We start from the raw sequence: 57671 nt of genomic DNA on the forward strand, positions 1-57671 counted from the left end.
CCCATAAACATAGCCACCGAAGCAACCAAAAGCGAGGTCAAAAATATCCCTATAACAATGCGTTGTGCCATTCAATCATGCCCGTTGGTACTGCCCACATAACAGCTAATTCAACGACAAATGACATCTATCCCAACGCGTCTATTTCCCTACACGGCATCTGTCATCCATAAATTTTTTCTTTGTTATCAAAAAACTACCTACCCTAAAAAGTAGTCCCTCTGGAAATAAGCGTCAATTGTCGGATTTCCCCAAAAATATCTGTTCGCTTATCTGCAATTGTGTCTAGGTGACTATTCCATATTTTTCATGGGGTTGTAAGCACCGCAGGTCTAAAATTATGGAGTTTTGCGACAATTGTCGTATATCTCCGCTGTTCGCCGGGCAAGCAGCCGATTATCCCGACATTTAATAGGTGTGAGCCGGTGTGAGGTTAGCGGGGTTCTTGGATAACGGAGTGGTACATGGAGGGTTGCAAGAACACAAAGGCCTGGAAAAGTTCTGGATACAGAGGAATTGCCCGGCCCAGAAAGCAAAAAAGGCAAACCAGTAAATTACTGATTTGCCTTTCTTTCATATGGTAGCGGGGGCTGGATTCGAACCAACGACCTTCGGGTTATGAGCCCGACGAGCTACCAGACTGCTCCACCCCGCATCAAACTGGTTGGTAACCTCTCGATCACCGTGGCGCGCATATTACGGAGCCAGAACCAATCTGTCAAAGACTATTCCGGCTTTGTGTAAAATTATGATTACAGAAGGGCTGTTACACCATTTTCCGGCGGTTTGAAGCGATTGATTCCTGTTGCACTTCCGGTCCTGTGCCATGATGATTCTTTTTCTATAGAGAAACATGCGCCCCTCATTGCAACGCAAGGATGAAGTCGTGTCTGACATCTACTTTAAACTGGTTAACACCCCGTTCGGAAAGACCGCCGCACAGTCACTCGGACTGCCCGCTCCTGTGCCACTGAAGAGGCTCAGGCGTGCAGACCAGCCATTTACTGAAGGCAATGTGCTGGTTGGTGCAGGTAATGGCGGCAAAGCCATAACAACCATTGGCAGTGTACTTAGCGCCAGCGCCGCAACTCTTTATCGTGCCAGCGGCAAGGCGACACTTGAGGATTCGTCAAAAGCCGGAGACAAGGCGCAGGCACTGGACCTGGCTTCATACACCAAAGCAGAATTTTCAGCCCTGGTCTTCGACGCAACCGGCCTGAAAGACCCTGAAGACCTGCGGGCTTTGTACGATTTCTTCCATCCAGTCATCAAAAAACTGGGCATGAATGCCCGTGTTCTGATCGTAGGCAAGGACCCGGCAACTTGCCGAAAAGCCTCCCAGGCTGCAGCTCAACAGGCTCTGGAAGGGTTTATCCGCAGTGTCGGCAAAGAAACAGGTAAAAAAGGCGCAACCGCTAACCTGCTCTGGATGGCGCCCAATGCAGAAAAGCAGCTGGAATCCAGCCTCCGCTTCTTCCTGTCTGCCCGGTCCGCTTATGTTTCCGGCCAGGCAGTACGCATTGGTAAAGCGGCTGATGCGCCAACAGTCAACCCGGTTGCGCCGCTTACAGGCAAAGTGGCTCTGGTAACTGGCGCCTCAAGGGGTATCGGCGCGTCCATTGCACAAACCCTCGCCCGGGACGGGGCAACGGTCATTGGACTGGACATCGAACCGGCCATGGATGAGCTCGAAAAGGTGATTCACGCCATCAATGGCAAAGCCCTTTCCTGCGACATTACGGCCAAAGAAGCGCCTGCAAAAATCGCGGATTTCGTAGAACAGCATTTTGGGGGTGTAGACCTGCTCATCCACAACGCTGGCATTACCCGTGACAAAACTCTTGGCAACATGCCTGAGCATTTCTGGGATATGACCATAGCCGTCAACCTGAGTGCAGAAGAGCACATCAACGATGAGTTGATGGCCAGGGAACTGCTCCGCAAAGGTGGACGCATTGTCTGCATATCTTCCATCAGCGGCATAGCCGGTAACTTTGGACAAACCAACTACTCAGCAGCAAAATCCGGTGTGATCGGCTATGTGGAAGCTATGGCCAGGCAGGTCAGGAACGGCATTACCATTAACGCAGTAGCCCCGGGTTTTATTGAAACCCGGATGACCGCAGCCATGCCCATAACCTTACGTGAAGCCGGTAGACGCATGAACAGCCTTTCTCAGGGCGGACAGCCGGTAGACGTTGCAGAAACCATAGCCTGGTTTTGCAACCCGGCATCCGGTGGCGTTAACGGCAACGTTGTGCGCGTTTGCGGGCAGTCACTGATCGGAAAATAAAAAAAGGGCAAGCCCAATGGACTTGCCCTTTTCTTGAATCTGGTGGGTGGTACTGGGATCGAACCAGTGACCCTCGCCTTGTAAGGGCGATGCTCTCCCAGCTGAGCTAACCACCCGGAATAGTGGCGGAGCGGACGGGACTCGAACCCGCGACCCCCGGCGTGACAGGCCGGTATTCTAACCAACTGAACTACCGCTCCACATCGATCCGGCATTAAACCTGAATCGCACATCGAACTCAATCGCTCGATGTCTGCCCTGAAAGAAAGTGGTGGGTGGTACTGGGATCGAACCAGTGACCCTCGCCTTGTAAGGGCGATGCTCTCCCAGCTGAGCTAACCACCCACTTCAAAACCTTTCAAAGGCTTTCACCTGATAAAGCCGATAAAGCCTGCGAACAAACTTCATTGCTCAACCAAGTGAGAGGCGCATTTTAAGCATTTGTCCGGCGGTGTCAAATCTTTTTCCGACTACTGGCCAGATACCTGTTTACGCAACTGATTAACCTCTTCGGACAAGCGCACAAGGCGGGAGGTTAGCTGAGCGCGGGAGGAGTCAATTGCCTGAAGATTACTTTTTACCTCAGCCAGCTCATTTCTGAGTGCACGCTCACCATCATTGCCCGATAAGTCTGCAAGCTTCTGCTCCAGAGCAGACAAACGCCCTTCGATACCGCTGATACCGAGCGTTTGCTCCTGTTCAAAACGGCGTACCCGCCGCTCAACAACCTGATCGACATCCGCCACCTGCTTACTCACCAATGTCAGCTGCTCCGCTGTTTGACGGCCTGAATCTTCAAGAGCAGAAATTGAAATCTCCGTCTGTTTGGTTAACGCTGCCAGATCAGCACCCAAAGACGTCCGGACCTGTTCAAGCGTAGAGGTCACATCCACAAGCGCCTTCCCGTTTTCAGCGAGAGCGACTTCTGTGGCAACAATCCGCTCCTGCTGATCATCCAACCGCTTCTTGTTCCGCTCGTTTGCGACAACCCATAACTTCCGGATCTCACTAGCGGCTTCATCAATCTGCTTTTTCTGGGATGCCAGCTGTTCCGCAAGAGACGCTCCATGCTCCTGCAGGTTTTCCCCCGTTTCAGTGAGGTCTCCTTCAAACCGCGCCAACGCAAGCTTGCTTTGCCGAGCCCAGTAATCCGCCTCTTCAAGCTGCCCCTGAAGCACCTGAATCTGCTGGTTTTGTGAATACCAGCTGGCTACAGATACCACGGCCACTATGACAACAACCAACCACAAAACCACAAGGCTCGACCGGCCCCCGCTACCATCGTTGTCACCTGGGGCAGGCTTCGGTGGTATGGATTTACCACCAGCTCCCCCGGCTGCCGGCCTGGCTTTTTTCTGGACAGGGGCCTTCTTCTGTTCTGACACACCAAAAGGCCGCTCGGCTCTCAGTTCATCGTCATCTGGACGGATGGGTTCCATTACAGCTCCTGGATATGGGCGGTTTAATTAACTGACACCGATAATACATGCAGTTGTTGATAGGTTGAAATGACTATGCCTCAAGGTATTACCTCTAATGAGGGCAGATGAAAACCCGACCGTGCAATGCGCTGAAACACCTTCCTTGCATGGTAGATAGCCAAAACATACAATGTCCGGCTTTCCAATTATCACAGGACTGTTGCGTATGCAGCCGCTTGTAGGACTTATCATGGGCTCGAAATCCGACTGGCCCACCATGGAAAACGCCGCCAATATGCTCGAAAAACTCGGCGTCGCCTATGAAACCAAAGTGGTCTCGGCCCACCGCACTCCGGATCTGCTTTTCGACTACGCGAAAACTGCATCCGACCGTGGCCTGAAAGTCATCATCGCAGGCGCTGGCGGTGCGGCCCATCTGCCAGGAATGGTCGCATCTCAAACATCCTTACCGGTACTGGGCGTTCCTGTGCAGTCAAAAGCACTCAGCGGCCTCGACTCGCTGCTATCTATCGTGCAGATGCCCGGAGGGATTGCTGTAGGCACTCTGGCGATCGGCAATGCTGGTGCCACCAACGCAGGCCTGCTCGCAGCACAGATAATCGGCACTTCGGATGAAAGTGTCCGCAAAGCCGTTGATGAATTCAGGGCAACGCAGACCCAAACGATTCTGGATAATCCCGATCCAAAAGAGCAGTAAGCCCAACTCCGAGCAAGAGTGTGCGGGCAGGGCTTTCCAAAACACGCTGTAAATACATCCATGTACGCTTGGCTCCGCCATCCATGGCTCCGCACAGTTTTGGAAAGCCCTGCCCGCACACTCACCCAAACTTTGATCAATGCCCGTTAACGGCAGGAGAACACAAATGAGAATTGGCGTACTAGGCGCTGGCCAACTGGGAAGAATGCTTGCCCTCGCCGGATATCCGCTGGCCAAAACCTTTGTTTTCTACGACATGTCTGGCAGCCCCAGTGCCGGACTGGGCGAAGTTATCATTGATCGCGAAGGCAAGTACCTGGACGATTTCCTGTCCCGGGTTGATCGGGTTACCTACGAATTCGAACATCTTCCTGTGGACGTTGCAGAAACACTGGCAAAAGAAAAGCCGGTTCACCCCTGCCCCCGCGCCCTGCAGGTCTGCCAGAATCGAGAAGCGGAGAAGACACTGTTCGGTGAATTGGGCATTCCTACACCACAATGGAAGATAGCCGACAGCGCCGAATCCCTGAAAGCCGCTGCAGAGAGCCTGGGCTGCCCGGTGGTTGCCAAATCCAACACCGAAGGCTACGACGGCAAAGGCCAGGCCGTACTGAAAAGTCCGGAAGATGCGGAAGCTGCCTGGAACTCCATCGGCCACCCAAGGCTGATGGTAGAGAAATTTGTCGAGTTCAGCCGCGAAGTTTCGATCATTGCGGTACGCGCCGAAGACGGTGAACTGGCCTTTTACCCCATTTCCGAAAATGTGCACCATGAAGGCATCTTGCGTTACGCGATCGCACCGGCACCCAAGCTGGAAAAACACGTTCAGGAAGATGCAGAGCGTTATATCAAAGCTTTGCTGAACGAGCTCGATTACGTCGGTGTGCTGACACTGGAACTGTTCGATACGCCCGCAGGCCTGGTAGCAAACGAAATGGCGCCGCGAGTTCACAACTCCGGCCACTGGACCATCGAAGGCGCGATGACCAGCCAGTTCGAAAACCACATCAGAGCTGTGAGCGGCCACGCTCTGGGCAATGTCGCACCACGTGGTCTGAGCTGCATGATTAACATCATTGGCGAGCACGGGGATATTGAGCGTCTGCTGGAACTGCCTTACGCCCACATTCATCTTTATAGTAAAGGTGAGCGTCCGGGCCGAAAACTCGGCCATGTCAACGTTTTGGCAGACAGCTACGAAGAGCTGGTATGGCGGGTCAGAAACTGCGTGCAATTTTTGCCCGGCAGCCCTGAGTTCAGCAGCTCACTGACGCCAAACAACTGAATTACCCTGCGGGGTTGATATCGCTCAAATCGGCCCTATATTAGGCCTGTGACATTCACCATAATTGAGAGAACCAGGGAGAACGACCTCATGGCATTTGAACTTCCGGCACTACCTTACGAAAAGAACGCACTCGAACCGCACATCTCTGCTGAAACCCTCGAATACCATTACGGCAAGCACCACAACACCTACGTAACCAAGCTTAACGGCCTGGTTGAAGGCACTGACAACGCCAGCAAGTCGCTCGAAGACATCATCAAGAGCGCCAGTGGCCCGGTGTTCAACAACGCAGCCCAGGTGTGGAACCACACCTTTTACTGGCACTGCCTGAGCCCGAATGGCGGCGGCGAACCTACAGGTGCCGCCAAGGACGCCATTGAAAAGGCCTTTGGCTCATTCGATGCGTTCAAGAAAGAGTTTAGCGACAAAGCCGCCAATAACTTTGGTTCTGGCTGGACGTGGCTCGTCAAGAAAGCAGATGGCAGCGTAGCCATTGTCAACACCAGTAACGCAGAAACTCCACTGACGGGCGCTGACAAGCCAGTACTGACCGTTGATGTGTGGGAACACGCGTACTACATTGATTACCGCAACTCCCGCCCGAACTATCTGGAAGCATTCTGGAATCTGGTCAACTGGGATTTCGTAAACGAAAACCTGGCCTGATTCTCACGCCATACCCTGCCGGTAACGGCAGAAAGCAAAACGCCCGCTATATGCGGGCGTTTTGCATGTTGCAATCGCCGACATTTACAAATTGAAACGCCAGAGTTTTCAACTATCTGAAATAATCACCGATACTGTATATGTAGTGTTTTTTAACCCGAGCCATAATCCGTACTGTCAGCAATATGTTATGTTAATGTGCCAACACTTAACGGCTACAAAAATATCGGTGCCTGAGACACAGGCTAAAGACGGATCTGAATGCAAACATCCTTTGAGGTTGAAAATCGCCTTGGCTACCGCATCCTTCGGTGGATACTTGCAGTTGCGCTGATCAGCGGCGTAATTGTCAGTACCATCCAGGTGGTGCTCGATGCCCGTCGCGTATCAGCCGACCTGAACAGCCAGGCGATCCAGACAATTGCCATGGTCAAAGATACTGCAACCCAGGCCGTATTCAGCATTGACGCGAACCTGGCAACGCAGGTGGTCGATGGCCTGTTTGCAAAGGAAGCCGTACGCCTGGCTCAGGTCCTTCACACAAACGGCGACCCCCTGAGCACGCGCGAACGCCCCCTGGCTGATAGCGCATTCAGGCCTCTGATCAACTGGATTTTCGGTGCTGAACGCCAATTCCGTACAGAGCTGGTACGCCCGCGCGATCCCGACACCGTATACGGCTATTTCGTTGTTTACTACGACACCGTGCCTTCAGCTCATATGTGGCTGGGCCGTGCCATTATTACCTTCACGTCGGTCATTGCCACAGCAATCATTCTTGGAATGGTGTTGTTCTTCGTCGTATACATGCTGTTGACCCGCCCGCTGTTGCGCATTGTTCAATCTGTAAAACAGGTTGATCCGGAACACCCTGATGACCGCCTGGTTGAGACGCCTGCCGGCCATCAGAAAGATGAGCTGGGGCTCTGGGTGAGCGCAACCAACACCTTGCTTATAGCCATCGGCGAGAGCCAGAAACGCCATCGCGAAGCCGAAGACCGCGTAAATCGGCTCGCCCGCTACGACCAGCTGACCGGATTGCTTAGCCGGGACAGTTTCATGGAGTTATTAAAGACTGACATTGAAGAATCGAGACGCAATCAAACCCTGCTATCCGTGATCGTTTGTGGCATTGATGACTTCAAATCCATCAACGATCAATGCGGTTTCCGTGCCGGGGATCTAGCACTGCAAACCATTGCAGAGCGGCTCATTCAGTGCCTGGTCGGCTGTCGCTTCACCCTGGCCCGCCTTGGGGGAGATCAGTTTGTTGTAGTTGAAAAAGGGCTTAAAGACGGTTTTCAGGCAGCAGACACAGCGGAAGCCATTCTGGCCTGCATCAACGATAACATGGGTATTGAAGGCCAGACTATCTGCATGACTGCAACGCTGGGCATAGCTCTATATCCATCCGACGCCATCCAACCCGACCGGCTGCTTCAAAGCGCAGAGCAAACCATGATGCTGGCAAAACAGAAAAGCCGGGATCACTTCCAGTTTTACGTTGCCAGCATCGACCAGGAAATCCGGGACCGCAGACAACTTGAGAAAGATCTCTCCCAGGCACTGTCCCTTAATCAGCTCTATCTCGTGTATCAGCCTCAGGTCGATCTGGAGACGAAACGTGTCATTGGCGCAGAAGCACTGCTTCGCTGGGATCATCCAGTACGCGGCTTGGTGCCCCCGGATTACTTTATTCCGTTTGCAGAGAATAATGGCTCCATTGTAGAAATCGGCCAGTGGGTGCTTGAAGAAGCGTGCCAGCAGGCCAGGTTGTGGTCAAACAAGGGCCTCCCCCTGCGCATTGCAGTAAACCTGTCAGCAGTGCAGCTACGCCAGGACCGCATTGTTGATGACATACTGGACACACTGCATCGCCACGACATTCCTGCAGGCCGTCTGGAGCTGGAAGTTACAGAAACCAGTTTCATGACCAACCTGTCAGATGCTGTCGCTAAACTGCACACCCTGAACCGCGCAGGCATCAGCATCGCTGTAGACGACTTTGGCACTGGCTATTCATCGCTCACCTACCTCAAGAAGATGCCCGTTAAACACCTCAAAATTGACAAGCAGTTCATCCGTGACCTGCTAGTTAATGAAGAAGACACGCGTATTGCCAACACCATCATCGATCTGGGCAGAAGTCTCAATCTTACAGTCGTCGCGGAAGGTGTAGAAACGGCAGAGCAGGAGAATTATCTGAGCCAGCGCGGTTGTAAACTGGCGCAGGGATACTTTTTCAGCAGGCCTTTGCGCCCCGCAGACTTTGAGACTTTTGTTCAGGACTTTCACCAGAACCTTATCAAAAATAACACCTGACCCATTACCTTTGAGGATTTGCCATGGGAACCACCATTATTGGCCTGATCGTAATTGCTGTCGCTGTAATCTATCTGGTTTTCATCTATAACCGTCTGGTTTCTCTGCGCAATCAGTTCAAAAACGGTTTTGCCCAGATTGACGTTCAGCTTCAGCGCAGGCACGACCTTATACCCAACCTTGTGGAGTCCGCCAAAGCCTATCTGGATCACGAGAAATCAACACTGACCCAGGTTATGGAAGCAAGAAATAACGCTGTCAGTGCGCAGAAAGATGCTGCCAAAGACCCTGGAGACGGCACCAAAATCCAACGCCTCGGCGGTGCCGAAAACCTGCTCACAAAAGCACTGGCCAACTTCTATGCTGTAGCAGAGAATTACCCGGAACTGAAAGCCAATGAGACGATCCAGCAACTGATGGAAGAGCTTTCAAGCACTGAAAACCGGGTATCCTTTGCGCGCCAGGCTTATAACGACGGTGTGATGAGCTATAACACCTTTCGCGAGCAGTTCCCCAATAACATTATTGCCGGCATGTTTTCATTCAAGGAAACCTCTCAGCTGGAACTTGAGTCTCCAGAGGCCCGCCAGGCACCCAAAGTGGCCTTCTGAGGCCCCTGAACCATGGCACATCCCGGTTTTTTTCAGCGCCAGGCCAGTGCCCGGCGCAACACCAGCCTGCTGGTATTTCTGTTTCTCACGGCAGTAGTACTTATAACACTGGCTGTGTGCCTGGTGGGATATTTCGTAACCCGGAGCGAAACCTCTGGTCAGCCCTTCCATTACTGGCTGCTATCCAGCCACGGGCTGATTACTGCTGCGGCTGTAGTGACTCTCATTTGCATGGGGTCTCTTATACGCTGGGCAGACCTTGCAGGAGGCGGGAGCCGTGTGGCCAAAATGGTTGGCGCCCGACCTATTGATCCAGACACCCGCGACAGCGATGAACGCAAGCTGCGAAATATCGTAGAGGAAATGGCCATTGCCAGTGGTGTACCTGTGCCAGAACTCTACCTCATGGATGATGAGACAGGCATCAACGCATTTGTAGCGGGATACTCCCCCGGGTCTGCGGTGATGGTAGTTACCCATGGCGCCATTACCCAGTTAACCCGGGACGAGCTTCAGGGCGTTGTGGGCCACGAGTTCAGCCACATTTTCAACGGTGACATGCGCTTGAACGTGCGCCTCATTGCCCTGCTTTCCGGCATCCTGATGATCGGCCAGATCGGCAGTTTCCTGCTTCGTGCCTCGTTTTACAGTGGAGGGCGATCGACGGCACGCAACCGGGATGGTCGCGCACAGGCAACCATGGGAATTCTAGGAATAGCGCTGTTTTTAATCGGTTACGTAGGTGTGTTTTTCGGACGCTTGATTCAGGCTGCCGTGTCACGCCAGCGGGAAAACCTGGCCGATGCATCCTCAGTGCAGTTCACGCGTAATCCGGAGGGGATTGGTGGCGCACTGTTCAAAATCGGACTGCGGAGCAGCTACCTGGACACCACCGGCCATGCCAGCGACATGAATCACATGTGCTTTGGGGAAGCCACGCGAATGAAGTTCACCTCGTTACTCGCATCCCATCCGCCGATCGAACAGCGCATAAACGCCATTCAGCCCGGGCTGATGGCTCGCCTGAAAAGCCGTCTGAGAGATACCGAGCCCGCAGATGACTTGCGCGCAGCAACAGCCGGGCAACGACCTTCAGGCGCTTCTGGCTTTGCCGGTGCGACTGCAGAAGTGTACAGCTCTGTCTCTGGCCGGCGCGCAGCATCAACAAATCCGATCGTTGCCACACCGGACCCCGGATCAGCAGGGGTACAAAAGCTTTCAGAAAGAGTGGGCACGGTCAGCCCGGAAGGCGAAGACTTTGCGATTCACCTTCTGCGACGTTTGCCCTCCACTTTCCGGGGCTTGTTATACACCCGGGCGGGAGCAATCCAGCTTTGTTATGCCCTGCTCATCAACCACCTGGACCAGCAGCAGCAAACGGAATGCCTGAGACTGCTTCCCGGCCACTCGCTGCTTGGCGCCCAGCCAGACCTTCTTGCGAAACTCGTTCCTGCACTCCAGAGCCTTGGCGAGGCCGTGAGATTTCCGGCTCTGGAGCTCGCAATGCCGGCCCTGCGGAAACTGGACCCTGAAGAACGCGCTGAACTGATTCGCAATGTGAGAAAACTGGTTGATGCAGATAATCGCATCACGCTGTTTGAACTGGCCCTTACCAGCTTCCTCTCCCGCCACCTGGGAGTGGACGCAGACAGAGCAATACCTGTACGCCACAATAGCTACAAACCCGCAATGCCGGCGCTACAGAGGCTTCTGAGCCTGCTGGCAAGAGCTGGTTCAAGTGACAGCCAACAAGCGGAAAGCCTCTACCATGAAGCCATGGCTGGCTTTCCAGGTAACGGAAGCGCCGACACCCCTATGTTGAGCAAAGTGACCATGCGCCAACTACAGGAAGCACTGAAGGTACTGAATGGGCTCTCACCCCTGCTAAAGCCCGCAGTGATAGACGCGTGCGGACATTGCATCACCTATGACGGCGTTATTGACGTGCGGGAATATGAGCTGATGCGGTTGGTGGCAGACCAGATGGACTGCCCCATGCCTCCAATGACGGTTTAAAAACTCGGCGGGCACTAATCCATCTGGCTGGTCTCTCCCGGATTGAACAACACATCAACATTGGTGTTGGAATCCACTTCAGGCAAGCCCAGTTTATTACGGATATCCAGATTCACATCCCACAACTTGTTGAACTTCTCGGAGGTGGCCGCAACCGCATCTTCCTTACCAAGCAGGATTCTCGGGCGTAGGAACACCAGCAGGTTGCGCTTGACCCGGGTTTCAGACTCGGATGAGAACAACCGACCGAGATAGGGAATATCGCCCAACAGCGGCACCTTGCTCTTGTTCACCGTGTAGTCATCACGGGTGAGACCGCCGAGTACGATGGTTTCGCCATCATCAGCCAGTACAGTTGTCTTGATTTCACGTTTATTGGTCACTATGTCTGACGCATCTTCAATGCTGTCTGCGACACTTTCAGTTGTCTGCTCAACCACCAGCCTTACCAGACCATCTGCACTGATCGTCGGTGTCACCTTCAGAGTAAGACCAATATCCCTGCGCTCAATCGTAGTGAACGGATTTGTAGTGCCATCACCCGTAACCGTAGACTGGCCGGTACGGAACGGGACGTTCTGGCCCACTATAATTTCTGATTCCTGATTGTCCAGAGTGATGATGCTGGGCGTGGAAAGAAGGTTGGCCGCCGCGGAAGTCGAAAGAGCCTGCAAAAGAACACCCCAGGTCACGCCGTTTTCATTTCTTTGCCCGGCACCAATGGTAATACCTCCAACGGTGGGAGCAATAACTGACTCACTCAGGATTGCGGTGATTACGTCTCCCAGACTCGTTCCAACATTCCCGAAACTTGTTCCCAACACAGGCGTAGCCGATCCGGACTCATCGCCTACTGCAACCTGAACCCCCAGATCCTGACCTAACTCATCGCTGATTTCGACAATCGCGGCCTCAATCAGCACCTGGGCACGACGAATATCCAGGGCAGCAACAATCTCTTCTGCCTCCTGCATCAGTGAAGGCTCTCCCCGAATCACCAGGGCATTCAGACCCTCGTCTGCAAACACGGCGAAACTGCCCTGAGGCTTGGTACTTGCGCCGCCGGCTGAGCCACCTGACTCTTTGGTAAGTTCACCCATAACACCTGTAAGAATATCTGTCAGGTTCACGGCATCTGCGTGTTTGAGCCGAATTACCTTGGTTGCTCCCCCGCTCGCAGAGGGCTGATCAAGTTGCACGATCAGGCCCCGAATCTTGTTACGGAAAGACTCATCACCCCTGAGGATAAGCCGATTGCTGCGCTCATCTGCGGTGACACTGTATTTCCTCGCCGCACTGTCATTACCGGCACGGCCCAGCTCATCAGGTGCCAGTTCCTGCAACAGGACAACCATATCTCCCACCCAGGCTTCCCTGAGTTTGATCACCTCAACTTCATATTTTGAGGGGCTATCCAGCTCATTTACAATCTGCTCAATCCGGTGAATATTAGAAGCATGATCACTGATAATCAGTGCATTGGCGGCAGCTACTCCGGCCAGATGGCCGTACTTTGCTACCAGAGGCCGGAGAATGGGTACTAATTCCAGTGCGTTGGCGTTATCAATCTGGATAACCCGGGTAATGAGTTGCTCGGAGGGTATGCTGGGGAAACGCCCAAGAGCCTCTGCGGACTGCTTCGCATCCACCTGCTGCACCACCTTTATAACCTCTTCTCCGGGAATGGCGGTGAAACCGTGAACGTTAAGCACTGCGAGAAACAGGTCATAAATTTCATTTTTGTTCATCGGCGCGCTGGAAAGAACAGTTACCTTGCCTTTCACCCGGGGATCCACCACAAAACTGTACCCGGTGATATCCGCTACCTGAGTAACAAAAGCGCGAATATCAGCGTCTTTCAGATTCAGCCTCCAGGTTTCCTCCTGGCCATATGCCATCGACATTAAAGGTAGAAGAATAAGCAGGGCCAGGGCCCGCAAAAAGTTGGTCTTGTGGTTATACATCTGGCGATTTCGTCCTGTATCGATGAACCCGGTCAGCGCCACTGCTCAGGTATGGCATAACTTATGGTAAGGAAAGATCCGTCACGTTCGATTTCTATATCCAGGCTGGCCTGGCCACGCCAGCTTTCCAGCAACGACTGATCCTGTTGCACGTCGCCCAGGCGCTGCCCGTTGATAGCTGTAATTACGTCTCCTGCCTTGAGATTCACTGCATTCAGCATGGCGTTGGAGCCATCATATACGTAACCTGAAGCGCCAGAATCATCAACGGGCCTAAGACCATAAGGCGTCAGTGCAGCAGCGCCTGCGCTGTCCAGCTGTTGCCTGGCACTCTCAAGAAACGCTTCCGGTGATGATTCTGCCGGCTCCGGGGCCACTTCTGCAACCATTGCCGAAGTGTCGTCTTCTTCAAACGTCAGTGATTCGTATCGACCGCCACGGCGAATCAATATGCGCCCTGACTCAACCTCTGCCAGCTCTGCATTGCCCGGCAGCACATCTCCAACCCGGTACCATGCAGTTTCTCCATTGCTTCCGGCCACTATAGCACCTGAATCCTCCGGGCGCTGTCCTACCAGAACCCCTTCGAGCCTCAACCTCAACCCGGTTTCCGGAGCCGAGCGTTTGACAGCCTCAGCCACCTCTCCAGGTGTTTCCGGACGGCCAAAGAATTCATAGCTGGCCATCGAATAGGAGCCAGGTCTCCCGACAACCGAGCTCCCGGATGAGCCAGCGGCGGGCGCAACAGCAACCGGTTTGTCCTGCCAGGCGTAAAGCCAGGTAGCATTCGCCATAACAACGCCCAGGTAGATCACCAACCCCGCTAACAGCAGGTTAGCAATCACTTTCGCGACCCGGTGCTGGGTGCCGGCAGCCAGCATAGCAATCATCAAAGCACTCCCGGCAGTAATGGTTGCCGCAGGCGGAGTACAATATCATCCGGGCTGGCGGAGTCCGGCCAGGGCTGTCCCGCAAGATCAATCATGCGCTTATAGACCCGCAACTCCATCATTCCGTTCCGGAGAATAGTTGCATCTGCTGCCGGCCCGTTGCCGGTCTGCTCAGAAACGATCAAAGTCACGCCACCATTGGTGGTATCCATATTGGCCTGCATAGGAGGAAACCGCGCCTGACCGGTCTGATTCCCCATAGGCCAACTCACCTGACCGCCCGCCCATCTGCCGAGCCCATCGGCGCGGACAATACGATCATCAGCCCATTCCAGCACCAGACGTTCAATGCTCACATCACCCTCAATAAGGGCTCCACCGCTGCGACGAATCAGCTCTTCGAACTCGGCAACGGCGATCTCACCCCTGGCATTCAGGCGTACATTTTCAGGCCAGCCAAGGATGACATCACCCGAAACAGCCGACTGCACGGACTCCAGGGATATTTTCACAGGCTGCTCAAGGGCCACGAGAGAGGGCCATTCCAGCTGCCAGCGAACACGCACAGGAAAGCCCGCAACGGTTACACCTGCGGCACCATCCCACACCTTGCCTGCTACCTGTCGGACCTGCACCTGCGCTGGAAGAGAAACATACGGTGAAGCCTGCTGCCAGACCCAGCCAGCGGGGATAAAAACAATCAGTGCGCCAAGATAGACCAGCACCCCGAGCAGCAAAAGCAGTAGCACCTTGCCGGGGCGGAGAAAAGGTTTGGGTTCAGCGTCACTCATTCGGTTACACACAGACGATTAACAGGTTGACGAGTCTAGCAAACGCTTTGGTCAAGTTCATGACAAAAAAACAAAAACCCCGCGCCGGTGTGAACCGACGCGGGGTTTTCAAAGGCAGATCAGGCTACGCCTCTTTCCTCAAGGCGTAGTCAGAATCAGCAGGTTATAAACGGCATTACATCATGCCGCCCATACCGCCCATTCCGCCCATTCCACCCATATCAGGCATAGCTCCACCGGCTTTCTCGTCTTCCGGCTCATCTGCAACCATCGCCTCAGTGGTGATGATCAGAGATGCTACAGAAGCCGCAGCCTGCAGCGCGGAACGGGTTACCTTGGCAGGATCCAGGATACCCATTTCCAGCATATCGCCGTAAGCTTCGGTAGCGGCGTTATAACCGAACGCGCCTTCACCTTCGCGAACCTTGGCAACCACAACAGAAGACTCACCACCTGCGTTGTAAACGATCTGACGCAGAGGAGCTTCCATAGCGCGACGCAGAATGTTCACACCGGCTTTCTGTTCGTCGTTGATGGCATCAACCTTTTCCAGTGCAGCAATAACACGGATCAGGGTCACACCACCACCCGGTACAATGCCTTCTTCGACAGCAGCACGGGTAGAGTGAAGTGCGTCTTCAACGCGAGCCTTCTTCTCTTTCATTTCCACTTCGGAACCGGCGCCTACCTTGATGACGGCAACACCGCCAGCCAGCTTGGCCACACGTTCCTGAAGCTTCTCTTTGTCGTAGTCTGAAGAGCTTTCTTCAATCTGCTTGCGAACCTGCTCAACGCGGGCTTCGATATCAGCCTGTGCACCGGCACCATCAATGATGGTGGTGTTTTCTTTGGTGATGTTCACACGCTTAGCAGTGCCCAGATCATCCAGAGTGGTGTTCTCAAGGCTCAGACCTACTTCTTCGGAAATAACAGTACCACCGGTCAGGATAGCGATGTCCTGCAGCATTTCCTTGCGGCGATCACCAAAGCCAGGTGCTTTGACAGCAGCGACTTTCACAATGCCACGCATGTTGTTCACAACCAGAGTCGCCAGAGCTTCGCCTTCGATATCTTCAGCGATGATCATCAGCGGCTTGCCAGCCTTGGCAACAGATTCCAGCACCGGAAGCAGTTCACGGATGTTGGAGATCTTCTTGTCGACCAGCAGCATGTACGGATCATCAAGCTCTGCGGACATGTTGTCCTGGTTATTGATGAAGTACGGAGACAGGAAGCCGCGATCGAACTGCATACCTTCGACAACGTCCAGCTCGTCTTCCAGGCCACGGCCTTCTTCAACCGTGATAACGCCTTCTTTACCAACCTTTTCCATCGCATCTGCGATGATCTTGCCGATAGTCTCGTCGCCGTTGGCAGAGATAGTGCCTACCTGAGCAATGTTACGGCTATCGTCGCATGGCTTGGCCATTTCGCGGATGGCTTTTACAGCTTCGGCTGTCGCCTTGTCGATACCGCGTTTCAGATCCATCGGGTTCATGCCGGCAGTTACTGCCTTCACACCCTCATTAACGATGGCCTGAGCCAGAACCGTAGCAGTGGTAGTACCGTCACCGGCAGTATCGTTGGCCTGGGAAGCTACTTCCTTGACCATCTGGGCGCCCATGTTCTCGAACTTGTCTTTCAGTTCGATTTCCTTGGCTACCGACACACCGTCTTTGGTGATGTTCGGGGAGCCAAAGGATTTTTCGAGAACCACGTTACGGCCTTTAGGGCCAAGAGTTACCTTAACTGCGTCCGCCAGAACATTGACGCCTGCGACCATGCGCTTGCGGGCGCTATCACCGAATTTAACTTCTTTTGCTGACATGTGTTCTATTCCTGTTCGTTAAACCGAATTCGTTGAATCAATCGGGTTAGTGACTGTTCGTGCGAATTGCTTCAGCGATCACTCAAGCACGCCGTAAATATCGCTTTCGCTCATGATGAGCAGCTCTTCACCGTCGATTTTTACGGTATTGCCGGCATACTGGCCAAATACCACGGTATCACCCGCTTTGACTGCCAGCGCACGAGTCTCACCATTATCCAGAACGCGACCATTACCTACGGCAACAACCTCACCCTGGGAAGGTTTTTCTTTTGCGTTACCGGGTAGCACGATGCCACCTGCAGTTTTCTCTTCTTCTTCTTTACGGCGTACAACGACACGATCGTGTAGCGGACGAATCTTCATTGCTCGGTTTCTCCAATAGTCAGATTAATGTGGCAATGACATTTGCTGTTGATAGCCGGGTTGTTAGTTCAACCCGACGAAATTGCCCGGCTTCTGACCTGCTGTTTTCCAGCTGGTATCAGCCTGCGGCTAACTTGTGACTTCTATCTGGGGCTGGCGTCCAGGTTTTCAACACCCTCCACGATAATTTTTTCACTTTTTATCGAGGCGATCGTGCCTGGTTTCGGTCTCATCACGATATTCGCCTTCAATGATGTCACCGTTGCCATCCCGGTCGAACGGGCGCTGTTCTCCAAAGGGAGCCTCACCGAACGGATCCCGGCCGCCACCAGCACGAAAATAGAAGCCTTCACTCCGGCCAGAAACCACCATGCGTTTCAACGCCTGCGCAGCAAGCCAGTGCCGGGTAAACGGAACCAGACACAAAAAACCTATGGCATCTGTGATAAACCCCGGGGTAAGCAGAAGTACACCGCCGACCGCCAGAATAAGCCCTTCCGCTACCTCCTTTGCAGGCAACTCCCCGCTGTTGAGGCGCTGGTTAGCCTTGAGCAGTGTCGCCAGGCCTTGCTGGCGAAGCAGCCAGGCGCCGGCAACAGCCGTCAGGAGCACAAAACCAATGGTATTGAACACGCCAATCTTGCTGCCTACCTGAATGAGCACCGCCATTTCAGCGATCGGCATGATAATGAAAATAAAAAAGAGTATGGGCATCAGGCTCTCGCAGTCTGAATTGGGGTATTTTAAGGTCTGGTATACTCCCAGCCTTTCCTGAAACACCTTTCCTCTAACTTAGGGCAAAACATGAAACTTCAAGATTCTGTGGTAGCAATTACCGGTGGGGGCCAGGGTCTGGGCCGCGCCATGGCCGAGTACCTGGCTGCAAAAGGCGCCAGACTGGCTCTGATTGACCTGATTCCTGAAAAACTCGAAGAAGCCGCGACTGCCTGTAAACAAGCGGGCGGAGATGCGAAAACTTATGTGTGCAACGTAGCAAAAGAAGATGAAGTAGAAAAAACATTTGCAGCAATAGCCAGTGACTTCGGCCAGCTAAACGGGCTGGTCAATAACGCGGGAATACTGCGTGACGGCCTGCTGTTAAAAGAGAAGGACGGCGAGATCACCAAACGCATGGAATTATCACAGTGGCAGGCCGTTATTGACGTCAACCTCACAGGTGTATTTCTGTGCGGGCGCGAAGCAGCCACCCAGATGATCAAGAACGACTGCAAAGGCGTCATCATCAACATCGCTTCCATTTCCCGTGCCGGCAACATGGGACAAAGCAATTACTCCGCCGCCAAAGCAGGCGTATCTGCACTGGTGCCTGTGTGGGCAAAAGAACTCGCTCGCTATGGCATCCGCTGCATGGGCATTGCTCCTGGATTCATTGGAACGGAGATGACCGGGTCAATGCGACCCGAAGTACTCGAAAAACTGGTGTCGGCCATCCCTCTCAAGCGAATGGGAACCCCCGAAGAAATCGCGTCTGCCGCTGCATTTATCTTCGAAAACGATTACCTGTCCGGCCGGATGATCGAGGTAGACGGGGCTATGCGGATCTAGGGCAATGGCCTTTTCGCAACTCAATAGAGTTCCAGGGGCCAGGCGCGGCCTGGCCCTAGTTCCAGCGAAACCGCCTCATAGACACCCTGCCCTTGACTACTTCGACGCCTTCGGCTTCCAGTAAGCTCACCTGCCTGCAGTAAACCTCGGAGCCTTCCGGAAAGGCGATCTGACCGTTGCTGCGGATAACCCGGTACCAGGGCACAGAGTGACCATGCGGGAGTTTACCAAGTGCGCGGCCGATATATCGGGCCTGGCGTCCGAGGCCCGCCATTTCAGCAACCTGGCCGTAGCTCGCAACCTTGCCCGCAGGAATCGCCAGCACCACCTGCCAGATTTTCTGATCCTTTCCCGGTTCTGTTTGCTGTTCCATGTGCCCTATCCGCCTGCCGCCTGTCTGGCGTCTACACCACTGATACCAGAGTGGTCCGGGGCCAGTGCATCCAGTCTGTCGCCCTGGCGAATAATAAACAGTGCCAGAAGAATGGCAGGGATGCCCATCAGGCCGGCCACGAGAAAAAACTCCCCATAGCCAAAACCCGCCACGACCATGCCGGAAAAACCACCCAGAAACTTTCCTGGCAACGTCATCAGAGAGCTGAACAGAGCATATTGGGTCGCTGTAAAAGAGGCGCTAGTCATGCTCGATAACCAGGCAATCAGTGCCACATTGGCAATGCCTCCGCTCAGGTTATCAGCACTCACTACCGCTGCCAGAGTCATCAGATTTGGCGGATACTGAGCAAGCAAAACAAACAGGAGGTTGGTTGCTGCTGTCATAACCGCACCCAACAGCAGCACTTTCCTCGTGCCGTAACGTACAACCAGAACTCCACCTGCCAGAGAGCCGGCAATGGTCATAAAAAATCCGAAGATCTTAGTAACATCCGCAACCTGGGTTTTGCTGAATCCCATAAAATCCAGGTAGAAGGGGTTAGCCATAACCCCCATGGCAATATCGGAAATACGATATACGGCGACCATCACCAGAATCGCAATTGAAAGCTCTTTATAGCGCTGGAAAAAATCCAGAAAAGGCCCGGCAACCGCGGCATAAAACCAGCCAGTGAGGCGCGCCAGCCCAGGGCCAAGGTGGGCGCGCCTGGCCGCCTCCTGTTCAACTTTAAGCGCAATATCCTGAGCTGCGGAAAAATGATTTACCGCCGGCTCCCTGACAATCAGCACGGTTAGGACACCAATGCCGACCAATGCCGCCATCACCTCATAAGAAACCTGCCAGGACCAGAACTCCGCCAGGTATAAGGCTCCTGCGCCGGCTACCAGCAATGCCAACCGATAGCCGAAGATATAAGTTGCTGCCAGGGCTGCCTGCAGCCGCTCTTCAGCAATTTCAATACGGTAGGCATCAATAGCCACATCCTGCGTAGCCGATGAAAACGCTACCAGCAGACCACACAACGCCAGGGTTTCAGGTGCAAGAGTCGCGTCTACGTGGGCCATCAGATACAGGCCTGTAGCGATCCCCGCCTGTGCCAGCAATATCCAGCCCCGGCGCTTCCCCAGCAACCTGTCCAGTATCGGAAGTTTCAAACGGTCAACTACCGGTGCCCAGAACACTTTGATGGAATAGGTAATCCCCAGCCAACTGAAGAACCCGATGGTAGCCGTTTCCACGCCAACATCAGCAAGGCGGGCATTCAGGGTCGAAAACACCAGCAGAAACGGCAACCCGGCTGAAAAGCCGAGAAACAGCAGCGCAATCACCTGCCAGCGGGTGTAGGTGTATAACGTATCCCGGATCAGGGCCAGACGGGTGCCGGTTGAAATGGTGAAGCCTCCGGATCAGTCGCGGAAATTATTGAATTGCAGAGGTATGTCCAGTTCAGTCTCACGCAACATGGCCATTGCGGCTTGCAGGTCATCCCGTTTTTTACCGGTCACCCTGACTTTGTCGCCCTGGATACTGGCCTGTACTTTCAGCTTGGCATCCTTGATAAGCTTCACTATCTTCTTTGCCATATCCGTCTCAATGCCCTGCTTCAGCAGCAAATGCTGTTTCACAAGCTTGCCCGCTTTGCTATCTCCGTCTTCCGACAGGGCTCGACCATCTATATTGCGCTTGGCAAAAGCCATCCGCAGCATATCCATGAGCTGCTCAAGCTGAAACTCTTCCGGGGCACTGATAGTAATGCCCTTTTCATCCTGTTCGATATCCGCATCCACGTTTTTGAAGTCCCAGCGATTACCGAGATCACGCCTGGCCTGATCTACCGCATTGGTGACTTCGTGCATATCGATTTCAGATACAATATCAAAAGAAGGCATAGCCGTTATTCTCCTGGACCTATAGCGAGTATACTGTCTGCATTAGAAAGAAAGGCAAGCATACCAAGCCCCGGTAATCACCGCATCTGACAATGGACTGCAAAAGTAGACAACCATGCCAAATCTGGACCTTCCAATACTAGTAGTAGACGACGCGAAATTCAGCAGCATGGTTGTTGGCCGAACCCTGCGAAATGCCGGTTATCGCGATGTGCGTATTGCCAACAACGCCCCAACAGCTCTCAAACTTATCGAGGAGCGACCGGTGAGCGTGCTCATCGCAGACTGGCTGATGCCGGAAATGGACGGACTGGAATTGTCCGATAAGGTACGCCAGCAGGATGAACAAAATAATCACTATACCTATGTGGTACTGCTGACTGCCCGGGAAAGCGTAGAAGCCCTGTCGGAGGCATTTGACCGGGGTGTGGATGACTTCATCTACAAATCCGATATGGCCAAGCAACTGATCCCCAGGATATTTGCGGCCGATCGAATGGCAGACCGCCAGAATACTCTGCTCCGTGCTAATGCCCTGCTTATCGAGAATAACCGTGAGCTCGAGTCCAGCAATATCATTGATCTGGAAACCGGGCTGTGTAACAGCCGCTATGGCCGGGACCGGTTAACCAAAATGCTGCGCCACGCCGAATCCCGCGGCGGTGCTACGGCGTATGTGCTCTGCGGAATACGTAACTGGCAGGAACTTAAACGCAAACATCCGCCCACAATCATGAATGAACTGTCAGTGGGTATTGCACGCAGGCTCAGTGCGCTGATTCGCCCTATCGATGTCCTGTGTCGGGTTGGTGACAACCAGTTTGCGATCATTTCCTATTTTCCGAACAGCGATCACTGCACAACAACGGCCTTTCGCCGGATATTTGATGGCATTAACCACAAGGCTCTGAAAACCACGGCCGGATATGTCTCACTGGAGGCTGGCATGGTGCTCTGCAAAGCTGACGCCCAGGACGGAACGCCATCCGTTCAGGATATGGAACGAGCTGCGGTGCAGGGCCTGGTAGATGCCTATGAAACTCGCCGGTTTACCGAAACCGCACCGGAAATCAGCGCAAGCGTCTGAGCCAGAGAACAATCTGTAACATGGATACACACATAATGCACAGACTCAGAGGAACGATCGACCTATTCTGAGATGGTGGATTTAAGCAGTATCCCCCATGGCGGAGGAGCCGTGTTGTACCTCCGCCACCAAATGGGACATCCACCAGATTTCAGGCACTTTCGTTGTTCTTGTTCAAGCCAGCTTCCCAGCTGGCTTTTTTGTTTTTTGGCATCCAGAACAAACTACGCCCGGATATTCCCGGGCGTATCGAACACAACCAATCAGCCTGAGTCCCGGGCTTACAGCTTGCGCCCCTTACCGGCGGCAATCCGCAACCGCAGAGCATTCAGCTTGATAAAGCCTTCTGCATCTTTCTGGTCGTAGGCTCCGTGGTCTTCCTCAAACGTTGCGATCGTCTCGTCAAACAGTGAGTCGTCAGACTTACGGCCAACCACATCTACATTGCCTTTATACAGCTTCAGACGAACGGTACCGTTCACATATTCCTGGGTCTTGTCGATCAGTGCCTGCAGAGCTTCACGCTCCGGCGACCACCAATAACCGTTATAAATAACCTCAGCATAACGAGGCATCAGGCTGTCTTTCAGGTGCGCCACTTCCCGGTCCAGAGTGATGGACTCAATAGCACGATGTGCGCGCAGCATAATAGTGCCGCCCGGGGTTTCATAACAGCCACGGGACTTCATACCCACATAACGGTTCTCAACGATATCCAGACGACCAATGCCATTAGCACCGGCAACCTTGTTCAGGCTTTCAAGCACTTCGTGTGCTTTCATCTCCTGCCCGTCAACGGCAACAATATCGCCCTTGCGGTAGGTGAGCTCAACGTAGGTCGGCGCATCTGGTGCAGCCTCCGGAGAAACACTCCAGCGCCACATATCTTCCTCGGCTTCCGACCAGGGATCTTCCAGGTTCATGCCTTCATAGGAAATGTGCAGCAGGTTGGCATCCATGGAGTAAGGGGACTTGCCCTTCTTCATGTCTACCTGAATATTGCGTTCTTCGCAGTATTTCAGAAGTTTTTCACGGGAGTTCAGATCCCACTCGCGCCAAGGTGCAATAACCTTAACACCAGGCTTAAGCGCATAGGCGCCCAGCTCAAAACGAACCTGATCGTTACCCTTGCCCGTCGCGCCATGGGAAATAGCGTCCGCACCGGTCTGATTGGCAATATCAATCAAGCGCTTGGCAATCAGAGGGCGGGCAATAGAGGTGCCGAGCAGATACTCACCTTCATAGATGGTATTCGCGCGGAACATCGGGAACACGTAATCGCGCACAAACTCCTCGCGCAGATCCTCGATATAGATTTCCTTGACCCCCAGCGCCTCAGCTTTCGCCCGCGCCGGCTCAACTTCCTCGCCCTGACCTATATCAGCAGTGAAGGTTACCACTTCACAGTTGTAGGTATCCTGCAACCACCGAACAATAACGGAGGTATCCAGGCCACCAGAATAGGCCAGCACCACCTTTTTAATATCAGACATGCCTGTGCTCCAGACTGAACAGAATGGATGTATTGAAAAGAAGAGGCGTATTGTACGGGAGTGTTGCGGAGTTGGCTATCAGGAGGGTTACTGACCGCCCCTCCCCCAAGCGGGAGAGGGTCAGAAAGTACGGCGAAGACTAATGATCAACCCGCCTGAACCGACAACTCCGTGGCCTCTTCCCGGATCCCGTCCCAGCCACTTTTGATTGAGCGGAGAAGGTCTGCTACTTCATCCAGCTTGGCCAGGTCATTTTTTGCATTGGCTTCGAACAAGGTCCGCTCCATGTAGTCATATAAACCTTCAAGACGGGCCGCCAGATCACCACCCTTCTCGAAATCCAGGAAACTACGCAAACCACCAATAATCTCAATGGCCTTGGAAATCAGCTGGCCTTTACCCGCATAGTCCTTTGCCTGCATACGGGCCTTGGCCATATTGATACGTTCTAACGCACCGTTATACAGGAGCTGGATAAGCTTATGAGGATCAGCATCTGTGATACTGGTCTGTGTATTTACCCTTTGATAGGCCTGTAAACCGTTCATAGTTCGCCTCGTTTGCTACTGGCCAAGCCAGTTCGTTGTCAGGTTTAACCTGGTTATCAATCGCTGTTGCTTGATAGCAGTGCTTCAAACTGCTGAGTAACATAATCTGCGGTGCTGTTGAGCTGAGAAATCAGTGAGTCCGCCGCACTAAACTGGCTTACCAGACGTTCCCGGTAGGCCTCAATCCGTGTTTCCAGCGCTGCCTGGCTTTCTGCAATATCTTCCAGTTGCTGATTCAGGCTGTTGGTGCGGGACTCGAGAGCACCATCCTCTCCCACAAAACTGGTAATCAGGTCTACTGTGCGCTCGGCAATCCCTTCGACAAAGGTAATGGAACCCCGGCTGCCGGTCTCATCCCCCAGAATCCGGACCTGAAGCCCGGAAGCCCCACCCGCACCGCTGTCCAGATAAAGCACCTGGCCATCACCCTCAGCTGTCCTGCCATTGATGGTACCGGCTACGTCCAGTCCGGTGGTTGCTGTTGCAGTATCCAGCCCGAAGGTTGCTGCATTGTCTGCAGAGCTCAGGGTGACTGAGGATTCACTGCCATAGGTTTCGGATGTAAACGTCAGATTTCCGTTTTCATCCAGAGAGGCCTGTACAGAAGTATCCGCCGCATTCAGAGCACTGTTGCTGCTGAGCTGGGACTGGATTTCATCCAGCAGATCCTGGGCCGACGCGTAGGTCTGCTGGGACAGCTGAATATTTACCGACAATTCCCCGTTCACCTGGAGCGTCAGTTCGTCGTTACTGTCATCAATGGCAATGCCACCCGCAAGCGCTGTTCCCGCCTGCAAATTACCCTGGGTGGCAGCCTGGGTAACATTGATATCATAGGTGCCCGGTTCGGTATCCAGGCCGCTGCGCACAAACTCCACCTGGCTGTCAGTAGTTCGCCCCTGTTCAGCGAACAGTGCAGTTACATCGTCCGGGTAAGCCTTGAGCTGGGAGATAAAAGTATCCCGGTCAAAATCCAGCTCGCCGGTTTCATAGTTGGTGGTAATCCCAACATCCGCCAGACTGCGGACACTGGAATCCTCTAACCCCTCCACAACCCGCGTCAGAACCTGACGGAGCTGGTTCTGAATACTGCGGACCGTACTGTCCCCGCTGAGCAGACCTCCTACGCCAGAATCTGCATTGTATCCAGCCAGACCATCGATAGCAGACTGCAAGACATTGAACTGTTCAACAAAGCTCTCAACCCGATCCGCCACCGCATCAAAATCCTGATCCACTTTGATGACAGATGAACCAGTTTCGGTAATATCAAAGCTCAGACCATCTATAACATTTTCAAAACTGTTGCTGGAGCGGGTGACTTCCACACCATTAATGGACATCACTGCATCTGTGGCCGCAATGGTTTCCTGCAAACCGGAATCCACGTCCATATCGGTATTAAAAGCAAAGCGGGACAGGCCCTGGTGGTCCGTATCCGTGCCTTCAGAATCACCGGACACTGAAATACTTACTGAGTTAGCCGTGCCACTTTCATCTGCAGAAAACACCAGTTGATAGCCGTTACCGGTATCAATAACGCCTGCAGATACCCCGGCATCCGCATCATTGATAGCATTAGCCAATCCCTGCAAAGTATCGTTGCTGTCATCGATAACGATATCGACGGTACTACTTCCCACAGACAGTGTAAGCGTACCCTGACCAACGCTGGTGCTGTCCCTGTCGGCGAATATATCCCGGGAAGCCAGCGCCTGGGCGCTGGCAAGGCTGGTCACTTCAACACTATATGTGCCACGACTGGCCGTAGTACTGTCGACCGTCACGCCAATATTTTCATTTGATGAACTGGCAGAGAAAGCCATCAGGTTATCCGGCGAACTCAACTGCCGCATTGGCAGACGCAATTCAGTCACTGCGCTGCGCAAAGTGCCATAGGCCGAAATCAGCGCTTCAGCTTCTTCAGTTTTCTGAGCAAGGCGGGTGTCGGTTGGTGCCCGTTCCGCCTCCACCAGCTGATCGACCAGATCAGAAGTCAGAACACCAGAACCTATACCCAGTGATGAAATGCTTGACATAACCATTGCCTCCCAAGGGGGCGAACCTGTTCATTGTTCAGTTTATCGGCAGAAGGCGGCAAAACTTTGCCTTTTTCTTCGTACGATTTGTAACAACCTGTTAAAACAAAGCTTAACCTGAAACCCAAAGCACCGCCGGCCCCTCTCAGGTGCGGCGGTGCTGAAATACCGTTGCCAACCTCAAATCAAAACGGCAAGCGCTCAGACTTTAATGTTAAACAACGTCAGCGGTTCGTCCTGCTGCAATTTCTCTGCCAACCTTAATGCCACTTCATCAGGCATCTGCCGGACAACTTCCTGAGTTTGCTGATCCACCACACGAACAATGGTCTGCCCCAAATCGTTATCCACTTCAAACTGCAGATCCCTCTGCACGTGTTGAACGTAATCGTTCAACTGGGACACTGCCGAATCCAGCTCCTTCCGCTGGGTTTCATTCTGCTCCTTGAGCATTCCAGCTTTAGAAGCATCCTGGACGCGGGAAGCCACCGTAACCGGTGCCACTGATCCTGAAGATGAAGAAACAGGCTCGGAAGCATTACTGCCTGCGGCCTGAGATGACGACAGTGCCTTGACCGGAGTCTGGGCGCCGGAGCGCACCAACTTCAGGTCCGGGTTACTCAGGTTAACGTCATTCATAGCTCACCTCACTATCCTTAAACGGCCTGAAACCGGAACCCGAAGGTTCCGGTCGTCGCCCTGATCCCTTACTGCAGGAGAGACAGAACTTGCTGCGGACGGGCGTTAGCCTGTGCCAGGACAGAGATGCCAGCCTGCTGCAGCACCTGGGATTTAGCCAGGTTGGCAGTTTCTGAGGCGAAGTCAGCGTCCAGGATACGGCTGTTGGCTGCGCTCAGGTTTTCGGAAGTAGTCGCCAGGTTAGAGATTGTTGACTCAAACCGGTTCTGAACCGCACCCAGATCTGCACGGATACTACTGATTTGCTCGAGTGCCGCATCAGCAATCTCGAGAGCCCTGTTTGCTCCATCAACGGTGCTGATATCAATGGAGGCTACGGATTCCAGATTAGAGCCGACAACAGTATCAGCCGCCACATTAAGAATGCTTCCTGCGGTCTCAGCCACACTGGAGCTTACAGAAAAGCTGCCAGAAGCACTGAATTCGATGCTGCCGGATGCAATTGCGCTATCGTTTGCACCGGTACCACCAGTCGGACCTTCAAGCGTAACAGCCGAAGGGTCACCGCTGCCCTGGAAGCTAATAGTTTCACCCGCATCCCCACTGACGGCAAAGTCCTCAATGCGAATATCTTTTCCGTCAGCCTGAGTCAGAGTAATCTCACCACCACTGACTTCCGCGGTCACACCAGTTGTGCCGGCATTATCATTTATGGCCTTTGCAAGAGCACTCAGATCCCCGGTGGTTACGGCTGCAGAAATTGTGGCGGTATCACTGCCGCTGCCCAGGGTGAATGATACTGTGCCATCATCAGACAGACCTGACAGGGTAGCCTCGGTAGTCGCAGTCGCCGTTATGCCGGTATTACCAGTCTCGGCATTGATGGCTGTAGCAATGGACTCAGCAGTCTGCCCTGCGGTCAGGTTGATAACCTTGGACCCTTCCGGGCCGGACAGGGTGACATCCTGAGCTGCAATGGTATTGGTTGCGGTAGTCAGATCCCCTGCGGCCACTGACACAGACCCGGTTCCCTGACTGACGGTGGTATCACTCTCTCCCGACACAGTATTGTTACCAAGATCCGCGCCCCGGGCACCGGAAACAGTTACATCAATGGTCTGGTTGGCATTGGCGCCCACCTGGAAAGATTGCGCAGTGAAGCTGCCATCCAGAAGATTCAGGCCGTTAAACTGGGTTGTTCCGGCAATCCGGTCCAGTTCCTGCTTGAGCTGGTTGACCTCACCCTGCAGCGCAGAGCGGTCTGAAGAAGAGTTAGTAGAGTTGGCAGACTGAACCGACAGCTCGCGAATCCGCTGCAGAATGTTGGTAGTTTCTTCCAAAGCACCTTCAGCAGTCTGGGCCAGGGAAATGCCATCGTTGGCGTTGCGCTGGGCTACATTCAGGCCAGAGATCTGGGATTGGAAACGGGTAGAGATTGCCAGACCAGCTGCATCGTCTTTGGCCGAGTTGATACGCAAGCCAGAAGACAAGCGCTCCAGCGACTGATCAGACAGTGATTGAGATTTGCTCAGGTTATTCTGGGCAGACAGTGACGCGACGTTGGTATTGATACCGAGAGCCATATTACTTCCCCTTAAACTTATGTCGTTCTTTCATGGAAAAGGTCTGACGCTCTTTTTACGAATGGTAGCGCCGCCCTGTTACTTCACTTAACGGCACCCCAACCGGTTGCTTTAGAAAAAAAACGGCTGATTTTGTAAAGGAATGTAAAATCGGCCAAAAAAGCGGCAAAGCTCTGCCAGAAACCCATCACACTTCCGTACTCCCCCTCGCGCAATCGCATCTTGAAAAAAACAAAAAACCATTGTTATTCATTTGGTTACTATGAATTTTGAGAAACTGGCACAGCCTTCGCTTAGTCCCTGCAAAACGGCAATTTAATGAATACATGCCGATGCCCCGCTGCCAGATTCACCGGCAACAACGCACCGGCCCCTCTTTGCAGGAGAATGGATATGCCCCAGATCATCAACACCAACCTTGCGTCACTGAACGCCCAAAGGAACCTGAATTCGTCGCAGAGTGATGCCAATGTGGCCCTGCAAAGACTGTCTTCAGGTCTGCGTATCAACTCGGCCAAAGACGATGCGGCCGGGCTGGCAATATCCGAAAGGTTCACATCCCAGATCGAAGGTCTGAATCAGGCAGTACGTAATGCCAATGACGGCATTTCCCTGGCCCAGACCGCTGAAGGCGCCCTTGGAGAATCCGGAAATATCCTCCAGCGTATCCGGGAACTGGCCGTTCAGTCTGCCAACGCCACCAACTCGGCATCGGACCGGCAGGCACTGCAGTCCGAAGTAAACCAGTTAAAGGAAGAGCTTGAGCGCATTGCCACAACAACCGAATTCAACGGGCTCAATCTTCTGGACGGCAGCTTCCAGGCCCAGCAGTTCCAGGCTGGTGCCAATGAGAATCAAACTATTGCGGTTTCCATTGGCGGTGCCCGTACAGCGGATCTGGCCAATAACACCCTGACCGCAAGCAACGCCACCCTTAACCAGGGCACCGGATCCACTACAGCTGCCAATGCAACTCTCCCGACAGCCAACACCATTGGAGCCCAGAACCTGACCATTTCCAGCTCTCTGGACAGCCAGGTTGTTCCTATCGGCGCAGGTGACACAGCTGAAGATATAGCAGCTTCCATTAATAACATTGCAGCCACCACCGGGGTGAACGCCAGCGCAAGAACTGAAGTGACGCTCAGCAACACTGCGACCACTCCACTGACAGTGCCGCAAACCATTTCCCTGACTGTTTCCAACGGCAGCAGCTCAGCAACAGTATCGGCCCAGATTACCGACAGCAGCGACCTTTCTGCTCTCGCCCGGGAGATTAATTCTGCCACCGGCAAAACCGGCATAACCGCTGAAGTTGAAAACGATGGCAGCATTACACTGGTCCAGGCTCAGGGTAAAGACATCGCTCTTAGCGATTTTACCGCCAGCGGCTCGGAGCAGCTAGCCGTTCAGGGCAGTGGCGACCCAAGCGCGATCGAGCTGACCAATGGCGCAGCTAATGCTACGCGTATAGGCGGGGAGATCACCCTGGATTCTGCTGTCAGCTTTGCTGCATCTTCGGATGCAACTGCAGCTACGGGAAGCGTACTCAATAACGCGGCGGCCAATACTGCATCTGGCTCGACCACAGAAGCCGTAGCCGATGTTGATATCAGCACTGTAGAAGGAGCCACCAACGCTCTGGCCGTTATTGACGCAGCGCTGGAAACCATAAGTGGTATCCGGGCCGACCTGGGTGCCGCCCAGAACCGACTGGAATCCACCATTGCCAACCTGAGCACCACCTCAGAAAACCTGTCGGCAGCCCGCTCCCGGATTCAGGATGCAGACTTTGCCACAGAATCCGCCGAACTGGCTCGCACCCAGGTGCTCCAGCAAGCCGGCCTCTCAGTTCTGGCGCAGGCAAATGCCCGGCCGCAACAGGTTCTCCAACTGCTGCAGAGCTAATGGTTTTCAATTAAACGGTTGAGGTATCCCATGCAAGCCAAACATCACGTCCAGCAATCCCACAGCCAGCAGGCACAAGCGGCCCAGCTGCTTCTGCAGGCAAACCAGGCGTACGGCGAGTCCAACAGCAACGGGCTCAGCCACATCCAGCGCCTGCAGGCCCGACAGGAGTGTCGTGGGTATCTGGAAGAGGTAACAGCGCTGGAGCCAGGTAATGCCGCTGCTCTGGGTTTGCTGGGACGCGTTGAAATGGACGACGGCAAGCTTGAAAAAGCCCAAGCTCTCTTTACAGCCAGCCTGGAAGCCCAACCGGGGCAATCCCAGCAGTATGCAAACCTGGGTTACTGGGCACTGAAAACCGAACGACCAGCATTGGCGGAGCAACACTTTCTTCAGGCTCTGGAATGCGACCGGCAATCCGCAGCCGCTTTCTGCGGCGTGGCCCATTCCAAACGGTTACAGGGGCAGTTTGATGTTGCGTACCTGCACTATAGGAAACTGCTTGAGGCTGGCGCCGAATGGGATTCTGTATACAGCGGTATGCTGGCCTGTGCTCAACACCTTGCAGTAAACAAAGCCGACAAGGATCTGGCGCTGGATGCGATTGCACTGTTACGGCGTGATGGTTTGCCTCATCAGGAAATCGGGCGTTTTGTGGGTGCTATCATCCGCCAGCAATACGATCTGGACAATCCAAAGGCGGAGATCTTTCTGGACGCAGCCAGCGGTGATGAGTTGCTGATTCTGGCGCTGCAGAAAACCCTGATGCCAGACCCGGCTGTGGAAGAGCTTGTAGGAATGCTGCGCCGCGCCATTCTTGCGGAAGTCGCCCAAACTGTGGATCTCCGGGAAAACCTACAACAACTCACGCTCGCCATAGCACAGTATGCGGACCGTACCGGTTATGCGCTGGCTGCAGAAGATGATGAAGAGCGACTTGCAGCGGCCGTGAATGACAGCCTGAAAGCGCAGCTTGTAATGGCTGAGCCTCAGGAATCCCTGATTGGTTCATTGATGATAAGTGCCATGTACGGCGCACTGTTTCATCAGGAATTTGCTGTACACCTGGGGCAGTGGAATCTGGTGGACTGGCCACTGGCGCTCCAGCCAGTTCTTGCTGCCAGCTACTACAACCGTGCCGAAGAAGAAGGCATCAAGCAGTGCTTTGATGAAAAAGCAGAAGAGCTGTGCCTGGATAAAACCGATGTGCCACAAGCATGGCCTGCCTGGTCAGAACTGGCGTATCGCGCGGAAAGTAGTCTGAAATCACTGATGGCAACAGAGCTGGGCTTAACTACAGACAAGCTACCAGATACCTTGCGGATAATGGTGTGCGGCGCCCAGTCAGGCCAAAGAGCAATGGAACTGGCACGCTACCTGGCAGATGTGGAAGTCATTGCAGTGGATGAATCACTGGCCAACATTGCCAAAGCCACTCGCATGGCCTCCGAATCCGAAATCAACAATATTGTGTTCTGGCCCTGGTCTATCGCCAGGCAATTTGTGGCGGATGGCCACCAGGTGCACTGGGTTGAAGTAGGTCGCCTGCCTTCCCCGGCGATGACAGAGCTTTCACTGGCAGCCCTGATAAACAACGCAGCCGGATCTGGTGCCATTGTGCACTTGCACACCGCCATTACAGAACAGACAGCCGGCGACCGGCAAATGCGAAAACTGATAGCAGAACATGGCTTACAGCCAACCCGCTCTGCCCTGCGCCAACTTCGCAGGATGGTTCTTACCAATCGTCAGGATACAACCTGGCAAGAGCTTGCTCGGGAAGATGACTTTTACAGCCTGGGCGGTTGCCGCGACAGGTGGTTCCGGCCACAGGATGCAGCACAACTGAAAGACCTGATGGCGATGGTGAGCAACGAAGTGGAGTGGAAGCTGATAAAGGCCCGTGACGAAGACGGCCACAGCCTTGCTACCCGACCGGTGCAAACGCAAATCCAGGCTGAAGCACTGGGAAGCGAAGTTCAAAGCCTGATGGGGCAGAATCTGAGTGTTTATTTTCAGCGGCGGAGGTAATTGCAGTCATCCGACGTGCGTGTCCTCCCCCCTTGCGGGAGAGGACACGGTATCCAGACCGCTCAGATATACGGAATCAAGGATTCCCCATACAAATGTAAATCCTCCAATATCTGCTGTTTCCGGGGCGTAAGCTCTGGATCAGCGGCAAGTCTTTGCAATTCAAGACCAAACGCTTCAAGCGAAAGCCAGCCTTTTTTGGGTGCCATCAACCGCTGAGAACGAAACGTCTCCCAGCGCTCTGCTTCCTCGCTGGTTAGCGTATCCGGGTAATTACGGGCGCGATAACGGAACAGTAATTCCTGTAATCGCTCATCCTTGAAGTTAAAGGTCTCATCCACCAACGCTTCCGGCGCCGTTTGCAGCACCCGGTTCAGCTCACTGCGATCTGCAGGGGAAATAAAGCCGCCAGCGTAGAGCTGCTCATCGGGGTCCGTCAGGTCTCCTTCATGGGGCTGATCAAATGCCTCTGCAATTCTCTCAGGCAAACCCGGAGCATTTCTCAAAAGGGCGAGATTTGCCCGAAGTGTTTCACCATTCAGCTCCAGTTCTTTCAACCGTTCAGCAGAAAGTGTGGAGAGCATGTTGGCGGGGGCCAGCACCGGACACTTGTTCAGTTGCACGCCTTTCAGTGGAAACCGCTTTGTCTCCCCTAACTGGGCCTGAGATGTAAATACCCGCTGACGAATCTGCTCAGGCGTAGCATTTATCAGTTCGCTTGGGTCCTCCCGCAGATCATAAACAATCACCAGATTTTTGTTTGTGGGGTGATCTGCAAGCGGCGCCACCATAGCGCAGCAACCGCGGGTCGCCGGATATTTGGCAGAAATGTGGAATACGGGCTTCATGGCTGCAGTATCGAGCATGGCGCGTGCAGAGTGCTTATCTTTGTTGTTCAGAACAAAATCAAACAGCTTTGGCTGCTTCTCACGGATCAGCCTCGCTACCGCCAGGGTGGCTTCCACATCAGACATGGCATCGTGTGCGGCTTCATGAGTGATGCCGTTGGCAGTAGTCAGCGCTTCAAGTTTAAAGCTTGGACTGCCGTCTTCCTTGCGCGGCCAGTTGATACCCTCAGGCCGCAGCGCATAGGCCAGCCGAACCATATCGATGATATCCCAGCGGGAGTTCCCGTTCTGCCATTCCCGGGCGTAGGGGTCACGCAGGTTACGGTAGAGGGTATGACGGGTGACTTCATCGTCAAAACGCAGGCTGTTATAGCCCACTACACAAGTACCCGGCTGACTGAAGGCCTCATTAATCTGAGCAATAAATTCTGTTTCCGGATACCCATCTTCCAGAGCTTTCTGGGGTGTGATGCCGGTGATCAGGCAGGCTTCCGGTGATGGCAGGTAGTCATCCGCTGGTTTGCAATAAATAACCAGTGGCTCTTCAATAATGTTGAGGTCGGCATCGGTTCGCACACCTGCAAACTGGGATGGCCGGTCGTGGACCGGGTCGACACCAAAAGTTTCGTAGTCATGCCAATAAAACGAGCGGATCAAAGCCGGACTCCAACAAGGGGGAAAAATGAAACCAATTTACCCGATTCTAGCCCAGCGCTTTCGCTCAAGTACATGGATGCATCGGAGAAAAGGAAGGCAACAGGGGCGATAGAGTGAGTTTAGTCACAAACATGAGCAACAAAACGTTACAATATAATGGCATTAGAGTATCTTATTAAGGTGTCGCAAAAATGTACACATCAGCGCGTCCGGTTATAATTAGCGGAACGTTATTTCATCCTTCCCGGCCAATGTTATGACCACCCGCATACTCATCTGCGACGATTCCGCGCTTGCCAGAAAGCAGATGGCCCGAGCCCTCCCCTCCGGCCTGGCGGATAAGATCCTGTTTGCCAATAACGGCGTAGAAGCTCTTGAAAAACTGAGGGCCCGCGAGGCAGACCTGATGTTTCTGGATCTCAACATGCCAGAAATGGATGGCTATGCGGTTCTGGAGCGCGTTCTGGCCGAAGACCTGCCCATCATGACTATCGTGGTGTCGGGGGACATACAACCCGAAGCCAGAGAACGGGTTCGCAAGCTCGGTGCCATAGACTTTATCAAGAAACCCACAGATCTTGGTGTTGTCCTCAGTCTGCTGGTCGAGTACGGTTTTTACCGCGCTGGAGATATTGAAACGGCAGCACTGAATGATGGCGAACTCAACTCCGGGATCGATTCCCAGGCACAAAACATCTCGGTTTCGCTGAGCGATTATCTACAGGAAATCTCAAACGTTGCCATGGGACGCTCGTCAGACCTGCTTGCCCGACTGTTGCGGGTATTTGTGAAGCAACCTGTACCGAAAATCGCCTTTATTGCCAACTCCGAGCTCCACATGGCCATCTCCGCCGCCCGTGACAGTGATACTTATTCTGCCGTTTGCCAGGGCTTCACAGGTGCAGGCATTGCCGGTGAAGCCCTGCTGCTGTTTGCAGATGCCAGCTTTCAGGAAATGGCAGAACTGCTTCATTATGAGACTCCGGATGGCGAATCCGTAAATGTAGAAGTTCTGATGGACATGTCCAGCATCCTGTTCGGAGCGTTTCTGAAAGGTATCGGGGATCAGCTGGACCTCAAACTCGGCCTGGGCCACCCCAGCGTACTAGGACAGCACCGCCAGATCACCGAACTGCTGGAGCATCAGAATTCCCGGGAAGAGCAGCTTCTTTGCATTGAAATCAGCTATGCGCTGGAGGACAAAGACATACATTGCGACATGTTAGTGCTGCTCACGGAAGACTCCGGCCCCTTCCTTGAACAACGCCTCCAATATCTTATGGACTGAACAATGCCTATTAACGAAACCGAAGCCCAACCCTACCACTGGTTGGTGGACATGCTGGAATCCGTTGAGGTCGGCCTTGTAGTTCTGGATCTGGAATTCCGGGTACAGGTATGGAATGGCTTTATGGAAAACCACAGCGGCATTACCGCCAGCAAAATCCACAACCGGGTTCTGTTTGAGTTATTTCCTGACATCCCCAAAGCGTGGCTTACCCGCAAAGTGGACGCAGTTGCCCTGCTAAACACCCGGGCTTTCACTTCCTGGGAGCAAAGGCCTTACCTGTTCAGGTTTCGTAATACCCGCCCCATCACAGGAACAGAAGATTATATGTACCAGAACCTTACCATCAGCCCGCTCTCAGGCAGTAGCGGCCAGGTGGAGAAGGTATGTCTCATGGTGTATGACGTAACCGATATCGCTTCAGGTAAACGTGCATTAGAACGGGCGAATGAGCAACTTGCCCGTCTCAGCATGACCGACCGGCTAACCGGGCTGCTAAACAGAGGAACCTGGGAGAACCTGGTAGGTGCGGAATTCGAGCGATATCGTCGCTACGGTCAGACAACAAGCCTTGTGATGTTCGATATCGACTTTTTCAAAAAGGTGAATGATAACTACGGCCACCTGACAGGTGACGAAGTCATCAAACATACCGCCGCAACTGCAAAAAGCAATTTGCGACAATCAGACAGTATCGGCCGGTATGGCGGCGAAGAGTTTGGAGTTATATTACCGGAAACCGATGCAGAAGGGTCTCGCATAATATGTGAGCGCATACGAGAAAGCATTGAAAATAGTGTGGTCCAGACCCCCATTGCACCCATTCGCTATACAGTGAGCATAGGCATTGCACAATTGGACGGCACAGCTAAGAGTTATACGAAGTGGATGCAGCAGGCAGACGAAGCCTTGTATTCTGCAAAGAATGCCGGAAGAAACTGCGTAGTCGTTTACAAGTAATCATTTTGGTTCAGGCAAAAAAAGGGCCAGATGAGACTTTCACCTGGCCCTTTATAATACTCTGCTGATCAGTCTTGCTGCCAGCTTTGAACTGTTTCCTTACCGTGCTTTTCACGCCACTCATTAAGAACCTTATGGTTACCGCCGCGGGTTTTAACCACTTCACCGGTATGAGGGTTCTTATAGGTTTTCATCGGACGCTTGGCGCGGGTGCCAGTGCTGCCTTCCGCTTTGGCTCCGGCGATAGAGGGGTCGATAGCTGCCAGAATCTGAAGCACATGCTTCGGAGACTTGTCATACTCTTTCATTAACTCGCGAATGCTGTTCTCGAATGCCAGTTCGCGCTTCAAGGCCTGATCTTGTTCCAGTTGATTAATCTCGGCCGCAAGCTTTTCCATAAGCTGCTTTTTCTGATAATAATCATTAATCTTTGCCATGGACGTTAAACCTTCTGTTTTCTGTGGACTCTAAAATTCAAGCTCTGAAATGTGAACCAAGCCAAAATATAGCGCTATTTGGTTCTAAGAACCTTTCATATCAGGGAAATAATAAGTCATCAGATTATATATGGCAAAGACTATTCATTTAACAGACATTAATTATGTCAAACGGACGAACCCATTATACTTTTTACTAACCGGGTATCAGCACGTTCTCATAATTAATCTCACAAAGTTGCTGTTTAAACATCAGCTTTGCAGAAGCATCACCGTGCACAATACGAATCTCGGCCGGCCGCTTTGGAATACCCTCAATAAAACGGATTAAATCCGACTGCCCGGCGTGGGCGGAGTACCCCCCCACCTGATGTACCCTGGCATGTATATCACACCGTTCGCCGTCCAATTCTACCCAACCACCCCTCGGGCCATAGGAAAGAATATCCCGCCCAGGTGTACCTGCAGCCTGATAACCTACAAACAAAACATCATTTCTGACATCACCAAGCATTGCCTTGAGGTAGTTAACCACTCGCCCCCCGGCACACATACCAGAACCCGCCAGCACCACACACGGCCGGTTTGAACGGGCCAGATACTCCACCGCATTCAGGTGATCCGCATGGGAATCAATCACTGTTAACTGCTCAAATGAAAGCGGATGCCGGCCCTGCCGAACGAGGTCTGCGGCTTCGGTATTCCAGAATGGTTTCAGCTTGCGATAGATACTTGTAAATTCCGCCGCCAAGGGAGAATCCACAACAATTTCCAGATCATCCCAAACCAGGTCACCCAATGCCTGGCCGCCAGCTACACGGTCGTTCCGGAACTCGTGTATCAGGCCTTCAATTTCATAGAGCAATTCCTGAGTGCGCCCGATACTGAAAGCCGGAATCAACACTGTTCCACCATCCGCAAGCGCACGTTCCAGAATAGCTTTCAAGCGGTAACGACGTGTTTGCCGGTCTTCATGATCCTTGTCGCCATATGTGCTTTCAATTACAAGGCGATCGGCCCGTTCCGGAGACACGGGCTCCTGCAACAAAGGAGCATGGGGCGCGCCCAGGTCGCCACTGAATACCACACGTTCGCTGTCGTCCCCGGAAACCGCATCACACTCAACGTAAGCAGAACCCAGAATATGCCCAGCACGCTGAAGGCGAACGGAGAGCGAGCGGCCAGGCTCAGAAAAAACCTCATGCCACTGCCCATAGGGCACAGGTACAAGCCGGGAACGAATCAACCCAAGTACCCGTTCAATGAGTACCCTGTCCCGGGTAAAACCGATTTTTAAAGCATCTTCCAGAATTTCCGGCAACATAATCGCGGAAGGTTCCGAACAGATAATCGGGCCTTCAAATCCCGCCGCCAAAAGATAAGGTATACGACCAACATGGTCGATATGCACATGGGTTACGACGAGGGCGCGGATATGTTCAATGGGGAAATCAACAGACAGATCCACAGCACTGGCGCCGTCACCCTTTTCCTGGCCCTGAAACAGGCCACAATCGATCAGGATACCGGCAGGTGAAGGATCTGAGCTGAGAGTTGAGGCCCCGGTAACCGTCAGTTCATGACAGGAGCCAGTAACGCCGGAGGTGGCGCCGTGGTGAGTTATATCTATCATCCACAACAGTCCTTGTTGTCCATGGCAGTCAAACAGGCAAGCGATGAATTTTCCCGGTGGCTTCGTGATCACCACCTGCATCATGGCCGCCATTGCACCATACCAAGTCTGACACATTACCATTAGGCGCAAATCCGGTTGGCGCGCTTTTCAGAATTTCAACAATCTGGCTGCAATCAAATTCCTGACTGGCCCGCAAAAGCTTGTTCAACACCACTTCCAAATCATCCCAGGGCATCGAAACCTCTCTGGCCATCATAATGCGGGGATGAGAAGTGCCTTGAGGATCATCGCCAATCAATAGCTCCTCAAACAGTTTTTCGCCTGGACGCAACCCCGTGAAGATCACTTCAATATCACCGTCGGGCTGCTCCGGGGTCTTTTCAACCAACCCCATCAGATGAATCATCTTGCGAGCCAGATCCGCAATCTTGACCGGCTCACCCATATCCAACACAAACACTTCACCGCCACGCCCCATGCTTCCAGCCTGTAACACAAGCTGGCTGGCCTCAGGGATGGTCATGAAATAGCGAATAATGTCCTGGTGAGTAACCGTAACCGGACCGCCATCGCGAATCTGATCACGGAACAAAGGCACAACCGAACCGGAAGAACCCAATACATTTCCAAAACGAACCATGGAAAAAGTGGTTTTGCTTTGACGCTGGGCAAGACCCTGCAGCACCAGTTCAGCCATACGCTTGCTGGCGCCCATCACATTAGTGGGACGTACAGCTTTATCGGTGGAGATCAGAACAAACCGCTCAACCCCGGCCGTAATAGCTGCCTCAGCTGCGTGCAGCGTACCAAACGTATTGTTCTGCACGCCTTCAATCACATTATGTTCAACCAGAGGCACATGCTTGTAGGCTGCGGCATGGTAAACGGTTTGAATGCCAAAACTACGCATAACCATCTCACATCGGCGACGGTGAACCACGCTACCAAGCAGCGGATGAATCTCCACATCAAGCCCTTCAATTCGATTGATCGCCTGGAGTTCACGCTCAATGGCGTACAAAGAAAACTCGGACTGCTCGAACAAAACCAGAGAACGGGGCCGGTGGCGAATAATCTGCCTGCAAAGTTCGGAGCCAATGGACCCACCCGCACCTGTTACCATCACTGCTTTTTCATACAAACTGACAGCAACCTGAGCGTTATCCGGACGCACCGGATCCCGCCCCAACAGATCTTCAATTTCCAGATCACGAATATCGTTAATCCGAGCCTGGCCGGCCACCAGCTCTGACATGGAAGGAACCGTCTGAACTGGTAATTTTAGCGTCTCCAGCCGTTTGAGAAGTTGCCGGCGATCTATGTGCTTATCAGAGTCCAGTGCAAGCAGCAGTCGTTTTACACGATGAACGCGAACAGCATCTTCAAGATGATCCAAGGCAAGAACCGGCACTCCGGCAATGAGGGCTTTGTGATTGGCAGGTAACAAACCAATGAACACCACGGGATGGTACTCGGTACCCTGCTGCAGCGCTTTTGCTAACTGGGCACCGGTTTCACCAGCACCCACAATGGCCACCCACTCTTTACCGCGATTAGAGGAGTGATGCACCAGCATGCGTACACTCATGCGACTGCCACTTACGAAAATAAACGCCACGGCAGCGTATATTATCGGAACTGAGCGAGGGATCGGAACCTGGAGACTGTAACCAAGAAGGATCAAAATCAGGGCGGAAATACCAACGCCCATAATGATGGTCAGAAACGCACGATCGCTCATGTAGCGCACAATTGCGCGGTAAAGACCAAGGCGAACGAATACGCCCAGGGTGAAAACAACGGTAAGTCCGGAGACCAGGAGCTGGCCTTGGTTGGGTAACCAGAGACTTTGTTCAAGACGTAGTGCAAAGGCGGCCCAAAGAGCAAAGGAAAGTGCTATTGCATCTACCGAAACGGAAACGATACGTTTATATAGACGCGGTAATTTCAGAAACGATCTAAACATCGGCAGGTACCGCTTGTTGCATGATGTTAGCCAGAACAGCACATGTTTTTCCAACCTCTTCTTCTGTCAACGTTGGATGAACTAAAAACATCAGACTTGTCTCTCCCAACTCATGGGCGACAGACAAAGGCGTTTCCGGTCGCCAGCCTGTTCCATCAAAGGCTTTCTCGAGATACACCTCTGAGCAAGATCCCGAGAAACAGGGAACACCAGCCTCAACTATCGCATTCTGAATGCGATCACGGCTCCAGCCCTCTGCCAGTTTTTCTGGCTCAACAAATACATAGCACTTATAAGCGGCATGTACGATATCAGCGGGTACAATCGGCACTCGTAGACCCGGCAAGTTACGGGCGCAGCCCCAGATAGCATTGGCATTTTTTTGTCGCGCAGCGTTCCACTCTGGCATCCGGGAAAGCTGAATACGCCCTATCACACCTTGCATTTCCGTCATGCGCCAGTTGGTACCAAAGCTCTCGTGTAGCCACCGGAACCCGGGCGGATGCTGGCGTTCATAGACTGCACTCCAGCTTTTTCCATGATCTTTATACGACCACATCCGAGACCATAAATCTCTATCGTTGCAGGTGACCATGCCCCCTTCGCCGCCAGTGGTCATGATCTTGTCCTGACAAAAAGACCAAGCGCCCACGTGGCCGATAGAACCCACAGAACGGCCTTTATAACGGGCTCCATGAGCCTGGGCGCAATCTTCAACCACAAACAGATCATGCTCGGCAGCCAAATCCATAATCGGATCCATGTCGCAGGGCCAACCGGCAAGATGCACACAAATTACTGCGCGAGTACGATCAGTAAGCACTGCACGCACAGATTCCGCCGTAATGTTCTGGGAATCCGGATCAACCTCCGCGAACACCGGTACAGCCCCGGCCAATACAATGCTGGAAACTGAAGCAAGAAACGTGCGAGGCGTAACCACCACCTCATCACCAGAGCCGATACCAAGCCCCTTCAGAGCCAAGTCCAGTGCCAGCGTGCCATTGGCAACAGCAATTGCGTATTCAGAATCCGAAAATTCAGCAAATTCCCGTTCAAATTCACGGCACTCCTGGCCGGTCCAGTAATTGACTTTGTTGGAAAGCAGAATCTTGGAAACAGCGTTGGCCTCTTCTTCGGTGAAGGAGGGCCATGGGGAGAAAGGTCCGTTTAGCATGATTACTCTGTTTTGTTTCGGGTTTGAATAGAACGGGTCTTTTGGTTTCGGGGTTAAACCACCTTCGCAGGGTTGCCAACTACGGTCACTCCAGAGATCACATCCTTAGTCACCACAGCCCCCATCCCAACTACTGAAGCCTCGCCAACCGCAATCAACTGTCTTACCGAAGCACAAGCACCAACCCAAGCTAGTGAGCCAAGCGTCACTCTACCGGCCAACACAGCATTAGGACTAATGTGAGCAAAATTACCTACCACACAATCATGCTCCACGACAGCGCCGGTATTTATAATCACACCGGCGCCTAAGGTTGCGCAGGCATTAACGACTGCATTTGCAAAGACCAAACTACCGTCATCTATAGATGCGTAAGCACTTACCACTGCTGACGGGTGAACAATCGTGGCCATTTTACCGCCAGCTGCCACAAGCTCCGATTGTTTCACTGAACGTATATGATTATTCCCGATGGCAACGATCACACCATCAAAATCCGTTACCCTCTCAATCAACACTTCGGTATTGCCTTCAATCACCCAAGGTCCATTGGTTTTGAGGTTCGGCCAGGCATCATCGAAAAAGACAATACCCCCCCACCCAGTCTGCTCAGCGGCATCAGCCACTACTTTCCCGTGACCGCTGGCTCCAAGAATGGCCAGACGCATCAATCGCTACTCCCGGTAAACTTAGACATCGTCACCTCACCCTCACCATTAATCCCATCACGGACCAGCACTTTCTTCACAGTCAAAAACAGAATCTTCAAATCCAGCCAGAACGAACGATTATCAACGTACCAGACATCCAGCTTGAACTTCTCTTCCCAAGAGATGGCATTGCGCCCGTTCACCTGGGCCCAACCGGTCACGCCGGGGCGAACGTCGTGGCGGCGATATTGCTCTTTTGAATACAGAGGCAAGTACTCCATCAATAAGGGGCGGGGGCCTACCAGGCTCATATCTCCTTTTAGAACATTCCAGAGTCCGGGCAGTTCGTCCAGGCTACTGGAGCGCAAAAACTGGCCGAACGGGGTCATCCGCTCTGCGTCTGGTAGTGGTTTACCTCGGGTATCAAATGCGTCCAGCATAGTGCGGAACTTGACCATTTCAAACGGCTTACCGTTTTTACCAGGGCGGATTTGACGGAACAATACCGGGGAACCAAGTCTGCGATGAATTAACAGAGCGATAACAACGATCACTGGAAGCAAAACTACAAACGCGGCGGCCGATACCAGAACATCAAAAATACGTTTGATCACTGAATCCCCATCCCACTCAACATGATTTCATTCACTTTGTGAACGTCATACTTTTCTTCTGCAATCAGCCTAGATCGCTCTCCCATCCTCGCGGCGAGCCGCGGCTCTTCTATAAACTGAACCATCGCGCTGGCGAGCTCGTCCACTGACTGTACAGGCACCAGAAAGCCGTTATCACCATCTACCACCGTTTCCCGGCATCCGGGTGCGTCGGTGGTAATGATCGGCCGCCCCATGGCCATGGCCTCCAGCACCGTGCGGGGGGTCCCCTCTCGATACGACGGCAGCACATACACATTGCTGCCAGCAATAGCCGGACGCACGTCGGCCAGTTTGCCCAGAAACTCCAGGATGCCGGAGCTTACCCACTCATCCAGCTCGTGCTGGCCAACGGCATCGGGATTATCGTCAATCCAGCCCACCAGCTTAAAACTCACTTGAGGATGAGCCTGCCTCACCTTTTGGGCTGCCTTCGCGTACTCACGAATACCCTTGTCGCCTAACAGGCGGGCAATCAGAAGGAACGACATATTCTCGGGCAACGGAACCACCGAATAATCAGCCACGTCAACACCGGAGCCATTAACCACGTAGGAGGGATTATCCACTGACAACAAATTAAGCTGCCGGAACAGCGCCTCGTCATCCGGGTTTTGGAAGAACACTTTATGGCATTTAGAGAGCCCGAACCGGTACAAACGCTGAATTAGATTTCGCAGCAGGCCTCGCTTACCCGAGGCCTCACCAGTAAAGGCATAGCCAAGGCCCGTGACAAGTGAAAACCGGTTGGGAACACCCGCCGCCCACGCCGCAATAGAGCCATAAATCACTGGTTTTATGGTATAGCCAAGCACATAATCCGGCCGAATTCGGCGCATCAATCGCCACAGCTCAGCCATTGTGCCCAAATCCGCAACCGGGTCGGTACCCGTGCGTTTGAGCCCTATTTCGTGCAGGGTAATTCCCAACGCAACCAACTCGCTCCGGATATCTTGTGCCCCAGATAAATCCGGAGCCGCGACATGAACCTCGAGACCTTTTGCCAACAAGGCACGCAGCAAATGCCCGCGAAACGTGATGAGCGAATCAGGAAAGCTGGCGATTAGTAGGAACGTCATCAGAGTCGCAAGTCCGCCTCACCCAGTGGCAACACCCCTTTGAGGTCATAAAGCACCCCCCCTTCTTTCAGGTAGTCTCTCAATTGCCCCGAAGTCATTACTGAATACTCACTGTGTGGAACGGCAACAATAACACCATCATAAACGCCCTTCTCTGGCTGGTTCGTAAGGCTGATACCATATTCATGTTGTGCATCAGTGCTATCCGCCCAACAATCGGTAACATCTACCTGGCAACCAAACTCCTGTAACTCTCTAACCACATCGATCACGCGTGTGTTACGTAAATCCGGGCAGTTCTCCTTAAAAGCAAAACCCATTACCAGCACTCGACCGTTAGCAATCGTGTGACCAGCTTTAATCATGGCTTTTACCAGTTCAGACGCAACATAGGAACCCATACCGTCGTTAACCCGGCGGCCTGCAAGAATGATCTCCGGGTGGTAACCAATGGCCTGGGCTTTGTGTGTCAGGTAATACGGATCCACACCAATGCAGTGGCCGCCCACCAGGCCTGGCTTGAACGGCAAAAAGTTCCACTTGGTGCCGGCCGCTGCCAGGACTTCGTGGGTATCAATTCCTAACCGGGCAAAAATCATCGCCAATTCGTTTATCAAAGCGATGTTAAGATCCCGCTGGGTGTTCTCGATCACCTTAGCCGCCTCCGCCACTTTGATGGAACTGGCTTTGTGCGTGCCTGCGGTAATGATATCCGCATATAGGGCATCCACTTCCTCGGCAATGGAAGGGGTAGAGCCAGAGGTGACCTTCATGATTGTAGTCACCCGATGCTCCTTATCCCCCGGATTGATACGCTCCGGGCTGTAACCCGCGTAGAAATCCGTATTGAACCTGAGGCCAGACGACCTCTCCAGCACCGGCACACACACCTCTTCAGTGGCACCGGGATAAACTGTGGACTCATAAATCACGATATCGCCAACCTTCAGCACCTTGCCCACACTCTCGCTGGCCTTTACCAGCGGCGTGAGGTCCGGGGTTTTAAAGTCATCTATCGGCGTAGGCACGGTCACAATGAACACGCTGCAGTCAGCAACGTCATCCAGGGAATCGGTGAACGACAAATGCGGAGCCGCCGCCAGCTCTTCTGGAGAAACCTCGCGGGTGAAGTCCTCACCATTTTTAAGCTCGGCAATTCGCTTGGTGTTGACGTCAAAACCAACAACCAACCGCTTCTCGCCAAAAGCAACAGCCAAGGGAAGACCTACATAGCCGAGACCTATGATTGCGATTTTCTTCATGAAACAGATCCGTTGATAGATTGAACAAGTGGTAGCTGGACTGAGTAAACTTAGCTTTTGCGGTCAAGATACCATGGCATCGCCTTGGCAATACCCTCCGCAATCCGATATTCCGGCGCATACCCCAGCTTGCTGGCTGCCTTGCTGATATCCGCCTGCGAGTGCCGCACATCTCCCGGCCGGAAATCGCGGTACACCTGCGCTTTGTCATACACCACGCCATTCTCGGCCAGCGCGCTCTTCAGCGCGGCGAACAAATCATTCAACGTGGTCCGATCGCCCACCGCAACGTTGTAAACCTCATTCTTGGCAGAATCCTCTGCCGTGGCAGCCAGCAGGTTGGCCTGTACAGCATTCTCGATGAAGCAGAAATCCCGGCTGGTTTCGCCATCGCCGTTGATGAATACATCCCCACCACTGACCATGGCCGCAGTCCACTTGGGGATCACTGCTGCGTAGGCACCGTTCGGGTCTTGCCGCTTCCCAAACACATTGAAGTAACGTAGGCCAATAGTTTTGAAACCGTAGGTTGTAGCGAACACATCCGCATACAATTCGTTCACATACTTGGTAACGGCGTAAGGGGACAGCGGCTTGCCGATATTCTTCTCAACCTTTGGCAGCGCCGGGTGATCGCCGTAGGTGGAGCTACTGGCAGCATATGTGAAGCTTTTCACACTGGCGTCACGAGCAGCTACCAACATGTTCAGAAAGCCCGTGATATTAGCTGCATTCGTGGTGATGGGATCGTTGATAGATCGTGGCACTGAGCCCAAAGCGGCTTGGTGCAGTACATAGTCCACACCCTCGCAGGCTTTTGCACAATCATCTTGGTTGCGAATGTCGCCTTCAATGAAGGTAAAGCGCGACCATTGTTCCGGGGTGACAACGCTTTGGACTTCGTCCAGGTTGCGCTGATAGCCTGTTGCGAAGTTATCCAGGCCAATTACTTTTTGATTTAGCTTTAAAAGATGCTCCAGGAGATTAGAGCCTATGAAACCGGCAACGCCGGTTATTAGCCATGTTCTGGGGTTTGCTGACAAGTATTCCATTCGTGAGATAAACACCCTTAAGCAGTTCATAAAAGGCTGCGATAAACTTCAAGATATCGATCAGCCATAGCGTCCAACGTAAATTTTTCAGCTTGACGACGGGAAGCCAGAGCCAAATGTTCTGGGCCGTGTGTGTTCAAATTTTCGATACTGAGCTTTATCGCCTGCGCCCAGGCTTCCGGATCTTCAATATCGCGAACCAAGGTAACCGCCGGATTCTGCGAACCTAGTACTTCACGCAAGCCATCTACATTGGAGGCCACAACAGGTAAGCCTGTTGACATACCCTCAACGGCTACCAAGCCGAAGCCTTCCCAGAGGGAGGGGATGAGCTGGATATCTGCCTTGGCCAAATAGTCTTCAATCTGGTCTGACCAACCGACCAAATGCACCAAGTCATGTAAATGTTCCTGATGAATAAGCTTCTCTAGCTGAGCTCTTTCTGGACCTTCTCCAATAATTTCGTATGACTCAATTTGATCTCGCAAAAAAGACACTGCCTTGATGGCAGTTGCAAGGTTTTTTTTTGCAGTTAATGAGCCGATCGAAACCAATTTTGCTTTGCGACCATTCACCGGCTGACGTTGGCACGGCTGATAGATACGAGAGCCATTTGGAATCATAATTAAGCGCTCAGAAATTTTAGGACCGACCCATTTTTTCAACGAGCCATAAACGCCATCACTTATACAAATAACTTTAGAGTATCGCCGATAAACAAAACGCTCAATGAACCAAAAAAGAGGTATATGGCGCCGCTTATTGGTTGTATTATGCTCTGTGTAAACAAGCCTTATATCTCTTAGTCCAATAGTGGCAAGCACCACATAGAAAAAAGGCCAGGTCAGGTGGGCGTGGATTATTAAATTTCTACATGAAGAATTTTGCAATAATTTGATTTTTTTTCTAAGTTTAAATATGTTCGATATCTTCCTTGGATTTTCGCTGAGAACCTCCTTAGGATCAGCTACTTCAGAGATATCGCCCGATAGATAAATAGATGCGCACTCTATATTCTTATCGAGATAAGCTTTTTGGAGTTCCCGTACTAGTAGTTCGGCACCACCTCCTTTTGGTGACGAAATCACATTTAAAAACACAAAACAAACCCGACAGCTATTACATTCACAAGAAAAAGTCCTGACAAAAAAAGCATTCTCCAAACCCCATCATAAACCCTGAGACAAATACAGAAAGATCATAAAAAACACTAGCAAAAAACAAAATTATCGACGCTCACCATAATCTCCAAAAAATGTTTTAACTGCAGAAATAACTTGGTGAAATTTTAAATAAAAAATCAAAAAAAATGCTTTAATTTTCACATTAGCCGGCGCTTTTTTATCAAAAAATAATATTTTCAATCTGATTACCGGTGGAGATATTGCTATAAGCAACCCTTTCACTCTATTGGACTTAACCTTTCCTGAAGCCAAGCGTTTTGCCTTTATAGTCAACTCCGATATACTGAACCGTAACGGGTGAAATACCCTTGTAGAATCGGAGTACTTGAAGCCTATTCCTTTTCGCTTAGCCCTACTGCAAAAATCCACATCACCACCAGAAAAAAGTGAAGAATCAAATTGACCAACATTATAGAACACGGCTCGACTAACCGCCAGATTAGCTGTAGCACCAACACTTTTTCTCGCATACAAATCTTGGTTAATTCCAAAAATATAATCGTAACTCTCCGCAAAATTATATTTTCCAGCCCGAAGAACACTGAACATTTCAACACGACCAACTAAGATACCCTCTTCCGCTCTAAAATGAGAAACGATCGATAGCAACCAATCATCATCGGGAATACAATCTGCATCGGTAAAAGCTAATATCTCACCTCGCGCCACACCAACCCCGGCATTTCTTGCAGCATAAGACCCTGGCTTTTGCTCATTAATCATTAAACAATTTTCTGGACATTTCAAAAAGCTAGGCCGCACATCATCGGGGTCATTATTAACCACAATAATTTCGAACTGATCCTTCTTTAATTCTTGCCTACCAAGTGCATCCAAACATAACTGCAGCCTTTCCCAGTCATGATAAACCGGCACAATAACACTTAAAAATCCAATAACCATATATAAATAACAACCTAGAAAATTAAAAGACTACATTACTACCCATTCAACAAAAATAAATTCACAGCAAATCATTTTCTAAAACCACAACCAGGAAATATAGAAAACTTATAATTATCATAAAATCTGGACAATACGAGACTAAGATAAATTAACGATAAAAAATATGCTGGCATACCCAAGCGATTTGAAATAATTATGTAATCTGAAAAAACCAAAACTATAACAGAACAAAAAAACATCATCCGCATAAAAGAAAACCTATCAACATCTAAATGTATTACTGAAGCATGAATAAATAAAGAAACAATGAGAACAAAACTAACACTAGAGCTTGCAGGCGCCATACTGGATATTCGCTCTATTGCACTAAGTTTTCTATCTAGGTCAGGTAACCCAATCAAAGAAAACAAACCAAAAATCTTCAAAAACAACAAGCTCACTATATTCGAAAAAAAACCAAAACCAGAAATCAAAACAAACAAATAGGCAACCAAACGACTTCTCAACTTAATACAAGATAAAGAAAAAAACAAAAACATCGACAAATGACTAAAAAATGAGATAAAGACATAAAAAAACCCACAAACGCTGGAAGACCTATAGCACTTAAAAAACAGTATTAAGAAAAATAAACCTAGAAACTGCCTATAGAGAAACGCAAACTGATCCAAGAAAAAAAACATCAGAAAATAAAAAACCATGCCAAAAAAAATAAAATTTATACTTTTCATTAAAAAATAAAAAGGAACAATCCACATCACCCCAAGAAAATAATTAAATTGATAATAATCCAAACCAATAAAATTACCCACCCTATAAAACAAAACGGGAACAAATTCAACACCAAAGCGGTCGAACCTTAAGTTCAAGCCTTCATTATATGCATTATAATACTGAAGATAATCAGACTTTAACTCAACTCCATAAACAGATTTATACAAAAAATAGAAATAAAATAAAGAAAAGATTACAATAAAAAAAAGTCTGAGCCCGCCAACTATTTGTTTTTGAAAAAATGCACTGTAACGGCTACCCTCAATCATAATAATCTTATAAAAACATTAACATTGAAACGCAAGGATTTAGATTTATATATTTTTAAGACAGGTCTAATCAACGTCTAATTCTCCATCAGTTCATATACGGTAGATGCGTTTATGATTTTAGCCAAAGCCCTTCACGTTGCGCAAATACAGATAACACAGACCGAAGCCCCAGTTGCGTTGATTGTGGGTCAGGCCACCAACCAGCCTTAACTGCGTTCTTTGTCATCTCGAGGCGCTGATATAGCGTTACCACTTTCCCTCAAGGGCTTCCTGCGTAGCTCCGATTTGAGACACTATTCGGCGTACATCTTCTTGAGGCGGGGGGGGGTTCGTCTTCGAGCGCCTTCAGGCGCTTTATCCAGCCTGCTTTAAAATCGCCATGTTCTGGCTGTCGGTCAAACGTGATTTACGCATGTGGAATCTCTCGCGATTTTCAGCGTACAAAATTCCACTTAACACCGCGATTACTTTTCGGGGGGGAATTGCCCTTGAGCAACACTGTTTTGGCAAGACGCTATTTAAAGCGGACGCAGCCAGCGTCGATATCGCGTCTTAGCTATCAGCCTTTTAACAATTGACCATCTTTCAGGCCAGTTTGGATACAGATTTCTTTGCCGCACTGGACTTGCTCGGGGCACAAGCCTTTCTCGATATAATAGGCATTAAACTCCGGTACCGTTACGTCTTGGCCGTATGTTCAAATTCAATCACATCAACTGGCAACGCTTCCCCCTCAAAAATTCGTTCCAAACACTCTACAACCAAGTCTCCTTCTCGACTTTCCCAGTCGGTAAGGTAAGTCGAACTGTAGTAGCGCACTGCTTTAGCATTAGGGGTGTATTTGTCGCAAGTATTTTGAATTAGCCGCAAAATCTCAGTAACAGATGTAGCGGGCTCAGTTAACCCATGCTTTACGTAACCATAGTAATCCGGAAGTTCCGCAGGTTCGAGTTCATAGTATATAGGCATCACTCCAGCCAAAGCAGCCTCCAGATGGATACTGCTGTTTCCGGCGATCAGCCACCCTATTTGCTCCATGAAATCTGAAATTGGTTCCGTACGAGGATCGCTCAACATCACTTGTTGGCTATTAGAAAAGGCCTCACGATATTGGTCGGTATCTCGCAGTGCCTGGCCAGGATGCCAACGTAACCGTACATTTAGCCCCTTGCCTACCAGAACGTTTATAAATTCGATGCCAGCTTTGGTGTTGTCCATAGCGTTCAAAGCCACCCCAACCACGTTTTCGTGCGGACCACTGGACCTTCTCAGATGTTTTTTCTGACCAGAAAGAATCACCTGTGGCATCGGAACGTCTCGCACAGTATCCGGCTGGTTGGGTTCACACTCCAGGTAGGTGTCTAGCGCACACTGCCCATCAAGGAATGCGTAATCTACCCGTAGTGCCGGGAATAAGGGGCTCACAGATGCATGCTGCAGGTATACTGTTTTAATACCTAGATGATGAGCAACAGCAAGCATGCAACGGTTAGGAGTGTTGTGGTCGTTGGCTGTGATTACAAATTCCGGTTTAACCTGCGACAGCACACGATAGAAGTACGACAGGTATATATAAACCTGACAAAAATTAGCAAAATGCCAACTCACAGAAACAGGGTGTCGTGCTTTTAGCTCGCGGTATAAAGCCAAACCCCGTGTAGCGAACAAAATGAACGAACGGGCTATATCAGTAACCGACAGTTGGCAAGAAATGTAACCTTTGTCTTCATGTTTATTAGCCAGCAACCGAGAATCTGCAATACAAACCAGCTTTTCACCTCGTGCTTTTAACGACTCAATAGTCTGCTCCAGCGAACCCATTTGGTTGGCTGAGCCAGCGAATATCAGGAATTTAGCCGGACGTTTGAGCTCCGGTGGTCGTTTTAAGCGCAGATCCCGAAAGAGCAGAGCAACAAATTTTGCGACCTGAAGGAAAAGGCCGCGGTAGCGAGGCCTCTTACTGGTTAGCAATGGCAAATTATCAATCTGCTGCCCATGCAAATACGCCAACCACGTTTCCGGTTCGCCAACCAGCACGGTTTTCAAATCTCGGTACCACCCCATCAGACGAAGCTACCCTCAGTCACTGGCGTATTCGCATTTACAGCCTGCACAACCCTCCTGCCAATTACCTGCCCCAAGTACTTAGGCGCCAACCCAAACCCTGGCCGCACGCTTCGCACACAACCCTCCGTAATCAACTCACCCGATTTCATATCCTTCACGAAATAAAGTGACCGGCGGAACTGAGCATTACTCAACTCACTAGACTTGCGCCCATAATCCACTTTGCCCAACGCTTTCCAAGCCGTTTTACTATCCCGGCACAAGGCCGCAAGATCTTCTGGCTCTAGCGAGAAGCTGTCGTCCGGGCCTCCGCCCTTTCGATCTAAGGTAAAGTGTTTTTCAATAATTGAAGCGCCCAGTACTACGCTCGCAATAGCGGTTGTGTTGTCCAGAGTATGGTCAGACAAACCTGTCACCAAACCAAAACGATCAATCATGTCTGGTATCGTGCGAAGGTTGTAATCTTCGGCCGGTGCAGGGTAACCACTAACACATTGCAGAATTGCCAGTTCTTTACAGCCGCCCTCACTGGCTGCCGTGATGGCTTCTTCGATTTCTTCTGCGTTGGCCATACCGGTGGAGATGATCATCGGCTTTCCGGTAGCTGCTACATAGCGAATCAGCGGAAGATCTACCGCTTCAAAAGAAGCAATTTTGTAAGCTGGTGCGTTCAGGTCTTCCAATAGATCAACTGCCGTCGTATCGAAAGGTGAGCTGAAGATCGGGATTCCTATTTTTCTCGCATGCTCGAAAAGTGGTTTATGCCATTCCCAAGGCATGTGAGCTTCTTCATAAAGCTCATAGAGAGTTCGACCATCCCATAGCCCCCCTTTGATTTTAAAGTCATCGGAATCGGAATTCAGGGTAATGGTGTCTGGGCGGTAGGTTTGGAGCTTTACGGCATCCGCACCAGCCTTCGCAGCTTCGTCGACGATTTTAATCGCTGTTTCCAACTTACCGTTATGATTGGCTGAGAGCTCGGCAATAATATAGGGCGACTGATTGCGGGAAATCTCCCGGCCGGCGATTACAATTTTAGGTTCACTCATTATTCAATCCCTTATCCTTGATTTGCCACTCACATTTAAGCAGGCCTAGACACACAACATCATGAAAGTCATTACCGTCAAAATGCTGGTCTCGGAGACGTCCTTCTTCCATGAATCCAAGCGCCTTATGAAAAGCTATCGAGCGCTCATTGAAGCCAAGCGCTTGGCCGCAAACCTTATGAAGACCTAGTTGTCCAAATGCGTAAACTAAGGCCTGACTGCCTAGTGACCGCCCCGTACCTTTCGGGGCATCTGGTGACAGGTAGAACCCCCAGTCTGCCACTTCCTTGCATCGCGTTCGGGTGATATTCACAAACCCTCTCGCCTTGCCCTCGCTCTCATAAATCATAAGATCTACGGCTGGATTGCGACGGGCTCCGGCAAACCACTTGCGGTGTTCATCGAACCCGATCTCATGAGTGGTGTACATATAACGGCGAACTTCCGAGTGGTTGCGCCAGTACAACACCAACTCAAGATCCGCTTCAGTCATAGGACGAAGCCTGTACTTTGTCATCGACATCTCCCGACTAACAGCTGCATGATTTGCACAACGCTTGGGGCGCCCTTCCCATCAGTTATCCCAGCAGCGGCAAGGCTCATGCGTTCCAGGCAGCCCAACTCACCAATTTTAGACAACTCCAAAGGCAAAGCCGTTTGAGCCGCTTTGGGATCGGTGATCGTTAATGCAGCACCGGCCGCTGCCAGAGCACTAGCTCCGGGAACCTGGTTTTCGGCCTGAATCACCAGCACCGCTGGAAGCCCTAGGCAGCAACGCTCCCAAGAAGTCCCTCCTGCAGCTCCAATTGACAGATCCGCCAGAGACATCCGCTCGGCCATATCACTAACGTTCACGTTCACTGTTGCCTTGAAGGGTAACTGAGCCGCATGCCGTCTAACATCATCCAAATAGGGTGCCGCCGCGCCCATAATAATATCTAGGTGAGTATCCTTAGGCAGAGCCGTTGTCGCCAAGGCAAGCAGAACTTGACCTGTCACATTCGTTCGATCCACGCCACCCAAGGAAATCAGTATGCGCTTCAACTCAAGTTGGGCCCGGCGTTTCAAGCTGCGTTCCCGTAGTTCGGAGAATTCAGGACGTAACAAAGCGTATTCGGGCCCGATCAATCGTTGACAGCCTTCAGGCACCAGCCCGTCGTAATCCGATGGTTTGCGACCCAGGTTCTGGTCCAGCAGCAATGCACATTCGTGGTTCCGATCCGCCAGATCATCAATCACCATAATTCGGCCAACCGCTTTGGTGACCTGCTGCTCCCAACGGGCATCCAGGGCGTAATGATCGACCACCAACCAGTCTGCCTTCAAGGGCTCCAGGACCGCACCGGTCTGTTCTGCGTCTTCCAGCCAGGGCACACTCAGCCAGTCGGCGTAGGTATTAGTATCCTTTCCTGATAACTCCCGCTCAGTGCCGCTAGTAATTGGCAGCAGTGTGAGTTCGTAACCTTTTTTTGAAATTAACTCACCCAAATGACCTTTATGCTCACGGCAAATAAACCGGCATTCGTGCCCTTGCCTAGTCAGTTCATCCGCCAGTGTCAGGCATCGCATAAGGTGGCCTGTGCCAATCTGAACGGAGGCATCGGCGCGGAACACGACCTGCATAGAATGCTTTGTCATGAGGGCTTAGACTTTCGTGCATACAAAGCCTTGGCAAAGTTCAGGTCTTCGTAATCGTCAATATCAACCGCGCTTTCCCAAGAAAGCGGTTCAAATACGTGATCTGGACCATAGAACGTTCTGGTTGACAGCAATTCGTTTGCGTTAGCAACCCAGATGGCCCCGGTTGGGCAATACAGTTCCGGTAGGTCCTGCGACCTTTTAGCGGCAGTTTCCGGAAAAAGCCGCCGGGGATGGCCGGAGTCGTCCAGTTGTACCGCCCACCATGGGTTCATCCATCCATACTTGAAACAACTGATCTGAAAGCTACGTCCATGATGCTCGAATTGAGAGAGTGCCGCCTTAATATCTGTGCCTGTGCGCATCGGACAGTTAGCCATCAACTGAGTGACGGAGCTGTAGTCTTCACCCCAGTAATCGATAGCTTGTTGCAATGCTGATGCCGATGCTTCGCTAACCGGCGTATAGTCATCGGCAAATTCTTGTCTGAGAAACGGAACTTCCGCGCCCCACTCTTTTGAGACTTCGCCGATTTTCGGGTCATCGGTAGAGACCAGTATTCGATCAAACACTCCCGAGTCCTTGGCAGCCTGAATCGTCCAGGCGATCATTGGCTTGCCAAAAAATTCGAGAATATTTTTCTCTGGAATGCGTTTTGAGCCGCCACGAGCCGGTATTATTGCAATCCTGCGCGCTACCATACCGACCAGCCTCCGTCAGCCACTAAAGTCTGCCCTGTCACAGAGCTACTACCTTGCTGTACCAGAAAGTCCAGCGGCCCAAGAATCTCAGATTCAGATAACATGCGACGGCTCGGTGTTAACTCAGCGTATCGGGCTTTGAAAGCTTCACCCACTCGGCCCTCAACACCACCATAGGCAATGCAATTTACCCTGACACCTTTGCCTGCCATGCGAACTGCAAGCTCTTTAGTCAGATGTCCCAAGGCTGCTTTCGCCACCCCATATTGAATTGGTGACTGCTTTGGGTAGTCGTCGTACAAGTGCGGGTTAGCTGCAACGACACCATATTGCGACCCAATATTGGTGATTGTGCACAACTGATCAGGCTGGGCGTTGAAAAACCCCATAGAAAGTTCATAAGGGACAACAACATCCATCAGGTATTCCGCCAGGAAATCCTCCCGACTCGTTTGCCCAAAAGCATCCGTTTTAAGCGAATCGAGACTACGCGCATTATTGACCAAGTGGTTGATTTGGTAACCGCCACTTTGTAAAGCCTGAATCAAGTCCATTGCCGCAGTGGGACTGGTCAGATCGGATATAATCGCTTCAACGCCCTCTGGGCGGCCTAGCTCCTCAATGAAGGCCTGTGCACGACTTTCGCTGGTAGAGGTAAAAAAAACCCGCCACTTTTTGGCTAGAAAATGCTCAACAAATTTACGGCCAAACTTACCCGTTCCACCAGTAATCAGGATGGTCTGACTCATGCCTTTCCTCTTTCGAGCAATTCAACAACTAGCGTATTAAACGTTTTTGGAGAGGCTACCTCTCTGTTACGGATACCACCAACAAAGGCCTCCAGAGCAGCTTTAAATGCTGAGAAGGAATCGGTAAAGTTTAAGTCCTTGTAACCTTTAGTTCCGATTACGCGCACCGAAATAGGCGTTAAGCCATCTCCCGTCGCAAAAAATGCCGTTTGCACGCCACTGCGCCAACCAACGAGAAGTGTTCCAGATGCATCGTCTTCAGAACTTGCAGGAGTTGTCGCGTTGCCACTCACTGGTTCATCACCTTGAGGGAGCATGTTCAACACCGGCTCAATAATATGCACAGCGTACTTGCTCCAGGATTTTGGCGTGAAGGCAACGATTTTTCGTATTTCGCCCAACTCTCTCCTGTCTTCCTCAGTTAGCATCAGCTCAGCGCTGTACCTTAAGGCTGAACACGTGAAGATTTGCCCGGGATATTGCTCCAACTCATATAGCTTGTCCAATGCCGAGACTGACAATGCTATCGGCTTGTCTATGTAGATTGGCAACCCCGCCTTTATAAACGGAGCTGCAAATTCCAGATGGTTTTCGGCATCATCACGTGCCAATAAAACAGCATCAACCATTCCAATCATTTCTTCAGGTGTTGATACAACTCTTGGGATTCTGGCGGCTTTGGCTATTTTTTGTGATAGCTCTTCTTTTTGTGTCCAAACAACTACTACATCTGCACCATTTATGCGGCTTGCTGGCCAATTCTGTTGTTCCAGATATCTAGGGATCACCGGAAATCCGCATAACTCCATAGCTTCCGGATCGTAGCCATTGAAAATGGCACTCCATGAGTAAGGGTGCCCGTTGCCATCCGATAAGCCTATAATGCCCAGTTTTAGATTCATAGCGTCCATAAGGCTGGATTAATCAGGTTGAGATCATTGGTCTGAATACTTTCAGGAACCGAAGCCACCGGGGCACCCACAGCAGATACAACCTCCCTAAGTTGGCTAGCCGTTTCTACTCCCACAACGATTTTGTTGATTTCAGGGTATTGATTGAGATAGCCCAAACAAACTTGTAGTGGCGATAGATTCTGCCCTTCTATCCAAGCTTGGTAATCAGCAAGTAGCGTCTTCCAAGGTTGAAAATACGTCGGGCGCTGATCTTCTGGCATTAGTAGTAAGCCTTGCAGAAAGGCTGACCTGACATGGATCTCAGTTCCGAGTTTATTGAGCCGGGCCAACCAACCGGAATTCTTCAATCGTTGATCCAGAATATTCATTGGTGCCTGCACGACATCAAAAGCGAAGGCAGCAAGATTTTCGAGATCCTCAGGGCCATATACAGAGACCCCAATTTTCTCGACTAAACCCTGTTTTTTAACGCTCAATAATGCATCATAGAGCTCGATGCCATTTGGTCTGAGCAAATCCAGCGGGCGATGCAACATCAACCCGTAAAGCGAATCAGATTTAAGATTGGCAAGTGAATGCTCAACGTTTTTCTGCACCCATTCTGTAGGACAGTCGATGTTTTCCGAGCGCGGAGGGACCTTTGAAATGACATTAAAACTGCCAACCCCGGCGTTACCCAGTACTTGCTCGCTGTCACCATAAGCGGCTGCAGTGTCCAAAGTATCGACGCCCAACGAGCGTGCCACTTCCAATATTTCTTTGACGCTGGTACTGCTAACTCGGCCAGCGGTGTTGGCCACGCCATATTCCATACCGAACTGAACAGTACCCAACGCGACCTTCATGGCGCCAGTGCTTTTTTGAGGCTTGCTAATACCGTATCCTGCTGCTCGTCCGTCAAACCCTGAAACATCGGCAGACTAATTGCTTCACGGTAATACGCCATAGCCTCTGGGAAATCGTCCGCCGCAAAACCCATCGCCTGATAATAGGGCTGCGTATGCACGGGGATGTAATGCAGGTTGACACCAATGCCCTGCTCACGGAGGGCTTCAAACACTTGGCGATGTGACTGGCTGATCTTATCGAGCCGCAAACGTATCACATACAGATGCAAGCCGGAGTAACTATCCGAGTGCTGCCAAGGCGTAACAACCGGCAGATCTGCCAGCAACTGGTCATAACGTGCCGCCAACTCATGGCGGCGCGTTACAAAGGCATCCAGACGAGCCATTTGGCTAACGCCAAGAGCAGCCTGTAACTCGGTCATGCGATAGTTGTAACCCAAATCAACTTGTTGGTAATACCAGGGGCCGTCCGGTTCGTGGGTCATCAGACTTTGATCGCGGGTTACACCGTGGCTGCGCAACAAGTTCATACGGTTAGCCAACTCATCAC

General features: G+C 51.7%; 50 protein-coding genes and 4 tRNA genes (1 of these 54 running past the window's edge). 13 read left to right on the forward strand and 41 right to left on the reverse strand.

Annotated features, from left to right (window positions below):
- Positions 1-578 precede the first annotated feature (578 nt).
- Positions 579-655 (reverse strand) — tRNA-Met (locus tag DS878_RS08415).
- A gap of 231 nt (positions 656-886) precedes the next feature.
- Here DS878_RS08415 and DS878_RS08420 point away from each other — a divergent pair.
- Entirely contained in the window at positions 887-2293 is a 1407-nt protein-coding gene (locus tag DS878_RS08420) for a 3-oxoacyl-ACP reductase (protein ID WP_113815544.1), read from the forward strand.
- A 40-nt stretch (positions 2294-2333) separates the two neighbouring features.
- Here the strand turns inward: DS878_RS08420 and DS878_RS08425 are convergent.
- The 4 genes from DS878_RS08425 to DS878_RS08440 all read right to left on the reverse strand — a co-directional run bounded on the left by DS878_RS08425 (position 2334) and on the right by DS878_RS08440 (position 3732).
- Positions 2334-2409 (reverse strand) — tRNA-Val (locus DS878_RS08425).
- Between the two features lie 7 nt (positions 2410-2416).
- Positions 2417-2493, reverse strand: a tRNA-Asp gene (locus tag DS878_RS08430).
- A 69-nt stretch (positions 2494-2562) separates the two neighbouring features.
- A tRNA-Val gene (locus tag DS878_RS08435) sits at positions 2563-2638 on the reverse strand.
- Between the two features lie 125 nt (positions 2639-2763).
- Positions 2764-3732, reverse strand: coding sequence for a hypothetical protein (locus DS878_RS08440; RefSeq protein WP_113815545.1), 969 nt, complete (start codon positions 3730-3732; stop codon positions 2764-2766).
- A 208-nt stretch (positions 3733-3940) separates the two neighbouring features.
- On the opposite strand from DS878_RS08440, the gene purE reads away from it, so the two are divergent.
- From purE to DS878_RS08470, 6 genes are all read left to right on the forward strand, one after another.
- Entirely contained in the window at positions 3941-4432 is a 492-nt protein-coding gene (purE, locus tag DS878_RS08445) for a 5-(carboxyamino)imidazole ribonucleotide mutase (protein WP_113815546.1), read from the forward strand.
- Positions 4433-4598: 166 nt separating this feature from the next.
- The gene (locus DS878_RS08450) at positions 4599-5717 is read left to right on the forward strand and encodes a 5-(carboxyamino)imidazole ribonucleotide synthase (RefSeq protein ID WP_113815547.1); all 1119 of its coding nucleotides are present in this window, start codon (positions 4599-4601) and stop codon (positions 5715-5717) included.
- A gap of 90 nt (positions 5718-5807) precedes the next feature.
- On the forward strand, positions 5808-6386 hold the full coding sequence (gene sodB / locus DS878_RS08455; RefSeq protein ID WP_113815548.1) for a superoxide dismutase [Fe]: 579 nt from the start codon (positions 5808-5810) through the stop codon (positions 6384-6386).
- A gap of 261 nt (positions 6387-6647) precedes the next feature.
- On the forward strand, positions 6648-8708 hold the full coding sequence (locus DS878_RS08460; protein ID WP_113815549.1) for a putative bifunctional diguanylate cyclase/phosphodiesterase: 2061 nt from the start codon (positions 6648-6650) through the stop codon (positions 8706-8708).
- A 23-nt stretch (positions 8709-8731) separates the two neighbouring features.
- Positions 8732-9319: a LemA family protein gene (locus tag DS878_RS08465; RefSeq protein WP_113815550.1), complete on the forward strand. Its 588-nt coding sequence runs from the start codon at positions 8732-8734 to the stop codon at positions 9317-9319.
- A 12-nt stretch (positions 9320-9331) separates the two neighbouring features.
- Complete coding sequence (locus DS878_RS08470; protein WP_113815551.1) at positions 9332-11335, forward strand: M48 family metallopeptidase; 2004 nt, start codon at positions 9332-9334, stop codon at positions 11333-11335.
- 14 nt (positions 11336-11349) lie between these two features.
- Here the strand turns inward: DS878_RS08470 and gspD are convergent, their stop codons facing one another.
- The 6 genes from gspD to DS878_RS08500 all read right to left on the reverse strand — a co-directional run bounded on the left by gspD (position 11350) and on the right by DS878_RS08500 (position 17888).
- On the reverse strand, positions 11350-13299 hold the full coding sequence (gene gspD / locus DS878_RS08475) for a type II secretion system secretin GspD (protein ID WP_113815552.1): 1950 nt from the start codon (positions 13297-13299) through the stop codon (positions 11350-11352).
- 32 nt (positions 13300-13331) lie between these two features.
- A complete protein-coding gene (locus DS878_RS08480; protein WP_410003476.1) occupies positions 13332-14180 on the reverse strand; it encodes a type II secretion system protein N in 849 nt (282 codons plus the stop codon).
- 8 nt (positions 14181-14188) lie between these two features.
- Positions 14189-14980 (reverse strand): type II secretion system protein N, encoded by a 792-nt coding sequence (gspN, locus tag DS878_RS08485; protein WP_113815553.1) that lies wholly within the window; start codon positions 14978-14980, stop codon positions 14189-14191.
- Between the two features lie 175 nt (positions 14981-15155).
- Positions 15156-16808: a chaperonin GroEL gene (gene groL / locus DS878_RS08490; protein ID WP_113815554.1), complete on the reverse strand. Its 1653-nt coding sequence runs from the start codon at positions 16806-16808 to the stop codon at positions 15156-15158.
- A 78-nt stretch (positions 16809-16886) separates the two neighbouring features.
- Complete coding sequence (groES, locus tag DS878_RS08495; RefSeq protein ID WP_113815555.1) at positions 16887-17174, reverse strand: co-chaperone GroES; 288 nt, start codon at positions 17172-17174, stop codon at positions 16887-16889.
- Between the two features lie 192 nt (positions 17175-17366).
- Positions 17367-17888: an FxsA family protein gene (locus DS878_RS08500; RefSeq protein ID WP_113816620.1), complete on the reverse strand. Its 522-nt coding sequence runs from the start codon at positions 17886-17888 to the stop codon at positions 17367-17369.
- 90 nt (positions 17889-17978) lie between these two features.
- Between DS878_RS08500 and DS878_RS08505 the strand changes: the two genes are divergently transcribed.
- The gene (locus DS878_RS08505; RefSeq protein WP_113815556.1) at positions 17979-18740 is read left to right on the forward strand and encodes an SDR family oxidoreductase; all 762 of its coding nucleotides are present in this window, start codon (positions 17979-17981) and stop codon (positions 18738-18740) included.
- 55 nt (positions 18741-18795) lie between these two features.
- Here DS878_RS08505 and DS878_RS08510 read toward each other — a convergent pair whose 3' ends face one another.
- The 3 genes from DS878_RS08510 to DS878_RS08520 form a co-directional block, all read right to left on the reverse strand.
- The gene (locus tag DS878_RS08510; protein ID WP_113815557.1) at positions 18796-19113 is read right to left on the reverse strand and encodes an MGMT family protein; all 318 of its coding nucleotides are present in this window, start codon (positions 19111-19113) and stop codon (positions 18796-18798) included.
- A 5-nt stretch (positions 19114-19118) separates the two neighbouring features.
- The gene (locus tag DS878_RS08515; protein ID WP_187298767.1) at positions 19119-20465 is read right to left on the reverse strand and encodes an AmpG family muropeptide MFS transporter; all 1347 of its coding nucleotides are present in this window, start codon (positions 20463-20465) and stop codon (positions 19119-19121) included.
- Between the two features lie 78 nt (positions 20466-20543).
- Positions 20544-21026 (reverse strand): YajQ family cyclic di-GMP-binding protein, encoded by a 483-nt coding sequence (locus DS878_RS08520; RefSeq protein WP_113815558.1) that lies wholly within the window; start codon positions 21024-21026, stop codon positions 20544-20546.
- 115 nt (positions 21027-21141) lie between these two features.
- On the opposite strand from DS878_RS08520, the gene DS878_RS08525 reads away from it, so the two are divergent.
- Entirely contained in the window at positions 21142-22113 is a 972-nt protein-coding gene (locus DS878_RS08525; RefSeq protein WP_113815559.1) for a response regulator, read from the forward strand.
- 281 nt (positions 22114-22394) lie between these two features.
- Here the strand turns inward: DS878_RS08525 and DS878_RS08530 are convergent, their stop codons facing one another.
- The 5 genes from DS878_RS08530 to DS878_RS08550 all read right to left on the reverse strand — a co-directional run bounded on the left by DS878_RS08530 (position 22395) and on the right by DS878_RS08550 (position 28415).
- Positions 22395-23606 carry an argininosuccinate synthase gene (locus DS878_RS08530; RefSeq protein WP_113815560.1) on the reverse strand — a complete coding sequence of 404 codons (1212 nt, stop codon included), beginning with the start codon at positions 23604-23606 and terminating at the stop codon, positions 22395-22397.
- A 146-nt stretch (positions 23607-23752) separates the two neighbouring features.
- Positions 23753-24154: a flagellar export chaperone FliS gene (gene fliS / locus DS878_RS08535; RefSeq protein WP_113815561.1), complete on the reverse strand. Its 402-nt coding sequence runs from the start codon at positions 24152-24154 to the stop codon at positions 23753-23755.
- A 56-nt stretch (positions 24155-24210) separates the two neighbouring features.
- Positions 24211-26193 (reverse strand): flagellar filament capping protein FliD, encoded by a 1983-nt coding sequence (gene fliD / locus DS878_RS08540; RefSeq protein ID WP_113815562.1) that lies wholly within the window; start codon positions 26191-26193, stop codon positions 24211-24213.
- Between the two features lie 201 nt (positions 26194-26394).
- Positions 26395-26832: a flagellar protein FlaG gene (locus DS878_RS08545; protein WP_113815563.1), complete on the reverse strand. Its 438-nt coding sequence runs from the start codon at positions 26830-26832 to the stop codon at positions 26395-26397.
- A gap of 68 nt (positions 26833-26900) precedes the next feature.
- Positions 26901-28415: a flagellin gene (locus DS878_RS08550; RefSeq protein ID WP_113815564.1), complete on the reverse strand. Its 1515-nt coding sequence runs from the start codon at positions 28413-28415 to the stop codon at positions 26901-26903.
- A 393-nt stretch (positions 28416-28808) separates the two neighbouring features.
- Between DS878_RS08550 and DS878_RS08555 the strand changes: the two genes are divergently transcribed.
- Both DS878_RS08555 and DS878_RS08560 read left to right on the forward strand, forming a co-directional pair.
- The gene (locus DS878_RS08555; protein ID WP_113815565.1) at positions 28809-30323 is read left to right on the forward strand and encodes a flagellin; all 1515 of its coding nucleotides are present in this window, start codon (positions 28809-28811) and stop codon (positions 30321-30323) included.
- A 30-nt stretch (positions 30324-30353) separates the two neighbouring features.
- Positions 30354-32354, forward strand: coding sequence for a tetratricopeptide repeat protein (locus DS878_RS08560; protein WP_113815566.1), 2001 nt, complete (start codon positions 30354-30356; stop codon positions 32352-32354).
- A gap of 62 nt (positions 32355-32416) precedes the next feature.
- On the opposite strand, the gene sbcB is transcribed toward DS878_RS08560, so the two are convergent.
- Positions 32417-33859 carry an exodeoxyribonuclease I gene (gene sbcB / locus DS878_RS08565; RefSeq protein WP_113815567.1) on the reverse strand — a complete coding sequence of 481 codons (1443 nt, stop codon included), beginning with the start codon at positions 33857-33859 and terminating at the stop codon, positions 32417-32419.
- Between the two features lie 256 nt (positions 33860-34115).
- Between sbcB and DS878_RS08570 the strand changes: the two genes are divergently transcribed.
- Together DS878_RS08570 and DS878_RS08575 are read left to right on the forward strand one after the other, a co-directional pair.
- Positions 34116-35147 (forward strand): response regulator, encoded by a 1032-nt coding sequence (locus DS878_RS08570; protein ID WP_113815568.1) that lies wholly within the window; start codon positions 34116-34118, stop codon positions 35145-35147.
- A gap of 3 nt (positions 35148-35150) precedes the next feature.
- Entirely contained in the window at positions 35151-36107 is a 957-nt protein-coding gene (locus DS878_RS08575; protein WP_113815569.1) for a sensor domain-containing diguanylate cyclase, read from the forward strand.
- Positions 36108-36175: 68 nt separating this feature from the next.
- On the opposite strand, the gene DS878_RS08580 is transcribed toward DS878_RS08575, so the two are convergent.
- The 21 genes from DS878_RS08580 to pseC form a co-directional block, all read right to left on the reverse strand.
- Positions 36176-36544 (reverse strand): histone-like nucleoid-structuring protein, MvaT/MvaU family, encoded by a 369-nt coding sequence (locus DS878_RS08580; RefSeq protein WP_113815570.1) that lies wholly within the window; start codon positions 36542-36544, stop codon positions 36176-36178.
- Between the two features lie 196 nt (positions 36545-36740).
- Positions 36741-38177 (reverse strand): MBL fold metallo-hydrolase RNA specificity domain-containing protein, encoded by a 1437-nt coding sequence (locus DS878_RS08585; RefSeq protein WP_113815571.1) that lies wholly within the window; start codon positions 38175-38177, stop codon positions 36741-36743.
- Positions 38178-38205: 28 nt separating this feature from the next.
- A complete protein-coding gene (locus DS878_RS08590) occupies positions 38206-40146 on the reverse strand; it encodes a polysaccharide biosynthesis protein (RefSeq protein WP_113815572.1) in 1941 nt (646 codons plus the stop codon).
- Positions 40139-41323, reverse strand: a complete 1185-nt coding sequence (locus tag DS878_RS08595; RefSeq protein WP_113815573.1) for a DegT/DnrJ/EryC1/StrS family aminotransferase — start codon at positions 41321-41323, stop codon at positions 40139-40141. The genes DS878_RS08590 and DS878_RS08595 overlap by 8 nt, the downstream gene beginning before the upstream one ends.
- A 53-nt stretch (positions 41324-41376) precedes the next feature.
- Positions 41377-41991, reverse strand: a complete 615-nt coding sequence (locus DS878_RS08600) for an acetyltransferase (RefSeq protein WP_187298802.1) — start codon at positions 41989-41991, stop codon at positions 41377-41379.
- Positions 41991-42587: a sugar transferase gene (locus DS878_RS08605; protein WP_113815575.1), complete on the reverse strand. Its 597-nt coding sequence runs from the start codon at positions 42585-42587 to the stop codon at positions 41991-41993. Before DS878_RS08605 ends, DS878_RS08600 begins: the two co-directional genes overlap by 1 nt.
- A complete protein-coding gene (locus tag DS878_RS08610) occupies positions 42584-43705 on the reverse strand; it encodes a glycosyltransferase family 4 protein (protein WP_113815576.1) in 1122 nt (373 codons plus the stop codon). The genes DS878_RS08605 and DS878_RS08610 overlap by 4 nt, the downstream gene beginning before the upstream one ends.
- Positions 43705-44967, reverse strand: a complete 1263-nt coding sequence (gene tviB, locus DS878_RS08615) for a Vi polysaccharide biosynthesis UDP-N-acetylglucosamine C-6 dehydrogenase TviB (RefSeq protein ID WP_113815577.1) — start codon at positions 44965-44967, stop codon at positions 43705-43707. The genes DS878_RS08610 and tviB overlap by 1 nt, the downstream gene beginning before the upstream one ends.
- 50 nt (positions 44968-45017) lie before the next feature.
- The gene (locus DS878_RS08620; protein ID WP_113815578.1) at positions 45018-46019 is read right to left on the reverse strand and encodes an NAD-dependent epimerase/dehydratase family protein; all 1002 of its coding nucleotides are present in this window, start codon (positions 46017-46019) and stop codon (positions 45018-45020) included.
- A gap of 26 nt (positions 46020-46045) precedes the next feature.
- The gene (locus DS878_RS08625; RefSeq protein ID WP_187298768.1) at positions 46046-47119 is read right to left on the reverse strand and encodes a glycosyltransferase family 4 protein; all 1074 of its coding nucleotides are present in this window, start codon (positions 47117-47119) and stop codon (positions 46046-46048) included.
- A 126-nt stretch (positions 47120-47245) separates the two neighbouring features.
- On the reverse strand, positions 47246-48106 hold the full coding sequence (locus DS878_RS08630; RefSeq protein ID WP_113815580.1) for a glycosyltransferase family 2 protein: 861 nt from the start codon (positions 48104-48106) through the stop codon (positions 47246-47248).
- A gap of 71 nt (positions 48107-48177) precedes the next feature.
- A complete protein-coding gene (locus tag DS878_RS08635) occupies positions 48178-49152 on the reverse strand; it encodes an EpsG family protein (RefSeq protein ID WP_113815581.1) in 975 nt (324 codons plus the stop codon).
- 681 nt (positions 49153-49833) lie between these two features.
- On the reverse strand, positions 49834-51192 hold the full coding sequence (locus DS878_RS08640; RefSeq protein ID WP_261977871.1) for a hypothetical protein: 1359 nt from the start codon (positions 51190-51192) through the stop codon (positions 49834-49836).
- 26 nt (positions 51193-51218) lie between these two features.
- Complete coding sequence (pseI, locus tag DS878_RS08645; RefSeq protein WP_113815583.1) at positions 51219-52271, reverse strand: pseudaminic acid synthase; 1053 nt, start codon at positions 52269-52271, stop codon at positions 51219-51221.
- Positions 52264-52788: a UDP-4-amino-4,6-dideoxy-N-acetyl-beta-L-altrosamine N-acetyltransferase gene (gene pseH / locus DS878_RS08650; protein ID WP_315971920.1), complete on the reverse strand. Its 525-nt coding sequence runs from the start codon at positions 52786-52788 to the stop codon at positions 52264-52266. Before pseH ends, pseI begins: the two co-directional genes overlap by 8 nt.
- Entirely contained in the window at positions 52785-53909 is a 1125-nt protein-coding gene (pseG, locus tag DS878_RS08655) for a UDP-2,4-diacetamido-2,4,6-trideoxy-beta-L-altropyranose hydrolase (RefSeq protein WP_261977704.1), read from the reverse strand. The genes pseH and pseG overlap by 4 nt, the downstream gene beginning before the upstream one ends.
- Entirely contained in the window at positions 53906-54610 is a 705-nt protein-coding gene (locus DS878_RS08660; RefSeq protein WP_113815584.1) for a cytidylyltransferase domain-containing protein, read from the reverse strand. The genes pseG and DS878_RS08660 overlap by 4 nt, the downstream gene beginning before the upstream one ends.
- On the reverse strand, positions 54604-55359 hold the full coding sequence (locus DS878_RS08665) for an SDR family oxidoreductase (RefSeq protein ID WP_113815585.1): 756 nt from the start codon (positions 55357-55359) through the stop codon (positions 54604-54606). Before DS878_RS08665 ends, DS878_RS08660 begins: the two co-directional genes overlap by 7 nt.
- Positions 55356-56261 (reverse strand): Gfo/Idh/MocA family protein, encoded by a 906-nt coding sequence (locus DS878_RS08670; RefSeq protein WP_187298769.1) that lies wholly within the window; start codon positions 56259-56261, stop codon positions 55356-55358. The genes DS878_RS08665 and DS878_RS08670 overlap by 4 nt, the downstream gene beginning before the upstream one ends.
- Positions 56258-57118, reverse strand: coding sequence for an aldo/keto reductase (locus tag DS878_RS08675; RefSeq protein WP_113815587.1), 861 nt, complete (start codon positions 57116-57118; stop codon positions 56258-56260). The genes DS878_RS08670 and DS878_RS08675 overlap by 4 nt, the downstream gene beginning before the upstream one ends.
- Positions 57115-57671, reverse strand: partial view of a UDP-4-amino-4,6-dideoxy-N-acetyl-beta-L-altrosamine transaminase gene (gene pseC, locus DS878_RS08680; protein WP_113815588.1) — the final stretch only. Its footprint extends 604 nt past the window's final position; the window shows 557 of its 1161 coding nt (coding positions 605-1161); the start codon falls outside the window, past its right edge; its stop codon occupies positions 57115-57117. Before pseC ends, DS878_RS08675 begins: the two co-directional genes overlap by 4 nt.

This window comes from Marinobacter sp. F3R11, from assembly GCF_003318275.1.
Lineage (GTDB): Bacteria > Pseudomonadota > Gammaproteobacteria > Pseudomonadales > Oleiphilaceae > Marinobacter.

Excerpts from the sequence above, each read along its gene's own strand:
- DS878_RS08465 (WP_113815550.1), top strand. The coding sequence starts at position 8,732 with ATGGGAACCACCATTATTGGCCTGATCGTAATTGCTGTCGCTGTAATC.
- fliD (WP_113815562.1), bottom strand. The coding sequence starts at position 26,193 with ATGTCAAGCATTTCATCACTGGGTATAGGTTCTGGTGTTCTGACTTCT.
- DS878_RS08570 (WP_113815568.1), top strand. The coding sequence starts at position 34,116 with ATGACCACCCGCATACTCATCTGCGACGATTCCGCGCTTGCCAGAAAG.
- pseI (WP_113815583.1), bottom strand. The coding sequence starts at position 52,271 with ATGAGTGAACCTAAAATTGTAATCGCCGGCCGGGAGATTTCCCGCAAT.
- DS878_RS08580 (WP_113815570.1), bottom strand. The coding sequence starts at position 36,544 with ATGGCAAAGATTAATGATTATTATCAGAAAAAGCAGCTTATGGAAAAG.
- DS878_RS08550 (WP_113815564.1), bottom strand. The coding sequence starts at position 28,415 with ATGGCTCTCGGTATCAATACCAACGTCGCGTCACTGTCTGCCCAGAAT.
- DS878_RS08560 (WP_113815566.1), top strand. The coding sequence starts at position 30,354 with ATGCAAGCCAAACATCACGTCCAGCAATCCCACAGCCAGCAGGCACAA.
- DS878_RS08620 (WP_113815578.1), bottom strand. The coding sequence starts at position 46,019 with ATGGAATACTTGTCAGCAAACCCCAGAACATGGCTAATAACCGGCGTT.
- DS878_RS08555 (WP_113815565.1), top strand. The coding sequence starts at position 28,809 with ATGCCCCAGATCATCAACACCAACCTTGCGTCACTGAACGCCCAAAGG.
- DS878_RS08500 (WP_113816620.1), bottom strand. The coding sequence starts at position 17,888 with ATGCCCATACTCTTTTTTATTTTCATTATCATGCCGATCGCTGAAATG.
- DS878_RS08440 (WP_113815545.1), bottom strand. The coding sequence starts at position 3,732 with ATGGAACCCATCCGTCCAGATGACGATGAACTGAGAGCCGAGCGGCCT.
- DS878_RS08585 (WP_113815571.1), bottom strand. The coding sequence starts at position 38,177 with ATGATAGATATAACTCACCACGGCGCCACCTCCGGCGTTACTGGCTCC.
- DS878_RS08480 (WP_410003476.1), bottom strand. The coding sequence starts at position 14,180 with ATGCTGGCTGCCGGCACCCAGCACCGGGTCGCGAAAGTGATTGCTAAC.
- DS878_RS08670 (WP_187298769.1), bottom strand. The coding sequence starts at position 56,261 with ATGAATCTAAAACTGGGCATTATAGGCTTATCGGATGGCAACGGGCAC.
- DS878_RS08575 (WP_113815569.1), top strand. The coding sequence starts at position 35,151 with ATGCCTATTAACGAAACCGAAGCCCAACCCTACCACTGGTTGGTGGAC.
- DS878_RS08590 (WP_113815572.1), bottom strand. The coding sequence starts at position 40,146 with ATGTTTAGATCGTTTCTGAAATTACCGCGTCTATATAAACGTATCGTT.
- pseG (WP_261977704.1), bottom strand. The coding sequence starts at position 53,909 with ATGACAAAGCATTCTATGCAGGTCGTGTTCCGCGCCGATGCCTCCGTT.
- groES (WP_113815555.1), bottom strand. The coding sequence starts at position 17,174 with ATGAAGATTCGTCCGCTACACGATCGTGTCGTTGTACGCCGTAAAGAA.
- purE (WP_113815546.1), top strand. The coding sequence starts at position 3,941 with ATGCAGCCGCTTGTAGGACTTATCATGGGCTCGAAATCCGACTGGCCC.
- DS878_RS08545 (WP_113815563.1), bottom strand. The coding sequence starts at position 26,832 with ATGAATGACGTTAACCTGAGTAACCCGGACCTGAAGTTGGTGCGCTCC.
- gspN (WP_113815553.1), bottom strand. The coding sequence starts at position 14,980 with ATGAGTGACGCTGAACCCAAACCTTTTCTCCGCCCCGGCAAGGTGCTA.
- groL (WP_113815554.1), bottom strand. The coding sequence starts at position 16,808 with ATGTCAGCAAAAGAAGTTAAATTCGGTGATAGCGCCCGCAAGCGCATG.
- DS878_RS08665 (WP_113815585.1), bottom strand. The coding sequence starts at position 55,359 with ATGAGTCAGACCATCCTGATTACTGGTGGAACGGGTAAGTTTGGCCGT.
- fliS (WP_113815561.1), bottom strand. The coding sequence starts at position 24,154 with ATGAACGGTTTACAGGCCTATCAAAGGGTAAATACACAGACCAGTATC.
- DS878_RS08510 (WP_113815557.1), bottom strand. The coding sequence starts at position 19,113 with ATGGAACAGCAAACAGAACCGGGAAAGGATCAGAAAATCTGGCAGGTG.
- DS878_RS08460 (WP_113815549.1), top strand. The coding sequence starts at position 6,648 with ATGCAAACATCCTTTGAGGTTGAAAATCGCCTTGGCTACCGCATCCTT.
- DS878_RS08450 (WP_113815547.1), top strand. The coding sequence starts at position 4,599 with ATGAGAATTGGCGTACTAGGCGCTGGCCAACTGGGAAGAATGCTTGCC.
- DS878_RS08675 (WP_113815587.1), bottom strand. The coding sequence starts at position 57,118 with ATGAAGGTCGCGTTGGGTACTGTTCAGTTCGGTATGGAATATGGCGTG.
- pseH (WP_315971920.1), bottom strand. The coding sequence starts at position 52,788 with ATGACAAAGTACAGGCTTCGTCCTATGACTGAAGCGGATCTTGAGTTG.
- sodB (WP_113815548.1), top strand. The coding sequence starts at position 5,808 with ATGGCATTTGAACTTCCGGCACTACCTTACGAAAAGAACGCACTCGAA.
- gspD (WP_113815552.1), bottom strand. The coding sequence starts at position 13,299 with ATGTATAACCACAAGACCAACTTTTTGCGGGCCCTGGCCCTGCTTATT.
- DS878_RS08525 (WP_113815559.1), top strand. The coding sequence starts at position 21,142 with ATGCCAAATCTGGACCTTCCAATACTAGTAGTAGACGACGCGAAATTC.
- DS878_RS08660 (WP_113815584.1), bottom strand. The coding sequence starts at position 54,610 with ATGGTAGCGCGCAGGATTGCAATAATACCGGCTCGTGGCGGCTCAAAA.
- DS878_RS08630 (WP_113815580.1), bottom strand. The coding sequence starts at position 48,106 with ATGGTTATTGGATTTTTAAGTGTTATTGTGCCGGTTTATCATGACTGG.
- tviB (WP_113815577.1), bottom strand. The coding sequence starts at position 44,967 with ATGAAGAAAATCGCAATCATAGGTCTCGGCTATGTAGGTCTTCCCTTG.
- DS878_RS08530 (WP_113815560.1), bottom strand. The coding sequence starts at position 23,606 with ATGTCTGATATTAAAAAGGTGGTGCTGGCCTATTCTGGTGGCCTGGAT.
- DS878_RS08595 (WP_113815573.1), bottom strand. The coding sequence starts at position 41,323 with ATGCTAAACGGACCTTTCTCCCCATGGCCCTCCTTCACCGAAGAAGAG.
- DS878_RS08470 (WP_113815551.1), top strand. The coding sequence starts at position 9,332 with ATGGCACATCCCGGTTTTTTTCAGCGCCAGGCCAGTGCCCGGCGCAAC.
- DS878_RS08600 (WP_187298802.1), bottom strand. The coding sequence starts at position 41,991 with ATGCGTCTGGCCATTCTTGGAGCCAGCGGTCACGGGAAAGTAGTGGCT.
- DS878_RS08635 (WP_113815581.1), bottom strand. The coding sequence starts at position 49,152 with ATGATTGAGGGTAGCCGTTACAGTGCATTTTTTCAAAAACAAATAGTT.
- DS878_RS08505 (WP_113815556.1), top strand. The coding sequence starts at position 17,979 with ATGAAACTTCAAGATTCTGTGGTAGCAATTACCGGTGGGGGCCAGGGT.
- DS878_RS08610 (WP_113815576.1), bottom strand. The coding sequence starts at position 43,705 with ATGACGTTCCTACTAATCGCCAGCTTTCCTGATTCGCTCATCACGTTT.
- DS878_RS08520 (WP_113815558.1), bottom strand. The coding sequence starts at position 21,026 with ATGCCTTCTTTTGATATTGTATCTGAAATCGATATGCACGAAGTCACC.